Raw genomic sequence first — 56,735 nt, 5'->3', positions numbered from 1 at the left:
TGGAACGAGGGCGGGCCGTGCCTTTGACAGACAACAGAATGGAGGGATCAATATGGATGTAAAAGAAATGCTCAGACAGGTTCAGAGCGGCAGGATGTCTGTGGAGTCGGCGGAGGAAATGCTTAAAAATCTGCCCTACGAGGATTTGGGATATGCAAAGCTGGATCTTCACAGAAAGCTGCGCTCCGGTTTCCCGGAAACTGTGTTCTGCCAGGGCAAGCCGGATGAATATCTGGCCAATATCTTTCAGGTACTATACAGGGAAAATGGAGAGGTCCTGGGAACCAGGGCCACGCAGGCCCAGTACCTTCTGGTAAAGGAGGCGGTTCCCGACATTGTCTATGATCCCATATCCCGGATCTTAACAGCCAGGAGGCCGGACTGTCCGGCGCGTCAGGAGGGGTGTGTCGCTGTCTGCACAGGAGGAACGGCCGATATTCCCGTGGCGGAGGAGGCGGCCAGAACAGCTGAATTTTTCGGCTGTCATGTGGAGCGGATCTACGATGTAGGGGTGGCCGGAATCCACCGTCTTCTGGCACAGAGGGAGAGAATTGAGAAGGCCAACTGTATTGTGGCAGTTGCAGGGATGGAGGGAGCCCTGGGCACTGTGATCGCAGGTCTGGTAGAAAACCCGGTGGTGGCAGTTCCTACCTCTGTGGGCTACGGAGCCAGCTTCCACGGCCTTTCAGCCCTTCTCACCATGCTGAATTCCTGCGCCAATGGGATTTCCGTGGTAAACATAGACAACGGTTACGGGGCCGGATACCTGGCAGCCCAGATCAACCGTCTGGCCGCAGGAAAAGGAGACAGTCAGATAAAATAAATGCTAAATGGAGAAAACGGTCAGTCAGCAGCAATGCGGGACTGAAAAAATATGGATCAGAAATACAGAAAGGCAGGGGCAGTAAGATGGAGAGAGAGAAGATTTTATATCTGGAGTGTTATTCAGGAATCAGCGGAGATATGACCGTCGGCGCGCTGTTAGATTTGGGGGCCTCCAGGGAGAAGCTGGAGCAGACCCTTGAAAAGCTGGGAGTAGAGGGCTATCATCTGCATTTCGGAAGGACGCAGAAATGTGGTATCGATGCCTACGATTTCGACGTCCATCTGGACAGTGACGGGGAAGGTCACGAACACGAACACGACCACAGCCACGATCATGATCATAGCCACGATCATGACCACGGCCACGATCATGATCACAGCCACGCACATGATCACTCCCATGTCCACCGCAATATTCACGATATCAACCGTATCCTTGACAGGCTGGAGGACGAGGATGTGGGCCGCATGGCGAGAGAGATGTTCCGCCTGGTGGCTGAGGCAGAGTCGAAGGCTCACGGCCTTCCCATTGATCAGGTTCACTTCCACGAGGTGGGGGCAGTAGACTCTATTGTGGATATTGTCAGCACCGCCTTCTGTATCCATGATCTGGGGATCCGAAGGGTGGCTGTATCGGCGCTGTCAGAAGGACGGGGCTATGTCAGATGCCAGCATGGAGTCATGCCGGTACCAGTACCGGCTACAGCGGGGATTGCCGCTGCCTGCGGGCTGGAGCTTCGGCTGACTGACAACGAGGGCGAGATGGTAACGCCTACGGGAGCGGCCATCGCAGGCGCCCTGAGGACGGAGAGAGAGCTTCCAGAGCATTACACCATCGAAAAAATCGGAGTAGGCGCAGGGACGAAGGATTTCAAAAATGCCAATATTCTGAGGGCAATGATTCTCATTCCGGCCGGGGAGGAAGAGAGCGAGGGCAGGGATGTCAGAGTAACCGCCGGCGGCGAGACCGGGGAGGAGAGATTCTGGGTACTGGAAACAAATGTGGACGACTGCAGCGGAGAAGCTCTGGGCTTTCTGATGGAGTGCCTGATGGAGGAGGGGGCTTCTGACGCGTGGTTCACTCCCGCCTATATGAAAAAATGCCGTCCGGCCTGCACCCTTCATGTGCTGTGCAGAGAAAATCTTCTGTCGGAGATGGAGGCTCTGATCTTTGCCCATACCACCACCATAGGGATCCGCCGCTATCCGGTGGAGAGGACGGTACTGAAACGCAGGGAGATGACGGTTTCCCTTCCGTTCGGTGAGGCGAAGGTAAAGGTGTGCGAATATGGAGGCGGCGAGCGCTTTTACCCGGAATATGAGAGTGTCCGCGCCATCTGCCGTGAGACGGGAAGAGGATTTTCCGAGGTATATCACCTCATCAAGTGTGAGGCTGAACGGTCCTGTCTCCTGAATTAATCAGAGTGAAATGAAGCAGAAACTGATGCAGCCAAAGGCTCAAAATCTGTAAAGACGGACGAAGGAGTCAGGCACATGGGCTGCAGACAGACTTTTGCCGGAAAGGGGTTACGAGGAAGGAGGAAAAACAGTTGGATCAGAAGAAAGAGAGGGAGCTTTCAGAGCTCATGGATCGATATGGAAGAGAGGATGTCTGCCTCGCTTTTTCCGGCGGGGTGGACAGCAGCCTTCTGCTGAAGCTGGCCTGCGACAGTGCGGCAAAATATCACACTACAGTCTGGGCAGTTACCTTCGACACCATGCTTCACCCTGCCTGCGATATGGAAAATGCCAGGAGAGTGGCCAGAGAGCTGAACGCGTCCCATGTGGTGCTGACAGTGGACGAGCTGGAGCAGGAGGAGCTTCGCCGCAATCCGGTGGATCGCTGCTATCTGTGCAAGCGCCGCCTGTTTTCTGACTTAAAAAAATTTGCCGAAGAAAAGGGCTGCAGCACGATTCTGGACGGAACTAATGAGGACGATCTTCACGTGTACCGGCCCGGCATCCGGGCTCTTAGGGAGCTTGGAATTGTAAGTCCCCTTGCTCTGTGCGGGATGACCAAGCAGGAGGTGAAGGAGCTTGCGGCCCGGCTTGGGATCTCCGCAGCCTCCCGCCCTTCCACCCCCTGTATGGCCACCAGGCTTCCCTACGGCGCAGAGGTGAGCTATGAGCTTTTAAAGCGGATTGAGGAGGGAGAGGAATATCTGAGATCTCTCCTGGATCAGGGAGGAAAAAAAGGAAATATCCGCCTGAGAATTCACGCAGATACAGCCAGAATAGAGGTGGACGAAGAACAGCTTTTGGAAACGGTCAGGAAGCGGGAGCAGATTGTAAAAAGGCTTAAAGAACTGGGATTTACCTATGTAACGCTCGACCTGGAAGGATTCCGCTCCGGCAGCATGGATGTGCATCTGAAAACGGGAGCAGATAACTGACAGGAAGGTGCCTGAGACTTTCTAAGGCTCAGAAGGATTCTGTAATTTTCTTTCACCTTATCCCATCACCTTATTGCAGGGAAGGCGGAAAAGCCACAAAATGGCCTTTCCGCCTTCCCTGTCTTTCCTGTCACAGAATTTAAACAGTCACAGATTTCACCAAAATCCCGGTCGTCTGTTTGTGTTAAGCGACGAACGCGTACATCATCACATAATGGCAGAGGCTCCCGCCCATGACAAAGAGATGGAAAATTTCGTGAGAGCCGAAATTTTTGTGGCGGGAGTTAAAAATCGGCAGTTTCAGCGCGTAGATGATTCCGCCGATGGTATAGATAATGCCGCCTGCCAGAAGCCAGCCGAAGGCGGCGGGAGGCAGGGCATTTAAAATCTCACGGATTGCGGTAATGCAGACCCAGCCCATGGAAATATAGATCAGAGAGGAAAACCATTTCGGGCAGCTGATCCAGAGGGCGTTAATGAGAATTCCCACTGCCGCGATTCCCCAGACCAGGGCCAGCAGAAGGAATCCTGCCCGGTTGCCCAGCACAATCAGGCAGACCGGTGTATAGGTTCCGGCAATCAGGATAAAGATCATGATATGATCCAGCTTTCTGAGCCGGCGGTTGACCTTCTCGGAGATATCGAGAGTGTGGTAAATGGTGCTGGCCCCGTAGAGCAGGATCATGCTCACAATAAAAACCGCCAGAGCCGCCACCTGAAGGCCGTTTTGGCCAGGTTCGGCTGCGGCCTTCATGAGAAGGGGAGCCGCCGCAGCTGCGGCGCCCAGCATGGCGATAAAATGGGTGAGAGCGCTTCCCGGATCTTTTACATGTATATTCATAAGCATACCTCCTGACTTGAAATTTGCCGGACACAGTCCGACAAAGTAATACAAAATTCAATAAGTAGTTTTTAAAACTATATATATTGTTTTCATATACTATACGCTTTTTTCTGTTAATATGCAAGCCTACTTTCAAAAAAATTTCAGATATAGTAAAATAAGGATAACTGTTTTGAGATGCCGCTGCAGACGGGAATGTCTGGCTGTCTGCACAATCGTTCGCGGTGTTTAAGGTACAGACTGCCAGAGACAGGAAAGGAGAGAGCATATGGATCAGAGATCCAAAGACAATACAGCCCTTGAAAACATTTATTCCAGAAAATCCGTCCGCCTGTTTGAAAAACGGCCTGTTTCCGAACCGGATCGGGCCGCCATCCTGCGGGCGGCCCTGGAAGCGCCGTCCCCCGCCAACATGTCCCTTTACACGATCATAGAGATTACGGATCAGGAGCTTAAAAACCGCACGGCCAGCCTGTGCCACGGCCAGGCCTTTATCGGGGAGGCGCCCATGGTGCTTCTGTTTGCCGCTGATTTTAAGAAGTGGAATGATTTTTTTCATATCTATGCGCCTGATTCCCGCACACCGGGGCTGGGAGACATGATGTTAGCCTGGGAAGATTCCTACATTGCCATGCAGAATGCAGTGACAGCGGCGTGGGCGCTGAGGATCGGATCCTGCTATATCGGACACGTGATAGAGCATTATGAGGAGACCAGGGAGCTTTTCGGGCTGCCGGATTACGTAGTCCCCACCGGGCTTCTGGTGTTTGGCTATCCCACCGAAAAGCAGCTTGCAAGGGAGAAGTTTTCCCATTTCCAGTGGGAGGACATGGTGTGTGAGAACCGCTACCGGGAAAAGAGTCCTGAGGAATTCAGGACCATGCTGGAGGAAAGGCAGAAGAAAAGCGGGAAAGATTTTGACACATGGGCCAAGAAGTTTACAGAGCTGAAATGGCAGGGAGACTTCAGGGAGGAGATGGGGCGCTCCGTCCGCGCCATGATGGATGCCTGGCTGAAGGGCAGACCTTATTAAGGGTAAGAGAGAAAGACAAAAGAGCAAAAGGTGAGAGTGACAGAACATATGGTAAAAATCATTTATGAGGACAGTGAAATTCTTGTGGCAGAAAAGCCAGCAGGGCTGGAATCCCAGGCCAGCCGGAAATTTGAACCGGATATGGTCAGTGAGATTCGGAATTATCTGGTAAGAAGTCAGAAAAAGAGGGAGAGGGAGCAGAGAAGGGAGTTATCCACAAAACCGTCCACATCTCTGTCCACACCGGCAGCGGCGCCCTATGTGGGAGTTATCCACAGACTGGACAAGCCTGTGTCCGGGGTGATGGTCTACGCAAAGACCAGATCCGCCGCAGCCTTTCTGAGCAGGGAGCTTCAGGCCCACAGAGTGACAAAAATTTATCATGCAGTAGTTTGTGGAAAACCTGTGGATAATGTGGGTAACTTTGTGGACAACCTGTATATGAACCGGGAAGAGAATTATTCTGTGCTCGTGGATAAGTCGAAAAAAGAGGGAAAGAGGGCGGAATTGTCGTATAGGGTCCTTAGCAGGGCAGAGGAGAAAAACCTGACGCTTCTGGAAATACAGCTGAAAACAGGGCGCCATCATCAGATCCGTGTCCAGCTTGCAGGTCACGGCCTGCCCATATGGGGAGATGCCAGGTACAATCCCCAGTTTGGAGGCACCCTCCCTGTGGAGGAGAGAGAAGAGAAAGGAAGTGAGAGCTTCCGGACGCCCGCTTCCAGGGGGCCTCTTGCCCTCGCAGCGGTGAGCCTCTCTTTCACCCATCCGTCTTCCGGGAAGAAGATGACATTTTCCATAAAGCCGGCGTCGGGGGCGTTTCGGAATTTTGTGAAGGAGAGAGGATAAGGCTCTGTGTTTGGGAGGGAGCGTGCAGACAGGTCAGAAAGGGGAGCGGCTATGTGTTCATTGTTTGGAAGAAAGAAGACAGAAAACAGAGAGGGGCATGAGAAGGTCAGAAGGCATATTTATTTTTCGGGCCGCGTCCAGGGAGTCGGCTTCCGATACCGGGCTGTCCAGGCGGCCATAGACTATCATCTGACGGGATGGGTGCAGAATCTTTCCGACGGCCGTGTGGAGATGGAGGTACAGGGAAGGGAGTCTGATATTGAGAGGCTGATCCAGAGCCTTATGAGTGCATCCATGATCCGCATTGATCATATGGATATCTGTGAGCATCCTGTGAAGGCAGATGAGACGGGATTTCGTGAAAAGGGATGGTAGATGAAGTTCGATGAAACAGAAACAGGCCTGCTCCTTTGCAGGGCAAAGGAAGCAGACCCGCATCTTTTGTAAGGTATTCTTTAGTACTTCAGGAGAACTTACCATGGATCGTCCGTTTATGATTTGTACTTCTTTTGTACAGGAACTATTATAGACAGTCCCGACGAGAATATGTACTGGGGGGCGTTTTTACAAAAAAAGGCAGTGAGCCAGAGCGGAAAAAGGTGGAACAGCAGGAAGAATACCACAATATAATCACACGGTTATCAGCCATAATAACATCAAAGAGAAGATTGGCGTCGGCTCGTTTCAGTTTCAGGACAGGACTGATAAGAAGGCACTTATTTTAAGAGGGCACGTCTTTAACAGGACACGTATTTTTATAGAAAACGGGCTGATGCTGATCTGCAGATACAGAATCTGAAAGCAGGTGAGCTGATGCCCGAATTATCGAGAAAACAGAGAAAGGCTCTCGTGGTCATTGCTGTGACAGCCGGCGTGTATGTGAGCTTTAAATATTTTCTTCCGCTGTTTCTGCCCTTTGCGGCTGCCTATCTGACCGCATTGATTCTGCGCCCTACGGCCGCCTGGCTCGAGAGACGTCTGCAGTTTCGCCTCTTCGGGAGAAGGTTTAGCGTTCCCATCGGGATGATCGGAGGTATCGAGCTTGTGATCCTTACGGCGCTCCTGGGTGCCGCCCTCTTTTACGGAGGCCGCCGCCTGTTTGAGGAGGCCAACCAGATCGCCAATCAGATTCCTGCATGGATTGACAGCTTTGATCACTGGCTGACCTCGATGTGCCGCCAGGTGGAGGCATTCTGCCGTCTGAGGGACGGAGTGCTTGTGCAGGCGGCCAGGGAAATGCTCCTCCAGGCGGCTTCGGCCTTAAAAAAGATGACGATGTCCACTCTGGTGGTGAATTCTGTGGCAGCCTTTACCTTCTGTGTGGAGGTGATGGTTGCGGTGGCTGTGTTTTTCATTGCTTCTGTCCTCTCCCTTCAGGAAATGGATGAGCTGAGGAGAAGGCGCCGCCAGTCCATGTTCAGCAGGGAGTTTGCCCTGTTCAGCCGGCGGCTGGTGATGACGGGAAATACATGGCTGAGGACGCAGCTTATTATTATGTTCATCACCTCCTGCCTCTGTATTCTGGGGCTTGTGATGATCAGAAATCCCTACTGTATTCTGCTGGGGCTTGGAATCGGCATCCTGGATGCCCTCCCTCTGTTCGGGACCGGGGCGGTGCTGGTTCCGTGGAGCCTGATTCTGCTTGTTCAGAAGCAGTGGTATGAAGGGATTGTTCTGGCAGGACTGTTCCTCGTCTGCTGCCTTGTGAGGGAGTTTCTGGAAGCGCGGCTGATGGGAGACGGCATGGGGCTTTCCCCCCTGGAAACGCTGGCTGCCATCTATGTGGGACTGAAACTTTTTGGAATTCTGGGAGTCCTGCTGGGCCCCATCGGACTTCTGATCATTGAGGATCTGGTGGAGGAATATGCGGGGACAGAAAAATGACTGGAATATATGTATGCAAAACAGATCTAAAGGAAAAGAAAGAAGGATGATGAAAAATGAAGCTTTACTATGAGGAGACAGGAAACGGAGAGCCCATGGTTCTCCTGCATGGAAACGGGGAGGACAGCTCCTATTTCAAAAATCAGGTAGAATACTTTTCCAAAAACTACCGGGTGATTGCTGTTGACACCAGAGGGCACGGCAAATCTGAGAGGGGAACGGCGCCGTTTACGCTGAAGCAGTTTGCCTGGGATCTGAAGAAATTTCTGGACAGGATGCAGTTAAGGGATATTATTCTGCTGGGATTCAGTGACGGAGGAAATATCGCCCTGATTTTTACGATCCTGTACCCTGGATACGTGAAAAAGCTGATACTGAACGGTGCCAACTTAAATCCGTCGGGCATGAAGATGGGAATCAGAAAATCTATCGCCGTCTCTTATCTGAAGACCATGTGGAGGGTAAAGAGGGGAACATGCAGGGAAAAGCGGGGGAAGCTTACCGCGGATCAGAAATACCTGTTAGAGAGGGCAAGGAGGAAGAAGGAGCTTCTGGAGCTGATGATAAAGGAGCCCCATATTTCAGGGGCTTATCTGAAGCAGCTGAATGTGCCGACTCTTGTGATTGCGGGAACCCGCGATATGATTAAGACAGGACACACAAAGAAGATTCACAGCCTGATACCGGCCAGCCGTCTGTGTCTGGTAGAGGGCACCCACTTTATCGCCTCAGAAAACAGCCTGGAATTTAATCAGGCAGTCGAGCGCTTCCTGAACCAGACCGGGAGGAAAGAAGATGGAAGATAGGGCAGACAGGGCCGGCTCACGGCAGTGGGGGAACCTCCCTTCTGACCGTCTGAGAGAGCGGATCGCCCGTCCAATCGGATATGAGAAGCAGAAGATCTCGGCAGTCATCATTCCTCTTGTGCGGGCAGACAGCGAGCTTCAGGTTCTGTTCGAGGTGAGGGCCAGAAGTCTGAAAACACAGCCCGGGGAAGTATGCTTTCCCGGAGGCAGAATGGAGGCGGGGGAGAATCCCCGCCGGGCCGCCCTCCGGGAAATCTCCGAGGAGCTGCTCATAGAGGAGGGGCAGGCAGAGATCTGGATGGACTGCGACTATCTGGTCAATCCGGCAGGGATGACGATCTACCCCTATCTTGCAGAGCTCCACGGCTACCGGGGAACCTTCTCAGAGGAGGAGGTGGAGTCGGTGAGGCTCATTCCCCTCCGGTGGTTTTTTGAGCATGAGCCGGACTGCCATACGGCCCGTATTGTCACAGTCCCTGGGAAGGATTTTCCCTTTGAGCTGATCCCGGACGGAGAACATTACAGGTGGAGAGAGGGAAGCTATGAGGTCATGTTTTACCAGTACGGGGACTTTGTAATCTGGGGAATGACTGCCCGCATCCTGAAGTCCTGTGTGGACACGCTTAAGGATGCGGGCTTTGAGCCGGTTCTGGAGAAAGGAAGGAAAGACGGATGAAGGTGAGAAAACATATCTTTTTTGCAGGCTGCGTCCAGGGGGTAGGGTTTCGCTACCGTGCCCTGTATGCAGCCAGGGGCCTGGGACTTACGGGCTGGGTGCAGAATCTCTGGGACGGCCGCGTGGAGATGGAGGTACAGGGAGAGGAGGAGAACATAAAGACGATGATCTCCAGGCTGCGTGCCGGTACCTTTGTGGCCATCGACAGTATGACCCAGGCGGAGGTGCCGCTTCAGGAGGATGAGAGGGAGTTTCGGATTACTGGCTGACACAGATGCGCTCCATGCAGGCCATACGGCATTTGCGGACTGTTTTTTCATGCATGAGGAACATGGCGGCCAGGATGAGGAGAAGATAGGGGATAAACAGCCCGATATCCAGGTGCTCCGCAATGAGGCCGAACAGCGGCGGCATCAGGCAGTTTCCTACATAGGCGCTGGCCATCTGTATGCCGATGACTGCCTGGGAGTTTTCTGCCCCGAACCGTTCCGGCGTTGAGTGAATGATACTCGGATAGACAGGGGCGCAGCCAAGGCCGATAAGCAGAAGGCCTGCCATGGAGAAGAAGCCGCCTGCGGGAAGGAAAAGGGCCAGAATTCCCACCAGAATGATGCCCTGTCCCAGGCGCACCAGGTTCGTGTCACTGAGAAGCATGGTGAGAAAACCGCCGGCAGCTCTGCCGGCAGTGATGCCCAGGAAAAAGAGGCTGGCAAAGCGGGCGGCATCCTCCGGGGACACGCCACGGTGAAGGACGAGAAAGCTGCTTCCCCACAGCCCTGCAGTCTGCTCCAGGGCACAGTAACAGAAAAAGGTAACCATAATTTCCCTGGCTCCCGGAATGCGGATCACCTCCCGGAAAGAGAGCGGCTGCCCCTGAGAGGCATCGTTATCCGCTGCAGTCTGCTTTTTGCCCCACAGAGGAAGGCTGACGAGAAGGACAGCCGTGAGGGCAGCCTGGAGCAGGGAGATACAGAGATATCCCGTATTCCAGGGATGGCCGTCCGAGAGAGCCAGGCCCATAATACAGGGGCCAAGAGACGCGCCCACTCCCCACATGCAGTGAAGCCAGCTCATATGCCGGCTTTTGTAGTGAAGAGCTACGTAATTGTTTAAAGCCGCGTCCACGCTTCCTGCTCCCAGGCCGTAGGGCACAGCGAACAGGCAGAGCAGCCAGAAGGAGTGGCTCAGGGAAAAGCCAAACAGGGACAGAGCGGTCAGCCCGACGCTGAATGATGTGACTTTCCCGGTGCCCAGACAGCGGGTCAGGCGATCGCTTAAAAGGCTGGAAACGATGGTTCCGGCAGAGATAATCATAAAAATAATGCTGGCGCTGGATACCGGAACGCCAAATTCCGGATACATGGACGGCCAGGCGGAGCCAAGAAGGGAATCCGGCAGGCCGAGGCTGATAAAAGAAAGATAGATAACAGCCAAAAGAAGATGAAACATAGAAAACCTCCTGTATGTTCGAAGAATAGACGCAGGTGAGGAAAATGGCCTGTGAAAGCCTGCTCTGTCCCTGACGCCACTTTAAAAGAATAACGCCATACAGGAGATAAATCAATTTTAATTCAGACATAATTTATAAGAAAAACGACTGATTTTACGGGGTGAGGAAAATGACGGGCAGGATAAGAAAAAGCTGCGGCGCAGTAAAGAGCTCTGAGGCAGGTCCCGGGAAGGGAAGCTGCGCTCCATTGTGTTTCACCCTCTTTTGGCAGCGGGAACCTGGGAGTCTGTTTTCGCCAAAAAATATATTACTCCTCTGACAGAGGAGGAGAGATTTCTGGCCTGCATGGGAGAAGCCGGGGGAGAGGGGCGTCAGGAAAGCGGGAAAAACAGGGAGCTGGCAGAGCATTTCTGGCGGGCGTTTCAGGGGCTGGAAAAAGCAGAAACAGGATTTGAGTTTACAGTCAGAGAGGAGCTTTCACGGATATGTCTCCTTCTGTACCAGGAGCTGGGCATAGGATGGGAACAGCACGAGTATGAGCCGGGCCACGACAGCGTCAGAATCAGGAAAATGCTGGGATTTATTCACAGCCATTATGCCTCCGGGCTGACGCTGTCAGAGATAGCAGCTTCGGCAGGAATAGGAGAGAGGGAATGCCTCCGCTGTTTCCAGAGAAGCATCAGGACGCCGCCGATGCAGTATCTGTTAAAGTACCGGATTATGCAGGGGGCGGCCATGCTTCTGGCAGAGCCGGAGAAAAGCATTGCGCAGGTGGCCGCTGACTGCGGATTTGACAGTCCCAGCAATTTTTCCATGATGTTCAGGCGCTTTTACGGACAGGCCCCCAGGGAGTACAGGAGGGGCCTGAAAGGAGGCAGGAGGGTCGGGGCGGAAAAGCTACAGCCTGCCTGCCCTCCAGGCGATTAGCTGGGCGGCCACAGAAACTGCGATCTCTGCAGGTGTCTGGGCGCCTATGTCAAGGCCGATAGGGGTGGTCACTCTCTTTCTGACTTCTGAAAAACCTTCTGCCTCCAGGCGGGAAAATACAGTTTCCCGCTTTTTCCTGCTTCCCATGACTCCGATATAGGAGGCGGGGGAGCCGAGAGCAAAGCGAAGGGCCTGTGCATCCCCCTCGTGTCCCCTCGTCATAATACAGAAGGCGTCCTCCCTTCTGGGAGCCAGAGGACCGCAGAAGGCTTTTTTTAAAGCCTCAGGGGAAAAGGGAACCGTAAGAGCTGCCGCTGCCGCCGGAAAGCGTCCGCTGCCTGAAAATTCAGGGCGGTCATCAGCTGTCAGGAAGGGAAACTCCAGCTGTTCTAAAAGAAGCGCAAGTTCAGCGGCCACGTGGCCGCCGCCGAGAAGAAAGACCCGGTTTTCAGATGCCAGAGGAACAGACAGGAAGGAACGGCCATTTTCAGAGCATATCTGCGGTTTCCGTAAGGAGGCTGCAGGCTGTCTGCCTTCCCTGAGAGAAAGAAGGGGAGAGCCGTCTAGGGGAAGCAGCAGGGCGCAGGGTTCTCCGCGCTCCAGAAGCGATGACGCCCGCTCTAGGGCTTCCCTGGCGGATGTCAGGAGAGGGGTGAAGAGAACCTCCGTGTTTCCCCCGCAGACCATCCCCAGCCCTCCGGCTGTGCGGTTGTCCAGGATAAAGGAGCGAAGAAATCCTGTCATGGAACTCCCCGGGGCTTTTCCTGCAGGGCAGCCGTTTCCGGAGAGAGCGGCCTGTGCCTCCTCTATACATCGGTGCTCCAGCAGACCTCCGCCGATGGTGCCTCCTATGAGCCCGCCCCTTCCCACCAGCATCATGGCCCCTGCCGCCCTGGGTGTGGAGCCTGTGGCTGAGGCGATGGAAACGAGGAAGGCCGATCTGCCGGCTTCGATTTCTTTCCCCGCAGCCTGAATCAATTCTCTAGTCATCTCTGTAAACCTCCTTGCTGATTTCTGCCGGCTGTCTTTTGTCAGCTGCCTCTTGTCAGCTGTTTTTTTGCCAGCCGCTTTTTGTCAGCTGCTCTTTAAAAGCAGGACCTGGGCCGGGGAAATTCCAAGCCTGGATGGAAAGTCGCCGGATATTTTTTCTTTTGGCACACGCCACCAGACGGGGGCGCTGTCTCTCTTTTGTGTTTCATAGAAAAACAGAACCATCCACTCAAAGGGCTCCTCCACCACATCGCAGAGGCAGATGGGAAACTGGTTTTTTGAGATGTCAGGGCTGAAGGAGTGGGCTCTCAGGCCGACGAAAGAGAGATTGTCCGGAACAGGGCGCTCCGTCTGGAGCGTGATATTCCAGGATGGAATGCGGACCAGAAAGGGGCCCTCCTTCACGGCGGGAACGATATTTTTGCACCCGGTCAGGCGCGCCGCCGCCTCATACTCCGGTTCTGCAAATACCTCCTTCACGGAACCGTTTCTCAAAATCCGGCCGCTGTCCATGACACAGAGCCGGGAACAGAGATGGTAGGCCTCATCCCGGCTGTGTGTGACCATGACAGTCCGGCAGTCCAGGGAACTGAGGAGGTGTTTGAATTCCGGCTGAAGCTGATCCTTCAGATAGCTGTCCAGAGCGGAAAAAGGCTCGTCCAGCAGAAGAAGCCTTGGCCTGCCGGCCAGGATTCTGGCGAGAGCCGTTCTCTGGGCCTGCCCCCCTGACAGAGACCGGGGATGCAGGTGGAGACACGGCTCGAGATGAAACAGCTGCGACAGCTTATGAAGCCGCTCCTGCTCTTCTTTTTTTCTCTGAATATGGCTGTTCAGCAGCCTGCCGGGAGAAAAAGAGGTTTGCCTCTTCCCGCTTTCCGCGTCTGCGCCGGAATGTTCTGCTTCTGAAGCGCCTGCCCTCATGCCGCAGAGAATATTCTGGGCTGCCGTCATGTTGGGAAAGAGGGCGTAGTTCTGAAAGAGGTATCCTACTCTCCTCTTCTGGGGCGAGAGACAGATGCCCCGACTGGAATCAAACAGGGTTTCTCCGTCCAGGATAATCCGTCCGCTGTCTGGCTTTTCCACTCCGGCAATGCACTTCAAGGTCATGCTTTTGCCGCAGCCGGACGGGCCCAGAAGCCCTGTGACCCTATCCTCCGTCTCGAAGGAGACCTCTAAAAGAAAGTCTCCCAGTCTTTTTTTAATGTCCACAATCAGGCTCATTTCCTCTTTACCCCTCCTTCCTTCTGCCTGCGCTCAATCAGGCTGACGGCCAGCAGCACAGCCGCCGAGATGGCCAGATTGACGGCCACCCACAAAAAGGCCTCCCCGTCCTTCCCTGTGCGCCAGAGCTGATAGACGGTGGTGGAAATGGTGGCCGTCCTGCCGGGAGTGTAGCCGATGAGCATGCTGGTGGCCCCGTATTCTCCCAGGGCTCTCGCAAAGGCCAGCACAATGCCTGCCAGAATTCCCTGCCTGCAGGCAGGCATCCGGATGCGCCAGAAGATATAGAAATTGGACAGTCCCAGGGTCTGGCCGGCCTGGGCGAGGGTTTCGTCAAAGGATTCAAAAGCTCCCCGGGCCGTGCGGTACATGAGGGGGAAGGCCACCACGAAGGCGGCCAGTATTCCTCCGTACCAGTTCATGACAAATCGGACGCCGATAGACTCCAGTGCCATTCCCAAAGGACGCCTGTTTCCAAACAGGAGGAGCAGAAAGTACCCCACCACCGTGGGAGGAAGCACCAGGGGAAGGGTGAGGACCACGTCCAGGACGCCCTTTAAAACCCGGGGAAGGCGGGCAGCCCAGTAAGCAGCCGCGATTCCCAGAAAAAAGACGAACACACTGCTGACGGCTGCAATGCGCAGTGAGTTCCAAAGCGGATACCAGTCCATGGAAGTTCTCCTATTCTGCGGGGGAGAAGCCTACACGTTCAAACACAGCCATGGCCTCCTCGCCGGTAAGGTAGTTTAAGAATTCCATGGCCTCCTCCTGGTGGAGGGAGGATTTTGTGACAGCCGCCGGATAGATGACCTGGCCGCACATGTCGGCAGTAGCTTCATCCACAGGAGAAAGTCCCGCGCTGAAGGCGTCGGTGCAGTAGATCACGCCGGCGTCCACGCTGCCCTCGCTGACCTGCGTGACAACCTCCTTGACATTGCTGCCATAGGTGATGCAGCCTTTCTGGGCTAATGCTTCCTCGTCAAGGCCGTACCACTGAAGGATATTTTGGGTGTACTGCCCTACGGGAACGTCGCTGTTTCCCATAGCCAGGAGAATATCGCCGTCCCTCAGGCGACTGGCCAGAGTGTCAAAGCTGTCAATATCGGTTTCGCTTCCCTCAGGGACAACGAGAACCACCTTGTTTTCCAGCAGGTCAATGCGGCTTTCGTGGAGGATAAAGTCGAGACCGTCCGGATTTTCTCCGCTGTCAGCCATAAGATCCAGCTGATCCATCTGCTTTTGTCCGGCGGAGAGGAAGAGATCACAGTCAGCCCCCTCCTCGATCTGTGTTTTCAGCGTGCCGGAAGAGTCAAAGTTGAAGGTCAGGGAGACGTCCGGCGCAATTTCCCGGTAATTCCCGGCGATCTCTTCCAGGGTTTCAGTCAGGCTTGCAGCGGCAAAGACAATGAGCTCGGTCTGCCTGTCCGTTTCCTTTGCAGCTTCAGAGGAGGCTGTCTGGGGGGCTTCGCTGTCTTGCGTGTCTGTTTTTGTCTCAGGGCTTTTTTGAGAGCTTTCCTGAGAGCTTTTTTGTGAAGAGCTTTGTGAGCTGCTGCACCCGGCAGCAGACAGGGCGAACATGCCTGCAAGGAGGAGGGCTGCTCCCCGCTTCGTCCTGCCAGAACGAAGATTCTCACTTGTTTTTGATTTTAAATACATCTTTTTATTCCTCCTTTGCATCTGCAGTTCCTGATTCTGAAGTTTCTGTATCTGCAGCTTCTGTGTGCCGGACTTCTCCTGCCTGCGTTTCCGGCCTGTTTTGCTCATTTTCTCCCTTCTGATGCTCTGCGGCGCAGTCCATGGGCGTTCCCCGCAGAAGGGAGAGGCCGTGGGGGAGCTGATCCATAAAGGCATCCATGCTCTCCATACAGGCCTTAGGGCTGCCGGGCAGGTTGACAATCAGGGTTTTTTTGCGGATAACGGAAACTGCCCGGCTGAGCATGGCCCGCCTTGTCACGGCCATGCTGGCGGCCCGTATGGCTTCCGCAATTCCTGGCACTGTTTTTTCGGCCACATCCAGGGTGGCCTCCGGGGTAATGTCCCGCGGGGCGAAGCCGGTTCCCCCTGTAGTGAGGATCAGATCCGGGCGCCGCTGATCGCAGAGCCGTATGAGCTCCTGTCTGAGCTTCTCCCTGTCGTCAGGAAGAAGCAGGGTTTCCACCACCTCAAAGCCGGCTGCAATGAGGCGGTCTTTAATGGCAGGACCGCTCAGATCCGGCCTCTCTCCCCTGGATGAGCGGTCAGAGAGGGTGATAACGGCAGCCTGAAAGGGAAGAGGCACATCCCTCTCTGCGATTTCCATCACGTCCCCCACAGCGATGGTTCCGGAGTGCAGCACTCTGGCGAACACGCCCTCCCTGGGCATAATGCAGTCGCCCACCCTGTGGTAAATGGCACAGTGGCTGTGACATTCCTTCCCTATCTGGGTGATTTCCAGCAGGACATCCCGGCAGCGAAGCCAGGTTCCCACAGGAAGGCTCCTGAAATCAATTCCCTCCACCACCAGATTTTCTCCGAAGGCGCCAGGCGCCACCCCGGCTCCCCTGGCGTTGAAATCCGCGATCTTGTCGGCGCTCAGCAGGCTCACCTGCCTGTGCCAGTGCCCTGCGTGGGCGTCATCCCGGATCCCCCAGTCCTTCTCAAACCACCCTTCGGTGCGGTTTTCCTTCTGCACGCCGCGGATCTGGCTGGTGCAGACAGCAATTACCTTTCCCATTTCCTTTCCTCCTATCTTTTCTAGCCTCCGATCTGGCTCATGGATTTTCGTTCGCTGACGGACTCTGCCCGGTCAAAGCAGTGGGCGGAGGGCTTTGAGCGGACAGCAGCCTCAATGGCACTGCGAAGCTCACACAGCAGCTCGTCTCTGTCTCTGTGCTGGCCTCTGAGAACAGGGGCCAGACGGATGCCGTCCTCGTAGCAGAGACAGGGCTTTAATGTCCCCGTGCTGGTGAGGCGAATCCTGTTGCAGGAAGAACAGAAGGAGTGGCTGACTGCCTCGATAAAGCCCACCGCGCCCTGAAAGCCCGGGGCTGTGTAATATCTGGCAGGACCGTTTCCTCTCCTTTCTCCCTCGGGGAGGGGCGAGAGCAGAGGCCACTGTTCCTTCAGACGCATAAGGGCAGAGGAGGGAGAGGGGGGCCCTCCCGCCTCTGTCCGGGCACCGGGGCCAATGGGCATCTGTTCGATAAAGCGCACGTCTACGGGAAGCTCCCGGGCGAGAGCTGCCAGGGGAAGAAGCTGAGACTCGGTTTCCGGAAGCATTACCGCATTGATCTTCGTCCTGAGCTTTCCGGAGCAGAGCTTCACAGCGTCCAGTACCTGCACAGGGCTTCGGGAACTCCTTGTGATCTCCTGAAACTGCCTTTCATCGAGGGTGTCAAGGCTTACGTTCACTCCGTCCAGCCCGGCCGAAAGAAGCTCTTCCAGATGTTCAGGGAGCAGCAGGCCGTTTGTGGTGAGTGTCACCTGCCGGACGCCGGGAAGTGCTTTCAGACGCCTGATAAAATCCGGACAGTCTTTTCTGAGCAGCGGCTCGCCGCCGGTGATTTTAAACCGGTCGATGCCAAGCCCCACAGAAGCCTCGGCGACGAGAAGCAGTTCCTCATAGGTAAGGATATTCTCGTGAGCCGTCAGAGGGACACCCTCCTTCGGCATACAGTAGCGGCAGCGAAGGCTGCACCGGTCCGTGACAGAGATGCGCAGATAATCGATGGTTCTGCCGAAGGGATCAGTCATGGCCGCCCTCCTGAAAAGAGAAATCTCCGCTTTTTCCGCCGTGTTTCTCAACAAGGTGCACCTGCTCGATCACCATTCCCCGGTCAATGGCCTTGCACATATCATAGACAGTCAGGAGGGCTGCACAAACCCCGGTCAGGGCCTCCATCTCCACCCCGGTCCGGTCGGTGCAGCGGACGGTGCACACGGCTTCCACGTAACATTTCTCTTCTGAATCTTCGGACAGGGAAAAATCTACGGTGCTTTTGGTAAGGTTCAGCCGGTGGCACAGAGGGATCAGATCGGCCGTATGCTTGGAGGCCATGATCCCGGCAATCTGCGCCACTCCCAGCACGTCCCCCTTTTTTGCCGTCCTGTTCTTTACGGCTTCGAAGCACTGGCGGCTCATGCGTATCCGGCCCCTGGCCACAGCCGTCCTCTCGGTGGCTGCCTTTTCGCTTACATCCACCATCACGGCATTGCCGTTTCTGTCAATATGGGTAAAATCCATTTAAAAACCTCCTATAACATCCTATATTCCCTTTCCGAACCCGCAGTTTGGAAAATGGCATTCCGGGCAGTTCAGACACAGTCCCCCATGCCCCAGACCGGAGAGCCAGTCAGAGGTCACAGGTACATCTGCCAGAAGCCTCGGGAGCACCAGGTCAAAAATCGTCCGCCCTGCGTACATGACGCAGCCGGGCAGTCCGCATACCGGCCTTCCGTCAGGCAGGTAGGACATTAAGAACATGGCTCCCGGAAGAACCGGAGCTCCGTAGCTGACAATTCTGGCTCCGGAGTTGCGGATAGCCAGGGGAGTGCGGTCGTCGGGATCCACGCTCATTCCCCCGGTGCAGAAAATCATCTCGATCCCTTCATCGGCCATGCGGCGGATCGCTTTTGTAATCTCCTCGTCCCTGTCGTCGCAGATTTCGTGGGCAGCCATGACGCAGCCGTATTCGGCCAGCTTTTCCTCGATCACAGGGGTAAAGGTATCCTCTATCAGACCCCGGTAGACCTCGCTTCCGGTGGTGACGACGCCGAAGCTCTTAGCCCGGAAGGGCAGGACAGAGAGGAGAGGCTCTGTGCCGGCTGCAGCCCTGGCCTCCTCCATCCTGTCCTTTTTGATGACCAGAGGGATGACTCTGGTGCCGCACAGCCGGTCGCCTGCCCTGACGGGAAAACCGCCTGCTATGGTGGCTATCATCATGTCCCCCAGTTGATTAATGCTCCGAAGCCGCTCAGTGTCTGCCATGAACAGTCCGTCCCTGTCGGCGATCAGCTCAATTTTCCCTTCCTTTGGGGCGGTGGCGTGCATGCCGGGGCCCTGGCAGAGCTGGCGCAGAATTTCCGCTGCGTCATTTTCGTGGAGCATGGTGTCGTCGTTTTCCCAGATGTAGACATGCTCCTTCCCCACGCTTAAAAGTACCGGGATATCCTCAGGCCTGATAATATGGCCTTTCCTGAAGACGGCATCCTTGGTAACACCCTTTATGATCTGCGTAATATCGTGGCAGAGCACCTGTCCCACTGCATCCTCTGTGCGCATCAGCTTCATACGATAACCTCCTGAAAAATAACCTGTCCTGCCCTTTGAAAAGACATAAAAAAGCTGTCAAAACCAGAAAGTCCTGACAGGATCTGCCAAAACCGCCGGTCTGACAGGGCTGCCCCTCCTGCCGCCGTGATGTGCGCCGGCAGGCAGCAGACAGCAGTCAGCAGAGCGCAGGCAGCTGCGCTTAAATTATGTTCCTTATGTTCCTGTTTATACGTTCGTTTTGTTTGCGAATAACGATAGCTCAAGTATACCATACCGCCTGTTTTGGCTGCAAGAAAAAGGCAGACAGGGAGACGTAAAAAAACAGGGGTCAACCGTCCGTTATTTTTGTGAACGATTAACGAAAATGCCTGTAAAATAAAGAAACTGGAAAAAGAGACTCCCCATTTCAGGAAGGGGATGATAGAATGGTGGAAGCATAACTTCGGCGCCGGAAAGATCCGGATGTGCCCTGGCAAAAAACAGGGCAGAGCAGGAAGCAGGAGAAACGGGGAACAGGAGAAACAGAAAATGGAGAGGCGTTTTAAAATACAGTCGAATCTGCGCATCGTAAACTGCGAAAAAAAGGAAAAGGCCTTCGGGCCTGGAATCGCGGCTCTCCTCGAGGGAGTTGAGACTCATGGCTCTCTGAGGAAAAGCGCAGCCCTGATGAATATGAGCTACAGCAAGGCATGGACGGTACTGCACGGATGTGAGGCGCAGCTGGGATTTGCGCTTTTAAACAGCCGTATCGGAGGAAGATGCGGCGGCGGAGCAGAGCTGACGGAAGAGGGAAAAAGACTTCTGGAAAATTACCGGGCCTTCGAGAAGGAGGCAGGAAGAGAGCTTGGAGATCTGGCAAAGAAATATTTCCCCGGGTATTTTTCCGAAGATTTTCCAGAGGAGCCCAGAGGAGAGAGCGGCGGCAGAAACTGCAGAGGACCGAGAGAGCCTGGAAACGGCGAAAGCCAGGAAAGTCTTCAGGGCACGGCGTCTGGCGGCTTTAAGCGTCCGTGGATCCTGGTGCGGGGAGCCGGGGATCTGGCGACAGGCATTATCCTCAGGCTCTGGAGCTGCGGGTTTCGGGTGGCGGTGACAGAGTGCAGGAAGCCCTCGGCCATCCGCCGCCGCGCTGCCCTCTGTGAGGCCGTCTGGGAGGGGACATCCTGTGTGGAGGGAGCCCGCTGCCGCAGGGTTGAAACCCTCCGGCAGGCAGAGCTTGCCGAAGAGGAGGGCGTGATCCCCCTGTTTGTAGACGAGGAGGCAGCCTGCATCCGTCTGCTGCACCCGGCGGCCGTCATAGACGCCATTCTGGCCAAGCGGAATCTGGGAACCGCCAGGGAGATGGCCCCCATCACCGTGGGGGTGGGGCCGGGCTTTACTGCCGGGGAGGATGTGGACGCGGTGGTGGAAACCATGAGGGGACACTTCCTGGGACGTGTGATCTGGCAGGGAGCCGCCATTCCCAATACGGGAATCCCGGGAGAGATAGGGGGATTTTCCTCGGAGCGGGTGATCCATTCCCCCGCCTCCGGCCCCATGCGGTTTGTGAAGGAAAACGGAAAAACGGCCGTGGATATCGGAGCGGCGGTGAAGAAAGGGCAGATCATCGCCTGGGCAGGTGATACGCCGGTTTATGCCTCCCTGGACGGAGTCCTCCGGGGTTTAATCCGGGAAGGCTATGAGGTGAAAAAGGGACTAAAAATTGCAGACATTGATCCGAGACCGGAGCAGGCCGCCTTCTGTGATACAGTTTCAGACAAAGCCAGGGCTGTGGCGGGAGGGACAGTGGAAGCCCTTCTGGAGGCTTCGGCCAGAAAAGGAATCAGGCTTCTGTAGTGCTGTCCAGTTCAGCAGTTGAAAAACAGCCGAAAGCAGCAAAAAACAACTGAAAAACAGCCGAAAACAGGTGTCTCTTCCCCTGTCAGGAAATTTCGTCAAATATCCACTCCCACAGAGGAAAGGAGTGGGAGTTCAGACTTCCCATGCGGCAGTCCAGCCCCTGGTCTGACAGCAGCCGGGCGGCTTTTCTGGCCTCACGGAGAAGGGAGGAGGCATCTGGCCCGCCAGAGCCCTTCCGGGAGCAGAGCAGATCAGCCTGGTTTAAGAGGATCTTGACTGGAAAGATCTGGGAGGACGGGGAGCTTTCCGGACTCTTCTCCTGAAGGACAGGAAGGGCGCGCCCTGCAGCCCGGATCGCATCTTCGATGCAGAAGACAAGCTCAGAGGCTCCTGCGATCTGACGGGGGTTTTCCTTCCAGCCCGGATGCAGTTCATAGCGGTGGACGCAGTCACACACAGGTCTTCCCAGGGCAGAGAGACCTGCCACGGTAAGGCACAGGCTGGTTTCCGGCGGAAGGACAGGCTCGCCTTCCCGGTGGAGCTTTAGGGGAAGATGTCTGGAGCCGTCCGCCTCGCAGACCGTAAGATCTGCTGTCCGGCAGGCCGCCTGCAGGAGCTTTTCATCTAGGGATGTCAGTTTCCCGGCCCCGGCACTTTTCCCCGCGCACACAATCCCCGGCTTTTTTAGAGACTGTTTCAGGGACGCCCAGTCCGGATTTGCCAGAAGCTCCCTGCTCTCCGGGGGATTTAATGGATAAATATGGGTGGTGGTTGTGTAAAATACGGAAAGCCCCCGATCAGAGCCTTCTCTGGCCAGGCGTTTCAGGGCGGTGGTTTTTCCGCCGGAGCCGATGACAGCGATGACAGGGCGGCTCTTCTCCCTGTCCGGACGGTTTAGTAAGTCAGACAAAGCTTCTCCTTTCTGCCGAGGCACTCCCTCCCTGGTTTCAGAGCCGGAAAGCAGCGGCAGGCTGCCGGCAGATGAACAGACGGCGTATAAACAGGCATGTAAATAGTTATAAGTATATAATATTCAAGTCTAGCGGATTCCAGCAGGAAAGACAAGCACCTGAGTCTGCATTCCCCGAAAGAACCGGACAGAAGTGGGATGGGAATGAGGCACAAACAGCTTGACAAACCGATTTTCACAGCGTAAAATCAGCCTGTGGACAAATGGAAACATGGCTGAGAAGAGGCCCAGTAGATTCTGATACACTTCCAGAGAGGGGATGACAGGTGGGACATTCCCGTGTCACTCAGAGTTGAACCTTCCTCGGAGCTGTGCATGAGGCAGAGATAAGAACAGAAATTGAGAAAATCCTGCGAAAGTGCAACGTAATCCGGCGTTAACGGAGCATTGAGAGAGCTGAAATCTTCTGACTGAGAATCAGAGCAGAGGAAACAAGGTTAATCAGGGTGGTACCGCCGACAGCAGAGCTGATCGGTCCCTTGCTAAGAGGGATCGGCGGCTTTTTTTATATAACAGGAAACTTCGTTCCCTGTTATATAAAAACGCTCCGCGGGGATCGCACTGCGGCAGAAAGACTAACTATTAAAAGTCAAGTCTAAAATGAAGACTTTTGAATGAATTGCGGGAACGCATTTCATAGATCGTTGTACCTTGAAAATCGCACGACAAACAGAGCATCGGATATCGGTGCTCTAAAAGAGTGTTATAGGGCAGAAAAAGTTATGCCGTTTTTATGTAAGGTTTGCCGGATTTTTCCATTGCGTAAATTAACCGTACAAGTTTCTTTGCGGCGTGGGTGATGGCGACGTTGTAGTGTTTCCCTTCAGAAATCTTCTTCTGAAGGTATGCACCGAAAGTTTCATCCCATTGGCAGACGTATTTGGTGGCATTGATCAGAGCAAAACGTAAATAGCGCGATCCCCGTTTCTCCATGTGGGAATAAGAGGATTCCATCTGCCCGGATTGATAGGTAGATGGAGAAGCTCCGGCATATGCCAGGATCTTATCCGGCGAATCAAAGCGGGAGAAATCTCCAATCTCTGCCAGGATCATGGCGCCCATGCGGTAGCCTATTCCTGGAATGGTCAGGATGGGAGAATGGATTTCATCCATGATCCGTTTGATTTCGGATTCAATTTCTGAGATTTCGGAATCCAGTTCACCAATTAGCCGGAGTGTGTGCTTTAATTCCAGAGATTTGGCAGGCATGTTGGAACCGATGGAGGCTCTGGCAGCATTCCGTATTTCAATCGCTTTCTCCCGGCTGTAACGGCCTTTTGAAGCGTTTTCCAACCGCTTCGTCAGGTGTGTCAAATGGCAGGAGGCAATCGTTCCGGCAGAAGGAAACTCGGAAAGAAGGGCGTAGATAGAAGCGATATGAAGCGAAGGAACAAGTTTTTCCAATTCTGGAAAGAGAATGGTAACAAGCCTGGAAACAGACTGTCTAAGCTGAGCGCGTTCCTGAACCTTACGAAAACGATAACGGGTGAGTGACTTTAACTCCTCGTTATGGTATGATGTATCTGAGTAGGACTTCAGGTTCACGTCAGACATGAGCATCAAAGCAATGGTTCGGGCATCAACCTTATCTGTTTTCGTCTTTCTAAGGCTGAGACTTTTTCTGTAAAGATTTGTGTGGAGCGGATTGATAACGAAGGTGTGGAGACCTTTGTCAATAAGATAACCGAGCAGGTTGTAAGAGTAGTGTCCAGTGGCCTCCAGTCCTACTTTTATATTGGACACATCTGAAGAAGAGGATTGAATCCTGGAAAAAAGAACATCAAATCCATCCCGGTTATTCTGAATGGTAAAAACCGGAAAAAGGACTTTGCCATCTGAATTGGTGATAAAGCAGTCATGCTTATCCTTAGCGACATCAATTCCAACGTAGATCATAAGAACACTCCTTAGTAATAGATTTAGATACTGTTTAGGACCACAGAGCTCTCTGCGCTTGTAACCTCGTTCTAAATCAACCGTCATGCGGTATCTAACTGATTAACAACGATACAAAGAGACTGTGGTTGGAGCCTTTCCGTAACCATCAAGTGGTAGGAAAATGAAACCAATCCACAGTATCTCCAAACAGTATAGCATACAGACCTTGGAGAGGGTCTATAAACACTACTACTATATAATACGAGGAAAATGTCGCTTTTGCGGCCCGCCGCTGGCGGAGAATCCTGCGAAGCAGGATTCTGTTTTATAGGAAATTCTTCCGAGCCTGTGAAAGAAAGGTACTTCGCCCAAAAGCAATCTGCCTGCAGAGATAGGGGCTGCGGCGGGAAAGACCCGCTGAGCGCCGGAACAGAGAATCGCCGGAATCGAGATGCGGCAGAAAAGAAAAAGAAAACAGAGTATGAGAGAGGAGATAACCATGGCTAAAGAAAAGAAATTGGTGGAAGCCATCACTTCCATGGATGTGGACTTTGCCCAGTGGTACACAGATGTGGTAAAAAAGGCAGAGCTGGTGGATTATTCCAGCGTGAAGGGATGTATGGTCATTAAGCCGGACGGATACGCCATTTGGGAGAATATTCAGAAGGAGTTGGACAGACGCTTTAAGGAGACAGGGGTACAGAATGTATACATGCCCATGTTTATTCCGGAAAGCCTGCTTCAGAAGGAGAAGGATCATGTAGAGGGATTTGCGCCGGAGGTTGCCTGGGTAACGCACGGCGGACTTGAGCCCCTCCAGGAGAGAATGTGCGTGCGCCCGACCTCCGAGACCCTGTTCTGCGATTTCTACGCAAGAGATATTCAGTCCTACAGGGATCTGCCAAAGCTTTACAACCAGTGGTGCTCGGTTGTGCGCTGGGAGAAAACCACAAGACCGTTCCTGCGCTCCAGAGAGTTCTTATGGCAGGAGGGACATACAGCCCACGCCACAGCAGAGGAGGCAGAGGAGAGGACAGAGCTGATGTTAAACCTTTACGCTGATTTCTGCGAGGAGGTTCTGGCGATGCCTGTCATCCGCGGAAGAAAAACGGATAAAGAGAAATTTGCGGGAGCAGAGGCTACCTATACGATCGAGGCCCTGATGCATGACGGAAAAGCCCTTCAGTCCGGCACCAGCCACAACTTCGGCGATGGATTTGCAAAGGCTTTCGGTATCCAGTTCTCCGATAAGGACAATAAGTTAAAATACGTTCACCAGACCTCCTGGGGAATGACAACCCGTCTGATCGGAGCCATCATCATGGTGCATGGAGACGACAGCGGCCTTGTACTTCCTCCGAGGATCGCTCCCACACAGGTAGTGATTGTGCCGATCCGCCAGCAGGCAGAGGGAGTTCTCGACAAGGCATACGAGTTAAAGGATATTCTCTCCGGCTTCAGCGTGAAGGTAGATGACTCTGACAAGAGTCCGGGCTGGAAGTTCAGCGAATCTGAGATGCGCGGCATTCCGGTGCGTGTGGAGATCGGACCGAAGGATCTGGAACAGAATCAGGCTGTGCTGGTGCGCCGTGACACCCATGAAAAGATCACAGTCTCCTTAGATGAGATCAAGGAGAAGGTGACAGAGCTGCTTGATACCATCCAGCACGATATGTTTGAGCGGGCAAGAGCCCACCGGGACGCCCACACCTACACAGCCACCAATATGGAGGAGATGAAGGAGCTGGCAGACAATAAGCCGGGATTTATCAAGGCCATGTGGTGCGGCTGCCAGGAGTGCGAGGACAAGCTGAAGGAAACCGTGGGCGTTACGTCCAGATGTATGCCGTTTAAGCAGGAGAAGGTGGCTGACACCTGCGTCTGCTGCGGAAAGCCGGCAGTGAAGATGGTTTACTGGGGCAAGGCATACTAAAGGCCCCTGCACTGCGCCTTGCCATGTGACAGCCCTGCCACAGAGCAGCAGTGAGGGAACGGATAAGGGCAAAGGAGCAGAGCAAAACAGATGGATATTACGAAAAAGGCAGAGTTTACAATAAAAATTCCCCCTCAGGTAGAGTGGCTCCTGAAAAAGCTGAGAGACAGCGGATACGAGGCATTTGCGGTGGGCGGCTGTGTGCGGGATACTATCCTGAACCGTATTCCGGGAGACTGGGATATTACCACCTCGGCAAAACCTGTGGAGGTTAAGGCGGTATTCGGAAAAACAGTGGACACAGGGCTTCAGCACGGGACTGTCACGGTGATCCGGGATCACGTGGGCTATGAGATCACCACCTACCGGATCGACGGCGAGTATGAGGATGGACGCCACCCCAGGGAGGTGGAGTTTACCTCTGATCTGAGGGAGGACCTGCGCCGCCGGGACTTTACCATAAACGCCATGGCCTACAGCCCTGAAACGGGCCTGGTGGACATCTTCGGAGGCATGGAGGATCTGAAAAACCGCACGATCCGGTGCGTGGGAAATGCGGTGGAGCGGTTTGGTGAGGATGCTCTTCGGATTATGAGGGCAGTCCGCTTTGCCTCCCAGCTGGACTTTAGTATTGAGGAGGAAACCTACAGGGCTCTCTCGGGGATCGCCCCCAATCTGGCTCATGTGAGCAAGGAGCGGATACAGGTGGAGCTCACCAAAACCCTCCTCTCCGGGCGCCCCCAGGGGGTGCTGGTCATGGAGGACACGGGGATGTGTCCCTACATGACGGCAGGGTTTCCTGGGATCTTTTCAAAAGCCAGGGAGTCAGGCATCAATCTGGAGGAGCGCCTGAAGAGAAGCGCCCTTCTGCCCCAGGAAAAATCTCTCAGGTATGCAGTCTTTTTAGGGCATTTGGGAGAAAAGGGCGCCTGCACCATTCTCAGGGAGCTGAAACTGGACAATGACACCATCCGAAGGGTTAAAACCCTGGTACGCTTTATGGAGGAAACGCTTCCGGAAGACGGGCCGGCCCTCAGAAGAATGATGAGCCAGATGGAGGACAGCCTGTTCGACAGCCTGCTTCTCATGAGAAAAACCGTTTTTCCAGAGCAGATGGAGGACGTCCTGAAAACCGAGTCCCGATGCCGCAGGGTGAGGGAGCGGGGGGACTGCATCCGGTTAAAGGATCTGGCGGTGACGGGAAATGATCTGATCGCCGCAGGGATGAAGCCCGGTAAGGAGATGGGGGAGAGGCTCAGATACCTGTTTGAGCTTGTCCTCTCAGAGCCTGCTCTCAATGAAAAGGAACTCCTTTTGAAGGCGGCCTGTGATGCCAGAAAGGAGCAGCCGGACGGAGGGCAGAACCAGACGGAAAAACAATAAAATCCATTGACAAAAAAGAAAAAATCAGATATAGTAAACCCGTCATGGGATCAAAGTGAAAGCAGAGTTTCCATGCAAATATTTTTGCCCACCTGAAAGGGTTAAGGCCATACGGACAGCCGGGGCAAGTGCCGAACTGGTAACATTTTGTTGCCTTATTGATTGAGCCAAAGCTCAAATTTTATAAGTTGGTTACTTTACAACCGATACGCAGTCTGCGTGCAACCACTTGTGAAACGGTCAATAAGAGTAGTAAAAGTGAGATATTTGCTATATAGACTCTGAAATTTGTCATTCCATGAGAATATGCGTGGCCCCGGAAGAGACTTCCGTGATACACGCTCCAGCCCTTTGAGGCGCTGTCAGGATTGAGTAACATACATACAGAAAGCCGAAGATGCCGGCAGAAGCGCTGTGCCTGTCAGAGAAAGGCGCGGGAGGAAGGCGCGATTTCTGCTCTGCGGGTTCCTTCAGCGGAAGGGCCAGGCCGGATTTTGAGGCTGAAGGTGCGTGAGCTTCCCGGTTTCGGAAAGTGCATTATTTCGGAAAGCGCTCTGGGAAGATACTGGGGCATTCCTGCTGAAAGCTGTGTGTATCTGGAGAGAACATCACTGAGAGCAGAAGAGGGAGAGGGCAGCATATAAAAACATGGAACATACCGCAAGGATTGTGTGCGAACAGGCGTACAGTCCCTGCGGTTTTTTTATTATAAATTATAAAAGAAAGCAGACGGTCTGCAGAGCAAAGTGCCCTGCAAAATGAGAATCAGTCCGGTGAAAGAAAACGGCCAAGGGCCAGGCGATTACAGAAAGAGGAGTAAAGATATGGGGGAGAAACTGAAGCTGTACGGGTTTAACAACCTGACCAAGTCCCTGAGCTTTAATATTTATGATGTCTGCTACGCAAAGACAGCCAGGGAGCAGAGAGATTATATTGCCTATATTGACGAGCAGTACAATTCTGAGCGTCTGACGGGAATCCTCACAAGCCTGACGGATATGATCGGGGCGAGGGTTTTAAATATTGCCAAGCAGGACTACGATCCCCAGGGGGCGTCTGTGACGATTCTGATTGCCGAGGGCAGCATGATTCCGGCAGGGGAGACTCAGCTGGCCCATCTGGACAAAAGCCATGTGACGGTACATACCTATCCGGAGTACCATCCGGAAACCTGCCTTGCCACCTTCCGGGTGGATATCGATGTGGCCACCTGCGGGGAAATTACCCCTCTTTCCACTCTGGACTATCTGATCCGTTCCTTTGACTCAGATATTATCACCATGGATTACCGTGTCAGAGGGTTTACAAGAGATATGGACGGCAGAAAGCTGTTTATGGATCACAGGGTTACGTCCATTCAGGACTACATTGACCCGGAAATCCTGCTGCGCTATGACGCGGTGGATATCAATGTATATGAGGCTAACTTGTTCCACACAAAGATGATGGTAAAAGAGGTAGATCTTCAGAATTATCTGTTTAAGACCGATATTTACGAGCTGCCGCCGAAAGTCAGGCTGGAAATTATGAACAGCCTCCGGCGGGAGATGATAGAGATATTCAGCGGCAGAAATATTTACTGATGCGGGGCCGCGCCGCAGGAGAGGAGGAAACGCCCGTGGAGACATTCACTCAGGAAAATGCCCCGATTTTCGAGGCACTCGAGCGTTTTAAGAGTATGAGAGTGGTCCCGTTTGACGTGCCGGGACATAAGAGGGGAAGAGGAAACCCGGAGCTGGCAGGGCTTCTGGGAGAAAAATGTGTGGGAATTGATGTGAACTCCATGAAGCCCCTGGATAATCTCTGCCACCCGGTTTCCGTGATCGCCGAGGCAGAGCGCCTGGCAGCCGAAGCCTTCGGCGCCGCCCACGCCTTTCTGATGGTGGGGGGAACCACATCAGCCGTGCAGAGCATGATCCTCTCTGTGGTAAAGAGGGGCGATAAGATTATCCTGCCCAGAAATGTTCACCGGAGCGTGGTGGGGGCGCTGATTCTCTGCGGGGCGGTTCCGGTTTATGTAAACCCGGAGTGCGATATGCGCCTGGGGATTCCCCTGGGAATGAAGGTGGAACAGGTAGAACGGGCTATCAGGGAGAATCCGGAGGCAAAAGCTGTGCTGGTGAACAATCCCACCTACTACGGGATCTGCTCTAATCTCCGGGAGATTGTGAGGCTGGCCCACGAAAATGGAATGCTCTGTCTGGCGGATGAGGCCCACGGCACACATTTTTACTTTGGAGAAAACCTGCCTGTCTCAGCCATGGCAGCAGGAGCGGATATGGCGGCTGTTTCCATGCACAAGTCGGGAGGGAGCCTGACCCAGAGCTCTCTGCTTCTCACCGGCCCGGCCATGAATGTGGGACATGTGCGCCAGATCATCAACCTGACCCAGACCACCAGCGGATCCTACCTGCTCCTGTCAAGTCTGGACATTTCCAGACGGAATCTGGCTCTCAGGGGAAAGGAGGCCTTCGCAGAGGTGGTGCGCATGGCAGATTACGCCAGAGGCGAGATCAACGCCATCGGAGGCTACTACGCCTTTTCAAAGGAACTGATAAACGGAGACAGTATCTATGACTTTGATGTGACAAAGCTCTCGGTTCACACTTTGGATGTGGGGCTTGCAGGAATCGAGGTCTACGACCTGCTTCGGGATGAGTATGATATTCAGATTGAGTTCGGCGATCTGGGCAATTTCCTGGCCTACCTGTCCATCGGTGACAGACAAAGAGATCTGGAGCGCCTGGTGAGCGCCCTTTCAGAGATACGAAGGCGCTTCGGAAAGGAAGGGACGGGGATGACGGTTCCGGAATACATCGATCCCCAGGTGGCAGTGTCGCCTCAGGAGGCCTTTTATGCAGACAAGGAGTCCCTCCCCATCGAGGAGACGGCCGGGTACATCTGCAGCGAGTTTGTCATGTGCTATCCGCCGGGCATCCCGATTCTGGCGCCTGGTGAAAGGATCACAGACGAGATTCTCGCCTACATTGCCTTTGCAAAAGAAAAGGGCTGTACCATGACAGGGCCGGAGGACGCAGATATCCTGAGGCTTAACGTAATAAAAGGGAGCAGGAGCTGATGACAGGCTTCAGGGAAAGGAGAAAAGATGGAATACTGGTTTTCTGAGGAGCAGACCTCAAACGTAAAGCTGTCAATCAGGGTTGACCGCCAGCTTTACAGCGGAAAAAGCGAGTTTCAGCGGATTGATGTGTTTGATTCACCGGAGTTTGGCCGGTTTCTGACGCTGGACGGATATATGATGCTGACGGAAAAGGATGAATTTATCTACCACGAGATGATCACCCATGTGCCCATGGCCGTTCATCCTGCCGTAAAGCAGGTCCTTGTCATCGGAGCCGGGGACGGCGGCGTGATCAGGGAGCTGACCAGATACCCGGAGATTGAGCACATCGATCTGGTGGAGATCGACGAGCTGGTGGTGGAGGTGTGCAGAAAATATCTTCCCAAGACAGCCTGCCGCCTGGACGATCCGAGGGTGAGCATCCACTATGAGGACGGAGTAAGGTTTGTGCGCTCCTGCGAGGACAAATACGATCTGATTATTGTGGACTCCACGGATCCCTTTGGCCCGGGAGAGGGACTGTTTACGAGGGAGTTTTACGGGAGCTGCTTTAAGGCCCTTCACGAGGACGGGATTATGGTCAACCAGCACGAGAGCCCCTTCTACCCGGAGGACGCCGTTGCCTGCCAGCGCGCCCACAAGCGGATTGTGGAGTCATTCCCCATCAGCCGCGTGTACCAGGCGCACATTCCCACTTACCCCTCCGGCCACTGGCTGTTCGGCTTTGCTTCCAGAAAGTACCATCCCTTAAAGGATTTAAAGGAGGCTGCCTGGAATTTAAGAGGCCTGTCCTGCCGCTACTATACGACGACCCTGCACAGAGGAGCCTTCTACCTTCCGGCCTATGTAGAGCGTCTGCTGGAAGAGGTGGAATAGTCTTTTCAAAACAGGCAGATATACAGGAAAATATACAGTAAAGAGAGGAAACGAAAATGTCAGAAAGCGTATCTGGACAGGCGTCGGAAAAGAAGCCTTTGGAGCTGTCTGCCAACGTATCGGTCTATATGGGATTCGACTGGGAATTTGACCAGGCGGACACGGTGGTATTCGGAGCACCCTTTGACTCCACTACCTCCTTTCGCCCCGGAACCAGGTTTGGCAGTGACGCCATCCGCCGGGAGTCCTATGGGCTTGAAACCTACAGCCCCTATCAGGATCGGGATCTGGAGGACAGCCGTGTGATGGACGCGGGAGATCTGGAACTGGGCTTTGGAGATCCCAGACGGGCTCTTGCAGATATAGAGGAGTGCGCGTCCACGATTCTCAATGCAGGAAAACGGCCCTTCATGCTGGGAGGAGAGCATCTCGTCACCCTCGGCAGCTTCAGAGCTGTACACAGAAAATATCCGGATGTACATATCATTCACTTTGACGCCCACACCGATCTCAGGGAGGATTATCTGGGAGAGCCCCTGTCCCACGCCTGCGTCATCAGGCGGTGCTGGGAGCTTACAGGAGACGGAAAAATCTTCCAGTTTGGAATCCGATCCGGAGAGCGCAGGGAGTTTGAGTGGGCGAAGGAGCACACATCCCTGAACCCCTTTAACTTTGACGGGCTCTCAGAGACACTCAGCCGTCTGGAAGGAAAGCCGGTCTACTTTACCGTTGATCTGGATGTGATGGACCCGTCCGTATTTCCGGGGACAGGTACGCCGGAGCCGGGCGGAGTGAGCTTTGACGAGCTGAGAAGGGCTGTGACATTGGTGTGCAGCAGGGCCAACATCGTCGGCTGCGATGTCAACGAGCTGAGCCCTCACTACGACCAGAGCGGAAGCTCCACGGCTGCCGCCTGCAAGATTGTCAGAGAAATGGTGCTGGCTATGCAGAAAGACAAGTAAATTTAATTTTAAGGAGGATAAAGTCATGGGAAAAGCATTAATCATCGGCTGCGGAGGAGTAGCATCCGTTGCCATTCACAAGTGCTGTCAGAACAGCGAAGTTTTTGAGGAGATCTGCATTGCCAGCAGGACAAAGTCGAAGTGCGATGCGCTGAAGGAGAAGCTGGAGGGCACTACCTCCACAAAGATCACCACAGCTCAGGTGGACGCAAACGATGTGGACGCTCTGGTTGCGCTGATCAATGAGGTGAAGCCGGATGTGGTGTTAAACCTGGCTCTTCCGTACCAGGATCTGACTATCATGGAGGCCTGCCTTGCCACCAGGACCCACTATGTGGACACAGCCAACTATGAGCCGGAAGATACGGCCAAGTTCGAGTACAGCTGGCAGTGGGCCTACAGGGAGCGCTTCGAGAAGGCCGGCATTACAGCCCTTCTGGGAAGCGGCTTTGATCCGGGCGTGACCAGCGTATTTTCCGCCTACGCGTTAAAGCATGAGTTTGACGAGATCAACTACATTGACATACTGGACTGCAACGGCGGCGACCATGGCTATCCGTTTGCAACGAATTTTAACCCGGAGATCAATATCCGCGAGGTTTCCGCCAAAGGCTCCTACTGGGAGGACGGCCACTGGGTAGAGACAGAGCCCATGGAGATCAAGCGCGTCTACAATTTCGACGGTGTGGGAGAGAAGGATATGTACCTGCTTCACCATGAGGAGATCGAGAGCCTTGCCCTGAACATTCCGGGAATCAAGCGCATCCGCTTTTTCATGACCTTCGGACAGAGCTACCTGACACACTTGAAATGTCTGGAGAATGTGGGAATGACCTCCATCGAGCCGATTATGTATGAGGGGAAGGAGATTATTCCTCTTCAGTTCTTAAAGGCAGTCCTTCCTGACCCGTCCTCTCTGGGCCCGAGAACCAAGGGAAAGACAAATATCGGCTGCATTTTCCGCGGAAAGAAGGACGGCAAAGAGAAAAATTATTATCTCTACAATATCTGCGATCACCAGGAGTGCTATAAGGAGGTAGGCTCCCAGGCGGTTGCCTACACCACAGGAGTTCCGGCGATGATCGGCGCCATGATGGTGATGACAGGAAAGTGGCAGAAGCCAGGCGTATGGAACATGGAGCAGTTTGATCCGGATCCATTCATGGAAGCCCTGAACAAGTGGGGACTTCCCTGGAAGGAATCCCACGATCCGGTTCTCGTAGACTAGGAGGTCAGGCCCTTGATGAACACAGAGCTGGAAACAAAAGCAGGTGCAGAGAGGGGAGAAGCCTTCCCGGGAAAAAGCGGGAAGGCTCCCGTTTCCACCCCGTATTTTCTCATAGACGAGGAAAGGCTCAGAAAAAACCTGGAGATTTTGAAAAAGGTGCAGGAGGATACGGGCTGCCGTATTCTTCTGGCCCAGAAGGCGTTCTCCACCTTTTTTGCCTATCCCCTCATAAGGGAATACCTGGCGGGCAGTACCGCCAGCGGTCTCTATGAGGCGAGACTGGGCAGGGAGGAGTTCGGAGGGGAAACCCATGTATTTTCACCGGCCTACCGGGAGGACGAGTTTGAGGAGCTGTTAAGCTATGCAGATCACCTGGTCTTTAACTCCCCCTCCCAGCTGAGAAAGTATGGGGAGCGGGCGAGGGCTGCGGGAAAATCCGTGGGCCTTCGGGTAAATCCTGAGTGTTCCACCCAGGAGGGACACGCTATCTATGACCCCTGCGCGCCCGGCTCCAGGCTCGGGACCACAGCGGAGAACTTCGATGAGAGCCTGCTCCCCCTGTTGGACGGCCTCCATTTCCACACACTCTGCGAGCAGAACTCCGACGCCCTCGAGCAGACGGCGGCGGCCTTTGAGGAGAAATTCGGAAAATACCTGGGGAACATGAAGTGGCTGAACCTGGGAGGCGGACATCACATTACAAGAGATGACTATGACGTGGAGCGCCTGGAGAGGATTATCTCCCATTTCAGGGATACCTATGGTCTCACGGTTTATCTGGAACCGGGAGAAGCGGTTGTGCTGAATGCCGGCTTTCTCGTGTCCACAGTTCTGGAGACGGTGAAGAACGGCATCGACATAGCGATTCTCGACACCTCAGCCGCCTGCCACATGCCGGACGTGCTGGAAATGCCCTACCGCCCGCCGGTTTCAGACTCCGGACTTCCGGGGGAGAAGGCATTCACCTTCCGCCTGGCAGGCCCCACCTGCCTGGCAGGGGACGTGATAGGGGATTACTCCTTTGACACCCCCCTTGAGGCCGGAAGCCAGGTGGTATTTGAGGACATGGCCCTCTATACCATGGTAAAGACCAATACCTTCAACGGTATGGCCCTGCCCTCTATTGTCTGGCGCGGGCTGGACAAGAGAGAGACCCTGATAAAAAAATTCGGCTACGAGGATTTTAAGGGCAGGCTGGGCTGAGGAAGCGGGCTGAGAGGCCAAGGCGGACGGTCCTGAGATGAAGGCTGTCTTTACAGGCAGCAGCAGGGAATATAGACAGAGAGCGGTGCAGAAAAAAGGGAAGCCTATCTTCCGAAACGGAAGAGAAGGGCTTCCCTTTTTGGCGTGCCTTACAGTGTCCTGGCCCTGTTTGCAATATTTTCCTGGAAGTTTACCACCCGGTGCTCATACTCAGAATCCATATAGCTGGAGGTGATCAGGAAATCGGCTGTGGCCTTGTTGTTAGCGATGGGGATGTCGTACACCTGGGCAATGCGGAGCAGCGCCTTCACATCCGGGTCGTGGGGCTGGGCGGTCAGAGGATCGGAGAAAAAGATGATGAAGTCAACCCGTCCCTCCACTACCTTGGCGCCAATCTGCTGATCTCCCCCCAGAGGGCCGCTGTTGTAGCCCTTTACAGGGAGTCCTGTAGCTTCTGTGATCATGCGGGCTGTGGTTCCCGTTCCGCACAGGAAGTGATGCTTTAAAATTTCCTTATGGGCCTCACACCAGTCAATCAGCTCATGCTTCTTCTGATCATGGGCGATAAGGGCAATATTTTTCTGTTTTCCAATGGTCATTGTCAGATATTCCATTCTGTGTCACCAGTCCTTTCTGATTTGGCTTATTTTCATCTGTCTTCCCCCTACAGCTCTATCATACCACAATCCGGTAAAGTGCCAATGAAAAAAATATAAAATCTTTGCAATTCCGGAAGGAATAGTATATAATGAGTCCAGATACAAGGTTGGGAACGCATCTGAATTCTTTACAATCCCCAGATATGAAGAAATAAAAAGAAAATCACAGGACAGCGGCGGCCAGAGCAGTGAAAACCTGACGGCACAAAGGCAGACAAAGCAACCGTTCCCTCCTGAACCATCCCTGCTGTGCAGGTGTGAAACGACACTGCCGCCGCCCGGACTTACGAGCATTTAAAGGATCATAGAGTATCACAGTAAGGAGAATTGAATATGAGAGAAAAACTTCAGACCTTGCCTTTAGTCCAGCTCAGAGAACTGGCGAAAGCTCAGGGAATCAAGGGTGTGACGGCTCTGAAAAAAGCGGAGCTGATTGAGCGTCTGTGTGAAGCGGCAGGCGAAAAATCGCCCGAAAAGACTGCAGAGCCCTCTGAGCCCCGTGAACCGGAGCCGGCACAGGAGAAATCACCCGCCTATGACAGCCAGTCTGAAAAGGGAGAGAGGAGCGTAAAAGAGAGTGAATCCTCTTCCCGCCAGGAGGAAAGGCATCCTCAGAGAACCTATGTGAGAAATGACTATCGCTCCGATTCCAGGGGCGGTCAGGGATACAGAGGAAATGGAAACTCCGGCTACAGAAATCAGAATGCCTCCTACGGGCGCAGCTACCAGGCCAGAAATCAGGAAAGAAATCAGGATAGAAATCAAGAAAGAAATCAAGATAGAAACCAGGAGAAATATCAGGACAGAAACCATGACAGAGCAGAGATGCGCTTTTCAAACGGAATGGGTGCTGCAAATAACGCCGGCTCAGCCTGGTCCGGCAGCATGGATTCCAGAGCGCCTCAGAACCCTTCACAGTTTCAGAATTCCATGACAGAGCAGGACATGACAGGGACTTCCGGTGCTCAGGCATCCGGCAGGTACGAGCAGCAGACCGATATGAGATATGATGCAAGAGGACAGGAGCAGAGAAGCCAGGATTACAGAGATCCGGGGGTAGAGGAGGTCAAGACAGAGCTTCAGGATCTGGACAGCGGCATTGAGGCAAACGGAATCCTGGAGGTAATGCAGGACGGATTTGGCTTTATCCGCTGTGAAAATTTCCTTCCGGGAGAAAATGACGTATACGTGGCTCCCTCCCAGATACGCCGGTTTAATTTAAAGACAGGTGATATTGTCCTGGGAAGCAGAAGAATCAAGACAGCTACTGAGAAATTTGCAGCTCTCTTGTATATTAAGTCAGTCAATGGCTATCCCCTCAGCGTGATAGAGCGAAGACCCAACTTCGAGAATCTGACGCCGATTTTCCCCGATGAGAGACTTCACATGGAGATGCCTGGAACAAGAAATTCCACCGCCATGCGGGTGCTGGATCTGCTCTCCCCCATTGGAAAGGGACAGCGAGGCATGATTGTATCTCCGCCCAAGGCCGGAAAGACGACGCTCTTAAAGCAGGTGGCCAAGGCAGTTACCACGAACCATCCGGATATGCACCTGATTATCCTCTTAATCGATGAGCGTCCGGAGGAGGTGACGGATATCAGGGAGGCCATCACAGGGCCAAATGTGGAAGTGATCTACTCCACCTTCGACGAGCTGCCCGAGCGCCACAAGAGAGTGTCTGAGATGGTAATCGAGCGGGCGAAGCGCCTGGTGGAGCACGGCCGCGACGTGATGATTCTCTTAGACAGCATGACCCGTCTGGCCCGGGCCTACAACCTGGTGGTTCCGGCCAGCGGCCGCACTCTTTCCGGAGGTCTTGATCCGGCGGCGCTTCACATGCCCAAGCGTTTCTTCGGAGCAGCCAGAAACATGAGAGAAGGCGGAAGCCTCACCATTCTGGCCACAGCCCTGATCGATACGGGAAGCAGGATGGATGATGTAATCTATGAGGAGTTCAAGGGAACCGGAAACATGGAGCTTGTGCTCGACAGAAAGCTCTCTGAAAAGAGAATCTTCCCGGCTATCGATATTCTCAAGTCGGGCACGAGAAGAGATGATCTGCTCTTGAATCCATTGGAATCAGAGGCTGTGGATATTATTCACAAGGCGACGAATACCCTGAAGCCGGAGGAATCGGTGGAGCGGATTCTCGATCTGTTTGCCAGAACGAAAAATAACAGAGAATTTGTGGATATGGTGAAAAAGGTAAGGCTATAAAGGCAGGCGGCGGGAAAGAAAGATAATCAGAGCGTGGGATGCCAGGCATTGGCCTGGCATCCCACGCAGAGGTTTCTCTATCAGACAGTTTCTGGCAAAACAGACTTTCACGGCTCCAGCCTTTTTTTGTTAATGCTGGACTGCCTGATGTGAAAACGGCCCGGAACAATTTTTTCGCATTCACTGCCCTTTTTTCCAGAGGCGTTGTCTGTGTTGATGGCATTTAGCAGGATTTTGAAGGCCTCACTTCCGATTTTGACAGAATCCTGCTGGACGGAGGAGATTCCTATGAAGGAGCTCCAGGGAAAATCGTCAAAGCTCACGATGCCGAGATCGCTTCCAATTTGCCAGCCTTTTTTTGAAATCTGCTCCAGAAGCGCCTGCAGGACAAGGGTATTGGCTGCAATAAAGGCAGTGATCCTGTCCTTAGAGACAAGGGCAGCGGTCAGCTTTTCGATCTGCTTTCTATTCTTCGGCTCTATCTCAAAAACCTTCCCTTCAAAGTCAAGACGGGCACATATTTCCTGAAAAGCATCAGCGCGGAGTTTCCGGATAGAGCTGGTATCCAGAGCTTCGGTCAGCAATACAACCTGGTCAAACTGTTCTTCCTTAAGGTGCAGAAGAATATCTTCCATCAGCTGCCGGTTATTGGAAGTGACAACAGGAAGCCCCAGGCCTTCTATATCTCGATCCAGCAGAACAACAGGCAGGGACTGGCTGATCTGGCTGATGACTTCGTTATTGCCTCCTACAGTGTTGATGAGAAGACCGTCCACACTGTTGTCGAGATGCTTTCTTAAAAGCTTCAGTTCCGACGAGGCAGAGTTATTAGAAATAGATATCAGAAGCGAATAGCCTGCTTTCAGAGCCCTCTGGTTGATTGTGTCTAAAAGCGTAGAAAAAAAGGGGTTTGATATGTCAGAAATTATCACACCGATCAGCCGGGAATACTTCGATTTCAGGCTTCTGGCAATATTATTCGGCCTATAGCCGCTCTCCTTTATAATCTGTTCGATCCGGGTCTTTGTCTCCAGGGACATGGAATCGTACTTGCCGTTCAGAAAGCGTGAGATGGTGGTCGTGCTCACGTTCGCCTGGGCGGCAATATCTTTTATTGTTAATTGCTTCATTGAGAAACTTCCTCCGAGCAGTTTTTTCTTTATTTCGAATATTCCAGTTAAATATCCTCTATTTGATTTTTTAATAATATCATATTTCAGATGATTTGAGAACGGAAAAGGTGAAAATATCACGCCGGCCTCTGGTATCTGAAGGAGTTACAGCCTGCACAGCTGCAGGAATCTTTCATCTCTGCCCTGCGCGGCTGCCTCTCTGTATGCGCTCTGTTTTTTCTAAAGTTTATCACAGATATGGGCTGGGGTTAAAAGCTCACAAAAATGTGAAAATAGAATTGTGCACTATATAGAAAAGAAATAAAACATTTGACTTATCCTTAATTGGGTGGTATTCTGAATTTAGGTAATCGGTTAACGAAATCAATTACCTAAACCGATTACTGAGAGTAATACATTACGGTAAGGGGAACAGTAAAAAATAGGAATGTACGGAGGGAGAATGCATGAAGAAATTATCAGGACTGACAAAACTGCCCCAGTCGGGAATCAGAAGGATGTTTGATTTGGCAAAGGACAAACAGGGAGTGGTGAGCTTCTGTCTGGGAGAACCGGATTTTGCAACGCCGGACTATATTGTAGAGGCTGGAAAGAATTCACTGTTGGCAGGAAATACACACTACACAGATAATGCGGGGCTGCTGGAAACGAGAAAGGTGATTGCAGCTTATCTTCAGGAATTTGATGGGATAACCTATGATCCGGTTTCTGAGATCTGTATGTGCACGGGAGCTATGGAGGGACTCTACCTGACGATGGTTACCCTGTTTAACCAGGGTGATGAGGTGATCGTGGCAGATCCCTGTTATCCCAACTACCTGGGGCAGATTGCCATGACGGGTGCCGTTCCGGTGCCGGTTCCGGTCTACGAGGAGGACGGCTTTGTGTTCCGCAGAAAGGAACTGGAGAAGGCGGTGACGCCGAAGACAAAGGCGATTCTGCTGAACTCTCCCACCAACCCTACAGGCGGGGTGACCAAGGGAGAGGATCTTCAGGCAGTCGCAGATATAGCGGTTAAATATGATCTGTATGTAATTCTGGATGCCGTTTACAAGCAGCTCATCTATGATGACGATTCTTATGAAAATATTGCTTCTCTGGAGGGCATGAGGGAGAGAACGCTCTACATCGATTCATTTTCTAAATCCCATGCCATGACCGGCTGGAGGATCGGCTATATATGCGGCCCAAAAGAAGTCATTTCCCAGATGCCCAAGCTCCAGGAAAATGTGGTTTCCTGTATTTCTGCCTTCATACAGGACGCGGCGGCGGAAGCACTGAGGGATAAGAAAAGAAGCGATGAATGCGTAAAGGCCATGCGTGATGAATACAGAAGACGCCGGGATGTGTTTGTAGACGGACTGAACAGTATTGACAAAATTTCTGTGGTAAAGCCAAAGGGTGCATTCTACCTGTTTGTCAATATTAAGGAGACGGGGCTTACATCAGAGGAATTCTGCATCAGACTTTTGGAGGAACAGAATGTTCTCACCTCACCGGGTTCTGCCTTTGGGGCCATGGGAGAGGGATACATCCGTATCTCCTATGCGACCAGCATGGATACTATCAAAGAGGGGTTAAAGAGGATTCGCGCATTTGTTGCAGCCTTATAGGCTGTCAAATCAGAAAAGGGGTTAAGCAATGGAAAAAACAAGTGGAAAAAGCGGTCTGAAGAAGGTACTGAGCTTTCCCATGGTCGTTCTGATTATTATCAATATGGTAATTGGATCCGGCGTATTTTTTAAGGCACAGGGAGTTTTCACCATCACAAAAGGAACTCCTGGAATCGGACTGGCAGCCTGGGTGGCTGCCGGTATTATCAGCCTTCTGGGCGGGCTTACGGTGGCAGAGCTGGCGGGGGCCATTCCAAAAACGGGGGGAATGGTCTCGTGGATCGAAGAGATTTTTGGTAAGCAGCTGGGATACCTGGTTGGATGGGTGGAGGCCATCGTCTTCTGGCCGGCGAATATCGGAGCTCTGGGAGCTGTGTTTGCAGTGCAGCTAGTCAACTTAATGGGGCTTCCGGAAAGTCATCTGGGAATCGTGTCGGCTGCAGCAATCCTGTTTCTGGTGGTCATGAACTGTCTGGGAGCCAAGGTCGGCGGCTGGATTGGGACGATATTTACTGTGGCAAAAATGATACCGCTGATTTTCATAATAATTCTGGCATTCACTTATGAAGGGGCAAATCCTCAGAATGTAGTGCCGCTTCTGCCCTCAGAGGGAAATGCGGTATCCATTTTCGGAGCAGCTGTTCTGTCCTGTATGTACTCCTATGATGGATGGATGCATGTGGGAAATGTGGCCGGAGAGATGAAAAATCCTGCAAAGGATCTTCCGAAGGCCATCGTGTTTGGGCTGTCTGCCGTCGTTGTGATCTATGCGGTGATCAACACCGCATATGTATTTATCATCCCGGCGCCTGAGCTGGCTCTGACAGCGACACCGGCAGCAGATGTAGCCGGTGTGATTCTCGGAAATTCCATCGGAACAAAGTTGATTACCATCGGCATCCTGATCTCTGTGTTTGGAACCCTGAACAGCAACATTATGATGGCTATCAGGATCCCTTATACCATGGGACTTCAGAATAAGCTGCCGGGCAGCAGTTATCTGAAGAAGCTCCATCCCACCTTCAGAACACCTGTTTACAGCGGCATCTTAATTGCGGTGATCAGCGTGGTTATGGCTCTGTCTGGTTCCTATAATACACTGACCGATATGTGCATGTTTACGATCTGGATTTTCTACTCTCTGACCTTTTTGGGAGTGATCAAGTACAGAAAGGATCGGCCCGACATTGTGAGAACGTACAGGGTGCCCGGTTATCCGGTCATCCCGGTGCTGGCTTTTGCAGGAGGCGCATTCGTGGTGCTGATGACGCTGGTAACCCAGACCATGCTGGCTGTCGTCGGCCTTGGACTGACACTGCTGGGTCTGATTGTATATCATTTCAGAAAAGACAAGATTGAAGACATCTCAGTTGTAGAATAGAGGAAGACAGAGGAAACGGTTATGGAGTTTGAAAAGGTACTGGAACAGATTGGACAGATTGGCATCCTTCCCGTTGTAAAAATTGAGGCGCGGGAGCAGGCGGCGCCTCTGGCAGAATGCCTTGTGAGGGCAGGCTTTCCCGCTGTGGAAATTACCTTCCGCACCGGCGCATGTACGGAGGCAATAAGAGAGATTAAAAAAAAGGTTCCCGGGGTATTGGTGGGGGCCGGGACGGTAGAGACAGAAAAACAGGCCCGGGAAGCCATGGAGGCAGGGGCGGAATTTCTGATAAGCCCGGGATGGAACCGGACTCTTGCCAGGGCCTTCAGAGATCTCCCCTACATACCCGGCTGCCAGACTCCGGGAGAAGTGCAGGAGGCCAGGGAGATGGGGTATTCGACCGTGAAAATTTTTCCGGCAGAATGCTGCGGAGGAATTTCCTATCTGAAAACTTTATCATCTGTGTTTTCAGGCATGAAGTTTATCCCAACGGGAGGAATTACGGCAGAGACTTTTTCCGGTTATCTGAAGCTCCCGTCTGTGCTGGCGTGCGGCGGCAGCTTTATGGCTCCGGAAAAACTGATAAAGGAGGAGAATTTCGCTGCCATCGGGGAGCGGTGCCGGAATGCAGCAGAAAAGCTGTTTGGTTTTCACATTGCCCATGTAGGAATTAACTGTGAGGGAAGAGAAGAGGCGGCCGGGATCGCCCAGGTGCTGCAGGAGTGGTTTGGCTTTGAGCCGGCAGAAAATTCCTCCTCCATATTCGCGGGAACCAGTGTAGAAATTATGAAGGAGCCCTATCTCGGCGCGAAAGGGCATATTGCGATTGCGGCGTGCTTTCCGGAAAGGGCAAAAAGTTATCTGGAGAGAAAAGGCGTGCGATTCCGGGAGGAGAGCGCCGTATACAGGGAAGGAGGAGAACTTCAGGCTATCTATTTCGAGAGAGAGATCGGCGGATTTGCGGTTCATCTTGTGAGAAAGGCATAGCAGGGAGAATGGTATGGGAAAAGTATTATTGTTCGGCGAGCCAATGGCTCTGCTGATTTCTGACACTGCGGGCCCCCTGGCAGAGGCGGGACATTTTTCCAGGGCAATGTCCGGAGCGGAGGTCAATGTCTCCATCGGGCTGGTGCGCCTGGGACATGAGGTCACCTACCTGACAAGGCTGGGGGATGACCCGTTTGGGCACTATATAGAAAAACGGCTCAGAGAAAACGGAATTGGAACAGAATGGCTTACCTTTGACAGCGAGTACCGGACGGGGATCCAGCTGAAGGGGAGAGCGGAAAACGGGCAGGATCCGGATACCTTTTACTACAGGAAGGGCTCCGCTGCCTCCCACATTACGGCTGCACAGGTGGAGCGGATTGATCTGTCCGGGATAGACCATGTACATGTGACTGGAATTCCTCCGGCTTTATCGGAATCTGCCAGAGAAGCATCCTTCTGCCTGATGGCCAGGGCCAGGGCCCGGGGGATTTACACCAGCTTTGACCCGAACCTCAGGCCATGCCTCTGGACCAGTGAAGAGGAAATGCGTCAGGTGATCAACGAGCTGTCCTCTCTGGCGGACATGGTTCTGCCGGGGCGGGCAGAATGCCGGATCCTTTGCCGGACTGACGATATGGATGAGGCTGCCGATTTTTATCAGAATACAGGTGTAAAAACGGTTATCATAAAAAACGGAAGCAGAGGAGCATATGTGAGAGACGGAAACGAATCCTTCCAGATACCTGGCTACAGGGTGGAAAAGGTGATCGATACGGTAGGAGCCGGAGACGGGTTTGCGGCGGGCGTGATCAGCGGAAGGCTGGAAGGGCTTTCCATGCTGGAGATGGTGCGGAGAGGAAATGCCATAGGCGCCCTTCAGGTGATGAATATCGGGGACAACGAGGGACTCCCTGACAGAACGAGGCTGGAACTGTTTCAGGGCGGAAGAACATCTACACAGAAGCGGTTTTGACAAAAACAGATGCTTAAAAACGATGTCTGAGAAAAATAACAAGTGACAGAAAGGGGATCACGGGATGAAGGCATTAGTCTATGCGGGTGCAAAAAAAGCAGAGGTTCGGGAGGTGCCGGAGCCTCAGAAAAAGGAAGGAACTATACGGCTTGAGATACAGTACTGCGGCGTCTGCGGATCAGATGTGGGAATCTGGCTGGGAACACATCCCAGGGCCAAGGCCCCTCTGATTTTCGGGCATGAGTTCCTGGGTATCGCTGCGGAGGACGGAAAACATATAAAGAAGGGGGACCGGGTTGTGCCCTATCCTCTGCTGTCCTGCGGCCGCTGTCTGGCATGCAGGAGCGGAAATGAGCATGTGTGCAATACACTTGGCTTAATTGGGATTGATACGGACGGCGGAATGTGCAATACTGCTTATGTAGATGAGTCAGTTCTGGTTAAAGTTCCAAAGGGCGTCAGCGACCGGGCGGCTGTGCTGATCGAACCCCTGGCTGTGCTGGTTCACGGGATTCACATGTCAGGCTTCCAGATGATGGACACGGCAGTGGTGATCGGAGCAGGGCCCATAGGAATCCTCTGCGGAATTGTCTTAAAATGGGCAGGCGCATCAAAAATTTTCATCTCTGATCTGGCTGAAAAACGCCTTCACCTGGCAGAGGAGCTGGGAATGATACCCGTCAACCCGGAAAAAGAAAATCTGGAGAAGCTGGTGAAGGAGGCCACAGGAGGGGAAGGCTGCGATGTACTCTTCGAGTGCAGCGGTGCTGCCTCCGCTGCCATGGAGATGTCAGAGATTACCCGGGTGAGAGGGAAAATCTGTGTGGTATCCATTCATAAAAAGCCCCACGAGGTCAACCTGCAGAGCATAAATTTTAAGGAACAGACACTGGCGGGAACCAGAGTATACACCAGAGAAGAATTTCGCCAGGCGGCAGAGCTGACCAAGGAGCTGGAACCACAGCTTCAGCGGGTGGTAACTCATATTGTCCCCCTGGAAGAAAGTGACAAGGTGTTTGATATGATCGGCGATCCGGACTGCGGGACAGTCAAGGTCGCGGTAGACTGCAGGAGGCGGTAAGGCATGAACTTATTTGATATAAAGGGGAAAAAAGCGATTGTGACAGGGGGCAGCAGAGGCCTTGGATACGGGATGGCAGAGGGGCTGATGGAGGCAGGCTGCGAAACGGTAATCATTGGAGTCTCAGATCGTGTTTTCCGCACAGCACAGGAGTTTCGGGAGAGGGGACTTTCCTGTCAGGCAGTGAGGGCAGATCTGGGAGACCGGGAGGAGATGGAACCCTGTTTTAAAAAGGCGGTAGAATTGCTGGGAGGACGGCTGGATATTCTTGTGACAGCCCATGGCATACAGAGCCGCCACAGATCAGAAGAATTTCCTCTGGAAGACTGGAGCCGTGTGCTGGACGTAAACCTGACCGCCGTCTTCATGCTGGGCCAGATGGCGGCCAGACAGTTCATGGAGCAGGGGGAAGGAGGGAAAATTATTACCGTGTCCTCTATGCTTTCTTTTTTCGGAGGCTTTACCGTTCCTGCCTATGCAGCGTCAAAGGGAGGGGTTGCACAGCTGACCAAGGCACTCTGCAATGAGTGGGCAGGCAAAGGAATCACCGTAAACTCTCTGGCTCCCGGATATATGGCAACCGACATGAATGAGGCGCTGTTAGACCCGGAAAATCCGAGAAATGCAGAGATTACCGGGAGGATTCCTGCAGGCCGGTGGGGAACAGGAGAGGATATGAAGGGTCGGTGATTTTCCTGGCGTCCAGGGCTTCTGACTATCTGAACGGAGCTGTGATTCCTGTGGACGGGGGGTATCTGGTACGCTGACGGCCAGGAGGGATGTCACCTTGAAGGAAAGCAGTATTGTGCCTGAGAAAAAAGATGGGAGGAACAGAGCTTGAAAATTTATGTGACAGACTGTGATCATGCAGACATGAATATCGAAAAGAAAATTTTTGAGGAGGCGGGGCTGTCTTTTGAACACTGTAAGGCAGTGACGGAGGATGAGGTTATCAGAAGCTGCCCGGACGGAGAGATTTTTCTGGTACAATACGCCCACATTACAGAGAAGGTAATGGAAAATATTCCATCCCTGAAACTAATCGTGCGCTATGGCGTAGGGGTGGATACAGTTGACCTGGAGGCGGCCGCAAGACATGGGATACAGGTGTGCAATGTTCCCGATTACGGGATGAATGAAGTGGCAGATCAGGCTGCCGCCATGCTTTTGGCCCTGAAGCGAAAACTGACGGTGATGAACCGGTACACCAGGGAAGAAAAATGGGATTACACGAAAGCGATCCCCATTCACCGCTTCAGCGAGCAGACAGTTGGAATTGTGGGTCTTGGCAGAATCGGCAGGTGCTTTGCCTCCCGTGTCCACGCATTTGGATTTCGCATATTGGGTTACGATCCCGTTTATAAGGAGATCCCGGGAATGGATTATATCCAGATGACCGATTTCGGAACTCTGCTCGAAGAGTCGGATGCCATCTCTGTCCACTGCCCGGCAGATGGGAACAGGAATCTGTTTGCAGAAGCGCAGTTTCGCCGGATGAAAAAAGAGGCGGTGATTATCAATGTGTCACGGGGCGGGATTATCAACGAGAGGGCTTTGGATCAGGCGCTGAGCGAGGAAAGGATAGCGGGAGCAGGGCTGGACTGTCTGGAAAAAGAACCGATGGAGGCGGGAAACCCTCTGCTTCGCCATGAGAACCTGATTGTCACTCCCCATATGGCTTGGTATTCGGAGGAGGCTGCAAAGGAGTTGAAGAGAAAGGTTGCCGAGGAGGCCGTCCGCTTTGTTAAGGGGGAGGCTGTGAGGTATCCGGTAAACCAGGCTGGGCGAAAAAAATAAAAGCTCAGAGGGAAGCCTCTGGCTGTGCAGGTGTGATAATAATTAAAACGGAAGTCAGCAAAAGCGATCTTCTGTATGGGCAGGGCGGTCTGCCCCATACAGAAGGTCGCTTTCAGTCAGACAGACAAAAAGCCACTTTGGCTTCATAGGCCATACTCGGAAACCTTTAATATTCTCCAGCCGCTTTCTGCAGTTCATTTCTGCTGGTGCATTCCTTAACGTCAGTAAAAACCCCTTGCATTCCCCCATATTTTGTGCTATACTACCTAAGCTGTGTATAGTAGATTTACTGCGCAGCAAGACAGAGATTCGCAAAACAGGCGATTGAAATTTGGTACACATTTGTACGTGCGGTCGGAAACCGCAGAAGAAAAATTGAGAGGTGAAAATCATGAAGGAAGGAATCCATCCAGCTTATTATCAGGCAAAGGTTGTTTGCAACTGCGGCAACGAGTTCGTAACAGGTTCTACTAAGAAGGACATCCACGTGGAGGTTTGCTCCAAGTGCCATTCTTTCTACACAGGACAGCAGAAGGCTGCATCCGCTCGCGGACGTATCGATAAGTTCAACCGCAAGTACGGTATCAATGCAAACTAATCAGTTTGGCTAAGTAAGGGTTGGGTTTTAATGGCAACATGAAACCCAACCTTTTTGGTATATAAAATTTTGGGTGAGCGGACTTATAGACAAAGAGATTGACGCAGGAATTAAGTGTGAATATATAGGAGAGTGTAAATGAAATATTCAGGAATCGGAGGCCAGGCCGTGATCGAGGGAATCATGATGATGAACCGCAATGATTACGCGGTGGCGGTCAGGAAGCCCGATCAGGAGATAGAGGTAAAGAAAGACCGTTACGTCAGCATTACCCAGAAGGTGAAGCTCTTTTCCATTCCGTTTGTCAGGGGAGTGTTCCGCTTTGCGGATTCTATGATTGTCGGCATGAAGACGCTGACGTATTCGGCCAGTTTTTTTGAGGACGATGAGGAATCAGAACCTGGAAGGATCGAAAAATTTCTCGACCGGGTGCTGGGAGAGAAGTTAGAGAGTGCGCTTATGGCTTTTGTCATGGTGCTGTCCTTTGTCCTTGCAATTGGAATTTTCATGCTTCTCCCCCTGTTTCTCGCGGGACTGTTTTCCCGCTTTATCACATCGGAGAATGTGATGGCAATTCTGGAGGGCATAATCAGGATCGGTATCTTTATCGCCTATATCAAGCTTGTATCGCGCATGGAGGACATCAGGCGCACCTTTATGTACCACGGCGCCGAGCACAAATGTATCAACTGTGTGGAGCACGGTCTTCCGCTGACGGTGGAAAATGTGCGAAAAAGCTCCAAAGAGCATAAGCGGTGCGGAACCAGCTTTATTCTGATTGTCATGGTCATCAGCATTCTGTTTTTCATGGTCATTCGGGTGGATGCGATCTGGCTGAGATTTTTGAGCAGAATTATCCTGGTTCCGGTCATTGCAGGTGTTTCCTATGAAATCCTTCAGCTTGCAGGGCGCAGCAATTCAAAGATCATGGATCTGGTGAGCAGGCCGGGCATGTGGATGCAGGGTCTTACCACAAAGGAGCCGGACGACTCCATGATCCAGGTGGCTATCGCCGCCACGGAGGCTGTTTTCGACTGGAAGGCTTATCTGCGTGAGAACTTTCCTGACACAGATTTAAGCGCCTTTGAAACCGCTGAGGAGGATCAGGATTTGGTTCTTCAGACAGAGACTGTCTCTTTCGGTGACCCGAAGGAAGGGGAGGCTGGAAACGGGCTTCTCAGGAGGGACGCATGAGTAAGGAAGAGAAGAAAGAGCCGGTGAAGGGGCAGGACAGCCTGCAGAATCCCACCTGGCAGGAGGTGCTCGACGAAGGTGTGAGAGTGCTCTCGCAGGCGGGGATAGCGGAGGCGCAGCTGGACGCCTGGTATCTGTTCTCAGAGAGCTTTCCCATTGACAGGGTCCATTTTCTCATGGACAGGAACAGGCCCATGCACAGAGAAATATTTGAGAAGGGATGGCCTCTGTTTGCAGAGCGGATTGAAAAGCGGGCCAGCAGAATTCCCCTTCAGCACATTTTGGGAAGCCAGGAGTTTATGGGACTTTCCTTTCGGGTGAATGAGCATGTGCTCATACCAAGGCAGGATACGGAGACGCTGGTGGAGGAGGTGCTCAGGGACTGTCCTGACAGGAATGCCGATATTCTTGACATGTGCACGGGATCCGGATGCATCGGTCTGAGCCTTGCGGTGCTGGGAAGGTACAGAAGCGTCACTGCGGCAGATGTGTCGGAGGATGCGCTTCGGGTAGCGGCCGGAAATGCGAAGCGGCTGTTTCTGATCCAGAAGGATGTGGTCAGGGCAGAGTCGAAAAATTTCCCCGGTCTGCCCTTGCGTACAGAGCTGACCGTCTGGGCCGGAAAAAACAGGGAAAATGCAGAGACAAGGCAGTTTCGCCTTGTGCGCAGCGATCTGTTTTCTGAATTTGCCGCAGAGCGCTATGACGTCATAGTCTCGAACCCGCCCTACATTCCATCCGGCGAGGTGGAAAAGTTAGAGCCGGAGGTCAGGGAACATGAGCCGAGGCTGGCCCTTGACGGAAGTGCCGACGGGCTTCATTTTTACCGGATCCTGGCCGAAGAGTGCAGGAAGCATCTGAAGGAGGGCGGACGGGTCTATTTTGAGATAGGCTGTGAGCAGGCCTCTGCCGTGACGGAGCTTCTGGCGCAGCAGGGCTACACAAAAATCCAGGTGGTAAAGGACGCTCCGGGCCTTGACCGGGTGGTGAAGGCTGTCTGGACGCAGCACTGAGACGGCTGCGGGAAGCAGAGCCGGAATAAGGGAGCGTAAGCAGGATAAAACTGTGATAAAACTGCAGATGCGATAAAGTAAGAAATAATGCATAAAGAGGGAATATACAGCCTGCCGGACAGGCATCAGGGGCCGGGACGGCAGGAAGGAGGTTGTCATGTTTGATCGTTTGGACGATTTGCTGATCCGATATGAGGAGCTGATGGAAGAGCTCAATAATCCATATGTGGTAGAGGATCAGAAGAAATTCAGAAAGCTCATGAAGGAGCAGGCGGATCTGGCTCCTATCGTGGAGGCGTATAAAAATTATAAGCAGGCTCACCAGGATGTGGAGGACAGCGTGGCTCTTCTGGAGGAGGAGTCTGACGAGGAGATGCGTGAGCTGGCCAAGGAGGAGCTGGCAGACGCAAAGAAACGCATCGAGGAGCTGGAACAGGAGCTGAAGATCCTTCTGCTTCCGAAGGATCCCAATGATGAGAAGAATGTTATGGTGGAGATCCGCGCCGGAGCCGGCGGAGACGAGGCAGCGCTCTTTGCATCCGAGCTGTACCGCATGTATGTGCGCTATGCAGAGCGCAAGCGCTGGAAGACAGAGATTGTCAGCTTAAATGAGAATGGAATCGGAGGCTTTAAGGAGGTTGTGTTTATGGTGACAGGCCAGGGCGCATACTCCAAGCTCAAATATGAGAGCGGTGTTCACCGCGTTCAGCGTGTGCCGGAAACCGAGTCCGGAGGAAGAATCCATACATCCACGGCGACAGTGGCTGTTATGCCGGAGGCTGAGGAGTTTGACATTGAGATTGATATGAACGACTGCCGCATCGATGTTATGCGTGCGTCAGGAAACGGAGGACAGTGTGTCAACACCACAGACTCTGCCGTGCGTCTGACTCATATGCCCACGGGAATTGTGATTTACAGCCAGACAGAGAAGTCACAGCTTCAGAATAAGGAAAAGGCTTTCCGCCTTCTGCGCTCCAAGCTGTATGATCTGGAGCTGGAAAGACGGCAGAGTGAGGAATCAGAGGCGAGAAGAAGCCAGATTGGAACAGGCGACCGCTCTGAAAAGATCCGCACCTACAATTTCCCCCAGGGCCGTGTGACAGAGCACAGGATCAAGCTGACGCTCTATAAGATTGACTCTGTCATGGACGGAGAGCTGGATGAGCTGATCGACAGCCTGATTGCGGCAGACCAGGCGGCAAAGCTGGCAAAGCTCAATGAGGAGGTATAATTTTCAGGTAATATTCTGATACAGGAAAACAGGTGGATAAATTACGGTGTGCCGCCGAAGTTGAAACCACAGAGAAGAGGGTGTCCTTTCAGTCACTTCGTGACTTTTGGGACACCCTCTTCTCTGTGATTCAGCCAGTCAGCTCTCAGATTCCTTACATTATATACACAAAAAGTCATCAAAAGAGGAGATGCAGCATATCAGTGGAAGGGCAGAGTATTGCAGATTATTTTTGCAGTCCGGAAGGCTGAGGCTGTGAATCTTTCTGTCGATTTTTTGTGTTTTTTTGGGATTTGTGCTGAAATGGCGTGAATGGAGGCGATAATTGCGGCGTCCTTTGGAGAGAGGCACATTGAAATTCACTCAGACGGATGATAGAATCAGGAGTCGAAACCTGCGCTGTGACGGTTCCTTCCTGCTTAAAGCAGAGGGGATGCCTGCGGACAAACCGGTTCCTTCCGGTTGACATACTGGCATTTGAGATAGTAAGATTAGGTACAGAATCTGTCGAACAGACGAGATGAGGAGGAAGCAGAAGTGGAACTCAGGATAAAACTGACAGAACAGGAAATTTACACCTTTTTAAAGCACACATTTTACAGAGGGGCCAGAGGGGCGGCGAGCCTTATCTGCGTGCTTCTGATGATTCTGGTTGTAGCCGTATCCTGGAATCAGCAGCCGCCTGCAGGCAGAGTAATTCTCTCTGTGGGAGTGGTTCTGCTGATTTTAATGCAGCCCTTTGCCCTTCACCGCCGGGCGGCTGCTCAGGTAAAGGATCCGGAGCAGTCGAAAGAAATGTTCCTGCACCTTGACTACAATGGAATAAAAGCTCAGCAGGGCAGGGACAAAGCGAATATAGGCTGGCGCCAGGTGGAGAAGGTCACAAGGCTTACGGGGCTCTATGTTGTCGGCCTTCGCGGAAATAAAGCTTACCTGATTCCTGACCGGGTTCTCACCGGGACGAAGAAGGAGCAGTTTGAAAAACTCTTAAAGACCTATGTTTCGGCTGAAAAATTGAAAGGAATCTGATTATGAAAATCATTGAAACATACAGCCCGGAGGAGACCTTTGAGGCTGGAAGGCGCATGGGGGAAAAGGCAAAGGCAGGGGAAGTGTACTGTCTGAACGGTGACCTGGGAGTGGGGAAAACCGTATTTACCCAGGGCTTTGCCAGGGGACTGGGAATACAGGGAACCGTAAACAGCCCAACCTTTACCATTGTGCAGCAGTACGATGAGGGAAGGCTTCCCCTCTACCATTTTGATGTCTACCGGATTGGAGATATCAGTGAGATGGACGAGATTGGCTATGAGGACTGCTTCTATGGAGAGGGAGTCTGCCTGATTGAATGGTCGACACTGATCGAGGAGATTCTTCCGGAGCATGCCACGGAAATCAGGATAGAGAAAGACCTGAATCAGGGGTTTGACTACCGCAGAATCAGCGTGGAGGAGAGAAAATGAGAATATTAGGAATTGAGAGCTCATCCCTGGTGGCGTCCGTAGCCATTGTGACAGATGACATACTGACGGCAGAGTATACGGTAAACTTAAAGAAAACGCATTCCCAGACACTTCTTCCCATGATTGACGAGGTGATCCGGATGCTGGAGATTGAACTGGACTCCATAGACGCCATCGCCGTTTCAGGGGGCCCCGGCTCCTTTACAGGGCTTCGGATCGGTTCCGCTACAGCCAAAGGACTGGGACTTGCCATGAAAAAGCCGTTGATTCACGTACCGACCGTGGATGCCATGGCCTATGGCCTCTATGGGACAGATGCCCTTATCTGCCCTGTCATGGATGCCCGCAGAAATCAGGTATATACAGGACTCTACCATTTCAGGGACCGCTTTGAGGTGGTAAAAAACCAGTGGCCTTCCGATGTGAGAGAGCTGGTGGATGAATTGAATGAGAGAGGGGAGAAGGTAATCTTCCTCGGGGACGGAGTGCCGCCCTACAGAGCCTTGATTGAAGAGAGCATCAAGGTCCCCTGCGCCTTTGCTCCGGCTCACGTAAACAGGCAGAGAGCTGCATCTGTAGCTGCCCTGGGTGCCGTCTATTTTGCAGAGGGAAAAACGGAGACCGCTATGGAGCACAGACCGGATTATCTGAGAAAATCCCAGGCTGAGCGGGAGCGGGAGGTGGCTGAGCGTCAGGGTGAGATGGAGAAGCTGGCTGCCGGAATCCAGGTAGTAGAGCGCCCGGATCCCCGGAATGTGCCGGAACAGGGAGAAAAAGCTGCAGAGAAGAAAGATTCAGAGAAGAAAACTGCAGAGAAGAAGGGCGCGGATAGGGAAGCAGAGACAGGGGAAGGAGCGCTGCGCTGATGGAGGCTGGAGGACAGACAAAGCTTTTAGTCAGGCCTATGACAGAGCGGGACCTTCCGGAAACTGCCAGCCTGGAACGGCTTAGTTTTTCTGTGCCCTGGTCAGAAACACTGCTGTCAGAGTGTCTGGACAGCCGTCTGGATCTGGTCTGGGTGCTGGAAGAGGAACGAGGAAGTGAGCTGCAGAAGGGTGAAGGAAGGAAGAAAATTGCCGGATACTGCAACCTCAGGATCATTGCAGGAGAGGCAGAATTGATGCGCATCGCTGTACATCCTGACCTTCGGGGAAGGGGATACGCAAGGATCCTGATGGATACGCTGGTTCGTTCTGCCAGAGAGCAGGGAGCCTCTGTGATTACGCTGGAGGTAAGAAATTCCAATCAGGCGGCCAGAAACCTTTATAAATCCTACGGTTTTGTGGAGGAGGCTGTCAGAAAAAGCTATTACACAGAACCGGTTGAGGACGCCGTCATCATGGGACTTCGCCTCTCTTGAAATAATTACCACTTAAAAACGCGAATAGAAAAGACTATAATGTAGGGGTATCCGGTGCGGATGCCCCTTTAGTTTGCATCACAGGAAATTCCTCTGAACTCCCTGCGATAGAAAAAGCTCTGCCGGGCGGGATACACACGCCGCGCAGAGAAAAAAGGCTGCTTAGGGCAGCCGCGCGGCGGCGGAAAGGAAAATGTCGCTTTTGCGAACCGCCGCAGGCGGAGAATCCTGCCCCGCAGGATTCTTTTTTATCTCAGGGGAAGGGGCTGATATTTGCACAGAAGAAAGGTGAGAGGGAAAATGAGAAAGTACAAAAAGGACAGGGAGCTGGAATCGGTGCACTGCAACTGGTGCGGAAAACGATTAATGGTGAAGGATGGAATCATGCGGGAGGGCGGAGCGCGGTTTGAAATCGCGTGGGACTATTTTTCGGAAAAGGACGGTGAGCGGCACAGCTTTGATCTGTGTGAAGAGTGCTACGACGAGTTGGTGAACCAGTTCAGGATCCCCGTTGAGGTGGAGGAACAGACAGAACTGCTGTAGAATTTCAGGCGTTTGGCGCAAATGGAGCCTCCAAAATTTGAAAATCGAAAATAATCTAAAAAGGCTGTGGCAACAGAACCTCCGGCAGACTGCCGTATCCGGCTGTCAGAAGAGCGAAGGCTCAGGAGGCGAAGGTTTGACGCAGCCTTTCTGCGTTTTCTGTATGGGTAAAAGAAATGGAAATGGAAAAACGGCCGCAGGCGTGTTATGATAGATAGGCAGAGCCAGTCTTGAGCGCTGGACAGGCGAACAGACCGGGCGCCCGCCAGGTGTTCGGCGGGGCGCAGGAAGGCAGGCCTGTGAGACGTATACACGGAAAAAACAGGAGGGACAGCCAGTGACGATTGAGAACAATCCAAAAGAAATTGCTGCGATGGAGGAGTTTCACAAGGGAAACCGGGCCGAGGGGTTAAGGCTGCAGGAGGAGTTTGCGTCAGCCTTCAGGGAGGAGTATAAGGACAAGGATCACTGCCCCTGCAAAAAGGCCTGCCGCTATCATGGAAACTGCAAGGAATGTGTTGCCATACACAGGGCCCACCAGGAGCATGTGCCAAACTGTATGAGACCTCTGTTAAATAAAAAGATTAAGCTCCTCTCTGAGCTCACAGAGCATACGATTGCAGGCGAGATAGAGATGCCGAAGGAGATTCTGAGGAAGGAATTTCAGTAAACTGCAGGGCCTTCCGGATAAACTTGCGAAAGGGAAAGCATTTGTGGTATGATTTTACAGGTTCCGGCACAGGGGCCTGTAAAATCATACTGAACAAAAAGTTTGCAGAGAGGAAATATAGAATATGTTAGATGTTTGTCTGTTGGGAACAGGGGGGATGATGCCGCTTCCATACCGGTGGCTCACCTCCATGATGACGCGGTGTGACGGCAGCAATCTGCTGATCGACTGCGGGGAAGGGACGCAGGTGGCGCTTAAGGAGAAGGGATGGAGTCCCAAACCCATTGATATCATCTGTTTTACCCATTACCATGCAGATCACATCAGCGGTCTGCCGGGGCTTTTGCTCACCATGGGAAATGCCGAGAGGACGGAGCCGGTGACTGTAATCGGCCCAAAGGGCCTGGAGCGGGTGGTGGGAGCTCTCCGCATGATTGCGCCGGAGCTGCCGTTTGAGCTTCGCTTTATCGAGCTGTCAGAGCCGAGAGAGCAGTTTTCTATCGGGCCCTACGTGATCGACGCCTACCGCGTCCAGCACAATGTCATCTGCTATGGCTATGCGGTTTCCATACCGAGAAAGGGAAAATTTGACGTGGAGCGGGCCAGAGCCCAGGAGATTCCGCAGAAATTCTGGAGCCGTCTTCAGAAGGGGGAGACCATAGAGGACGAAGGGCGGATTCTCACGCCTGAGATGGTTCTGGGGCCGAAGAGACGGGGGATCAAGGTGACCTACTGCACAGATACAAGGCCCGTGCCGGTGATTGCCGAGTATGCGAAGGATGCCGATCTGTTTATCTGTGAGGGAATGTACGGGGAGGACGGCAAGGAGGCCAAGGCCAGGGAGTATAAGCACATGACCTTCCAGGAGGCGGCAGGACTGGCCAGGGAGGCCCAGCCCAGGGAAATGTGGCTGACACATTACAGCCCGTCTCTGACGCGCCCTGACGACTATGCGGACAAGGCCAGGGCTATATTCCCGCGGGCAAAGACTGCCAGGGATGGATGGAGCGTGGAGCTTGGCTTTGACGATGAGGAGTAGACGCCGGCAGGACGGAAAACAGAGAGGAAGGAAGCTCCTTAAGGGCTTAAAGGGAAAAGGAGAATAGATAAGAATGAAAAAGCATACGACAGACGAGGATGTTCTGATCCTCGCAATCGAGAGCTCCTGTGATGAGACGGCGGCCTCGGTTGTCAGGAATGGAAGAGAGGTGCTTTCCAATGTGATTTCTTCTCAGATTGACCTTCACACGCTGTATGGAGGCGTTGTGCCTGAGATCGCGTCGAGAAAGCATATTGAGAAAATTAACCAGGTAATTGAGAGCGCGCTTACAGAGGCGAAGGTGACGCTGGAGGATATTACGGCTGTGGCCGTCACCTATGGTCCGGGACTGGTGGGCGCCCTTCTGGTGGGCGTGGCGGAGGCAAAGGCATTAGCCTACGCTGCCAAAAAGCCATTGGTGGGCGTACATCACATCGAGGGCCATGTATCGGCCAATTTTATTGAGAATCCCGATCTGGAGCCTCCGTTTATCTGCCTGATCGTGTCAGGGGGCCATACCCATCTGGTAGTGGTAAAGGATTACGGAAAATTTGAAATTATCGGTCATACCAGGGATGATGCAGCGGGAGAGGCCTTTGACAAGGTGGCGAGAGCTGTGGGACTGGGCTATCCGGGAGGACCTAAGGTGGACAAGGCAGCCAGGGAGGGAAATCCCCATGCTATCGAGTTTCCGCGGGCGAAGGTCGGGGACAATCCTTACGACTTCAGCTTCAGCGGCCTGAAATCGGCTGTATTAAATTATATTAATCACGCTCAGATGAAGGGGGAGACGATCTGCGTTCCCGACCTGGCGGCATCCTTCCAGAATGCAGTGGTGGAGGTGCTGGTTTCTAGGGCTGTCATGGCTGCAAAAGAGTATGGATATGAGAAGCTGGCGATCGCGGGCGGAGTGGCCTCCAACTCTGCGCTGAGAGAGGGGATGCGGGCGGCCTGTGAAAAAGAAGGAATTCGCTTCTATCACCCATCGCCGATTTTCTGCACAGACAATGCGGCAATGATTGGAGTGGCGGCCTACTATGAGTATATAGGCGGCGCCCGCTCAGGCTGGGATCTGAATGCGGTGCCGAATTTAAAGCTGGGAGAACGGTAAAAGACGGTTTTCTAACAGGGGGAGAGAACGGAAGGGAGGAGAGCAGAGGAAGGCTATGAAGGAAAAGGAGATAAGCTCAGGGAAGAAGGAGCGGGAAGGCAGAAGAGGCCTGATCTCGGCCATTGTGCTTGCGGCCGGAAGCGGGAAGCGGATGGGAACA

56 protein-coding genes (2 of these 56 cut by a window edge) are annotated in these 56,735 nt (G+C 53.0%); 42 read left to right on the top strand and 14 right to left on the bottom strand.

Going from position 1 to position 56,735, the window contains the following annotated elements; translation table 11 throughout:
- From LK436_RS17270 to larE, 4 genes are all read left to right on the top strand, one after another.
- Window positions 1–62, top strand: the 3' portion of a protein-coding gene (locus tag LK436_RS17270) for an ABC transporter ATP-binding protein (protein WP_008398940.1). The gene continues 595 nt to the left of window position 1, outside the view; the window shows 62 of its 657 coding nt (coding positions 596–657); the start codon falls outside the window, past its left edge; the stop codon is at window positions 60–62.
- A complete protein-coding gene (gene larB, locus LK436_RS17265) occupies window positions 53–823 on the top strand; it encodes a nickel pincer cofactor biosynthesis protein LarB (protein WP_008398939.1) in 771 nt (256 codons plus the stop codon). Before LK436_RS17270 ends, larB begins: the two co-directional genes overlap by 10 nt.
- Before the next feature lie 86 nt (window positions 824–909).
- Window positions 910–2,244 carry a nickel pincer cofactor biosynthesis protein LarC gene (gene larC / locus LK436_RS17260; protein ID WP_008398938.1) on the top strand — a complete coding sequence of 445 codons (1,335 nt, stop codon included), beginning with the start codon at window positions 910–912 and terminating at the stop codon, window positions 2,242–2,244.
- Window positions 2,245–2,375: 131 nt separating this feature from the next.
- Entirely contained in the window at window positions 2,376–3,218 is an 843-nt protein-coding gene (gene larE, locus LK436_RS17255) for an ATP-dependent sacrificial sulfur transferase LarE (RefSeq protein ID WP_008398937.1), read from the top strand.
- Between the two features lie 184 nt (window positions 3,219–3,402).
- Here larE and trhA read toward each other — a convergent pair whose 3' ends face one another.
- A complete protein-coding gene (gene trhA, locus LK436_RS17250) occupies window positions 3,403–4,065 on the bottom strand; it encodes a PAQR family membrane homeostasis protein TrhA (RefSeq protein WP_008398936.1) in 663 nt (220 codons plus the stop codon).
- A gap of 265 nt (window positions 4,066–4,330) precedes the next feature.
- Here trhA and LK436_RS17245 point away from each other — a divergent pair, with 265 nt between their 5' ends.
- From LK436_RS17245 to LK436_RS17215, 7 genes are all read left to right on the top strand, one after another.
- Window positions 4,331–5,095 (top strand): nitroreductase family protein, encoded by a 765-nt coding sequence (locus LK436_RS17245; RefSeq protein ID WP_008398935.1) that lies wholly within the window; start codon window positions 4,331–4,333, stop codon window positions 5,093–5,095.
- A gap of 48 nt (window positions 5,096–5,143) precedes the next feature.
- Window positions 5,144–5,944, top strand: coding sequence for an RluA family pseudouridine synthase (locus tag LK436_RS17240; RefSeq protein ID WP_008398934.1), 801 nt, complete (start codon window positions 5,144–5,146; stop codon window positions 5,942–5,944).
- A gap of 51 nt (window positions 5,945–5,995) precedes the next feature.
- Window positions 5,996–6,319 (top strand): acylphosphatase, encoded by a 324-nt coding sequence (locus LK436_RS17235; RefSeq protein ID WP_008398933.1) that lies wholly within the window; start codon window positions 5,996–5,998, stop codon window positions 6,317–6,319.
- Between the two features lie 438 nt (window positions 6,320–6,757).
- On the top strand, window positions 6,758–7,828 hold the full coding sequence (locus tag LK436_RS17230) for an AI-2E family transporter (protein WP_008398931.1): 1,071 nt from the start codon (window positions 6,758–6,760) through the stop codon (window positions 7,826–7,828).
- Between the two features lie 56 nt (window positions 7,829–7,884).
- Complete coding sequence (locus LK436_RS17225) at window positions 7,885–8,634, top strand: alpha/beta fold hydrolase (protein ID WP_008398930.1); 750 nt, start codon at window positions 7,885–7,887, stop codon at window positions 8,632–8,634.
- Window positions 8,624–9,310: an NUDIX hydrolase gene (locus tag LK436_RS17220; protein WP_008398929.1), complete on the top strand. Its 687-nt coding sequence runs from the start codon at window positions 8,624–8,626 to the stop codon at window positions 9,308–9,310. The genes LK436_RS17225 and LK436_RS17220 overlap by 11 nt, the downstream gene beginning before the upstream one ends.
- Window positions 9,307–9,579 (top strand): acylphosphatase, encoded by a 273-nt coding sequence (locus LK436_RS17215; protein WP_008398928.1) that lies wholly within the window; start codon window positions 9,307–9,309, stop codon window positions 9,577–9,579. The genes LK436_RS17220 and LK436_RS17215 overlap by 4 nt, the downstream gene beginning before the upstream one ends.
- On the opposite strand, the gene LK436_RS17210 is transcribed toward LK436_RS17215, so the two are convergent.
- A complete protein-coding gene (locus LK436_RS17210; protein WP_008398927.1) occupies window positions 9,569–10,759 on the bottom strand; it encodes an MFS transporter in 1,191 nt (396 codons plus the stop codon). The two genes, LK436_RS17215 and LK436_RS17210, sit on opposite strands and share 11 nt — an antisense overlap.
- A gap of 250 nt (window positions 10,760–11,009) precedes the next feature.
- Here LK436_RS17210 and LK436_RS17205 point away from each other — a divergent pair, with 250 nt between their 5' ends.
- Window positions 11,010–11,687 (top strand): helix-turn-helix domain-containing protein, encoded by a 678-nt coding sequence (locus LK436_RS17205; RefSeq protein ID WP_008398926.1) that lies wholly within the window; start codon window positions 11,010–11,012, stop codon window positions 11,685–11,687.
- Here LK436_RS17205 and LK436_RS17200 read toward each other — a convergent pair.
- The 8 genes from LK436_RS17200 to LK436_RS17165 all read right to left on the bottom strand — a co-directional run bounded on the left by LK436_RS17200 (window position 11,658) and on the right by LK436_RS17165 (window position 19,167).
- On the bottom strand, window positions 11,658–12,677 hold the full coding sequence (locus tag LK436_RS17200; RefSeq protein WP_008398925.1) for an XdhC family protein: 1,020 nt from the start codon (window positions 12,675–12,677) through the stop codon (window positions 11,658–11,660). The genes LK436_RS17205 and LK436_RS17200 overlap by 30 nt on opposite strands.
- Window positions 12,678–12,761: 84 nt before the next feature.
- Complete coding sequence (locus tag LK436_RS17195) at window positions 12,762–13,898, bottom strand: sulfate/molybdate ABC transporter ATP-binding protein (protein WP_008398924.1); 1,137 nt, start codon at window positions 13,896–13,898, stop codon at window positions 12,762–12,764.
- Window positions 13,895–14,569 carry a molybdate ABC transporter permease subunit gene (gene modB / locus LK436_RS17190; RefSeq protein WP_008398923.1) on the bottom strand — a complete coding sequence of 225 codons (675 nt, stop codon included), beginning with the start codon at window positions 14,567–14,569 and terminating at the stop codon, window positions 13,895–13,897. Before modB ends, LK436_RS17195 begins: the two co-directional genes overlap by 4 nt.
- Before the next feature lie 10 nt (window positions 14,570–14,579).
- Window positions 14,580–15,554, bottom strand: a complete 975-nt coding sequence (gene modA, locus LK436_RS17185) for a molybdate ABC transporter substrate-binding protein (RefSeq protein ID WP_015573444.1) — start codon at window positions 15,552–15,554, stop codon at window positions 14,580–14,582.
- A gap of 4 nt (window positions 15,555–15,558) precedes the next feature.
- Window positions 15,559–16,611, bottom strand: a complete 1,053-nt coding sequence (locus LK436_RS17180) for an MOSC domain-containing protein (protein ID WP_008398921.1) — start codon at window positions 16,609–16,611, stop codon at window positions 15,559–15,561.
- Window positions 16,612–16,631: 20 nt separating this feature from the next.
- Window positions 16,632–17,630 (bottom strand): GTP 3',8-cyclase MoaA, encoded by a 999-nt coding sequence (gene moaA / locus LK436_RS17175; protein ID WP_044931722.1) that lies wholly within the window; start codon window positions 17,628–17,630, stop codon window positions 16,632–16,634.
- Window positions 17,623–18,120, bottom strand: coding sequence for a cyclic pyranopterin monophosphate synthase MoaC (gene moaC, locus LK436_RS17170; RefSeq protein WP_008398919.1), 498 nt, complete (start codon window positions 18,118–18,120; stop codon window positions 17,623–17,625). The genes moaA and moaC overlap by 8 nt, the downstream gene beginning before the upstream one ends.
- Window positions 18,121–18,141: 21 nt before the next feature.
- Window positions 18,142–19,167, bottom strand: coding sequence for a molybdopterin-binding protein (locus LK436_RS17165; RefSeq protein ID WP_008398918.1), 1,026 nt, complete (start codon window positions 19,165–19,167; stop codon window positions 18,142–18,144).
- Between the two features lie 399 nt (window positions 19,168–19,566).
- On the opposite strand from LK436_RS17165, the gene yqeB reads away from it, so the two are divergent.
- Complete coding sequence (gene yqeB, locus LK436_RS18455; protein WP_015573447.1) at window positions 19,567–20,985, top strand: selenium-dependent molybdenum cofactor biosynthesis protein YqeB; 1,419 nt, start codon at window positions 19,567–19,569, stop codon at window positions 20,983–20,985.
- Between the two features lie 85 nt (window positions 20,986–21,070).
- Here the strand turns inward: yqeB and yqeC are convergent, their stop codons facing one another.
- Complete coding sequence (yqeC, locus tag LK436_RS17150) at window positions 21,071–21,898, bottom strand: selenium cofactor biosynthesis protein YqeC (protein ID WP_049932381.1); 828 nt, start codon at window positions 21,896–21,898, stop codon at window positions 21,071–21,073.
- A gap of 780 nt (window positions 21,899–22,678) precedes the next feature.
- Entirely contained in the window at window positions 22,679–23,854 is a 1,176-nt protein-coding gene (locus LK436_RS17145; protein WP_044930339.1) for an IS110 family transposase, read from the bottom strand.
- Between the two features lie 481 nt (window positions 23,855–24,335).
- On the opposite strand from LK436_RS17145, the gene proS reads away from it, so the two are divergent.
- The 8 genes from proS (at window position 24,336) to nspC (ending at window position 34,503) form a co-directional block, all read left to right on the top strand.
- Window positions 24,336–25,769, top strand: a complete 1,434-nt coding sequence (gene proS, locus LK436_RS17140) for a proline--tRNA ligase (protein ID WP_015573448.1) — start codon at window positions 24,336–24,338, stop codon at window positions 25,767–25,769.
- A 90-nt stretch (window positions 25,770–25,859) separates the two neighbouring features.
- Window positions 25,860–27,152: a CCA tRNA nucleotidyltransferase gene (locus LK436_RS17135; RefSeq protein WP_008398908.1), complete on the top strand. Its 1,293-nt coding sequence runs from the start codon at window positions 25,860–25,862 to the stop codon at window positions 27,150–27,152.
- An 824-nt stretch (window positions 27,153–27,976) separates the two neighbouring features.
- Window positions 27,977–28,735, top strand: a complete 759-nt coding sequence (gene speD / locus LK436_RS17130; RefSeq protein WP_021965875.1) for an adenosylmethionine decarboxylase — start codon at window positions 27,977–27,979, stop codon at window positions 28,733–28,735.
- Window positions 28,735–30,231 carry an aminotransferase class I/II-fold pyridoxal phosphate-dependent enzyme gene (locus LK436_RS17125; protein ID WP_008398905.1) on the top strand — a complete coding sequence of 499 codons (1,497 nt, stop codon included), beginning with the start codon at window positions 28,735–28,737 and terminating at the stop codon, window positions 30,229–30,231. The genes speD and LK436_RS17125 overlap by 1 nt, the downstream gene beginning before the upstream one ends.
- Window positions 30,232–30,258: 27 nt before the next feature.
- Window positions 30,259–31,110: a polyamine aminopropyltransferase gene (gene speE, locus LK436_RS17120; protein WP_008398904.1), complete on the top strand. Its 852-nt coding sequence runs from the start codon at window positions 30,259–30,261 to the stop codon at window positions 31,108–31,110.
- Window positions 31,111–31,166: 56 nt separating this feature from the next.
- The gene (gene speB, locus LK436_RS17115) at window positions 31,167–32,072 is read left to right on the top strand and encodes an agmatinase (RefSeq protein WP_008398903.1); all 906 of its coding nucleotides are present in this window, start codon (window positions 31,167–31,169) and stop codon (window positions 32,070–32,072) included.
- Window positions 32,073–32,097: 25 nt separating this feature from the next.
- Complete coding sequence (locus LK436_RS17110; RefSeq protein WP_008398902.1) at window positions 32,098–33,300, top strand: saccharopine dehydrogenase family protein; 1,203 nt, start codon at window positions 32,098–32,100, stop codon at window positions 33,298–33,300.
- 15 nt (window positions 33,301–33,315) lie between these two features.
- Window positions 33,316–34,503, top strand: a complete 1,188-nt coding sequence (gene nspC, locus LK436_RS17105; protein ID WP_008398901.1) for a carboxynorspermidine decarboxylase — start codon at window positions 33,316–33,318, stop codon at window positions 34,501–34,503.
- Between the two features lie 149 nt (window positions 34,504–34,652).
- Here nspC and LK436_RS17100 read toward each other — a convergent pair whose 3' ends face one another.
- Window positions 34,653–35,117, bottom strand: coding sequence for a methylglyoxal synthase (locus LK436_RS17100; RefSeq protein WP_008398900.1), 465 nt, complete (start codon window positions 35,115–35,117; stop codon window positions 34,653–34,655).
- 378 nt (window positions 35,118–35,495) lie between these two features.
- Between LK436_RS17100 and rho the strand changes: the two genes are divergently transcribed.
- Window positions 35,496–37,382 carry a transcription termination factor Rho gene (gene rho, locus LK436_RS17095; RefSeq protein ID WP_008398898.1) on the top strand — a complete coding sequence of 629 codons (1,887 nt, stop codon included), beginning with the start codon at window positions 35,496–35,498 and terminating at the stop codon, window positions 37,380–37,382.
- Window positions 37,383–37,489: 107 nt separating this feature from the next.
- Here rho and LK436_RS17090 read toward each other — a convergent pair whose 3' ends face one another.
- Window positions 37,490–38,512 carry a LacI family DNA-binding transcriptional regulator gene (locus LK436_RS17090; protein ID WP_015544288.1) on the bottom strand — a complete coding sequence of 341 codons (1,023 nt, stop codon included), beginning with the start codon at window positions 38,510–38,512 and terminating at the stop codon, window positions 37,490–37,492.
- A 449-nt stretch (window positions 38,513–38,961) separates the two neighbouring features.
- Between LK436_RS17090 and LK436_RS17085 the strand changes: the two genes are divergently transcribed.
- The 20 genes from LK436_RS17085 to ispD form a co-directional block, all read left to right on the top strand.
- Entirely contained in the window at window positions 38,962–40,128 is a 1,167-nt protein-coding gene (locus tag LK436_RS17085; RefSeq protein WP_008398895.1) for a pyridoxal phosphate-dependent aminotransferase, read from the top strand.
- A 28-nt stretch (window positions 40,129–40,156) separates the two neighbouring features.
- The gene (locus tag LK436_RS17080; protein ID WP_008398894.1) at window positions 40,157–41,509 is read left to right on the top strand and encodes an APC family permease; all 1,353 of its coding nucleotides are present in this window, start codon (window positions 40,157–40,159) and stop codon (window positions 41,507–41,509) included.
- Window positions 41,510–41,530: 21 nt separating this feature from the next.
- Window positions 41,531–42,496 (top strand): bifunctional 4-hydroxy-2-oxoglutarate aldolase/2-dehydro-3-deoxy-phosphogluconate aldolase, encoded by a 966-nt coding sequence (locus tag LK436_RS17075; RefSeq protein WP_008398893.1) that lies wholly within the window; start codon window positions 41,531–41,533, stop codon window positions 42,494–42,496.
- A gap of 13 nt (window positions 42,497–42,509) precedes the next feature.
- Window positions 42,510–43,472, top strand: coding sequence for a sugar kinase (locus LK436_RS17070; RefSeq protein ID WP_008398892.1), 963 nt, complete (start codon window positions 42,510–42,512; stop codon window positions 43,470–43,472).
- A 64-nt stretch (window positions 43,473–43,536) separates the two neighbouring features.
- Window positions 43,537–44,553 (top strand): zinc-dependent alcohol dehydrogenase, encoded by a 1,017-nt coding sequence (locus tag LK436_RS17065; protein WP_008398891.1) that lies wholly within the window; start codon window positions 43,537–43,539, stop codon window positions 44,551–44,553.
- 3 nt (window positions 44,554–44,556) lie between these two features.
- A complete protein-coding gene (locus tag LK436_RS17060) occupies window positions 44,557–45,243 on the top strand; it encodes an SDR family NAD(P)-dependent oxidoreductase (protein ID WP_008398890.1) in 687 nt (228 codons plus the stop codon).
- A 147-nt stretch (window positions 45,244–45,390) separates the two neighbouring features.
- Window positions 45,391–46,350 carry a C-terminal binding protein gene (locus LK436_RS17055; protein WP_021965886.1) on the top strand — a complete coding sequence of 320 codons (960 nt, stop codon included), beginning with the start codon at window positions 45,391–45,393 and terminating at the stop codon, window positions 46,348–46,350.
- A 391-nt stretch (window positions 46,351–46,741) separates the two neighbouring features.
- Window positions 46,742–46,948: a 50S ribosomal protein L31 gene (gene rpmE / locus LK436_RS17050; RefSeq protein ID WP_008398885.1), complete on the top strand. Its 207-nt coding sequence runs from the start codon at window positions 46,742–46,744 to the stop codon at window positions 46,946–46,948.
- Between the two features lie 138 nt (window positions 46,949–47,086).
- On the top strand, window positions 47,087–48,142 hold the full coding sequence (locus tag LK436_RS17045; RefSeq protein ID WP_008398883.1) for a DUF1385 domain-containing protein: 1,056 nt from the start codon (window positions 47,087–47,089) through the stop codon (window positions 48,140–48,142).
- The gene (locus tag LK436_RS17040; RefSeq protein WP_008398882.1) at window positions 48,139–49,155 is read left to right on the top strand and encodes a N5-glutamine methyltransferase family protein; all 1,017 of its coding nucleotides are present in this window, start codon (window positions 48,139–48,141) and stop codon (window positions 49,153–49,155) included. The genes LK436_RS17045 and LK436_RS17040 overlap by 4 nt, the downstream gene beginning before the upstream one ends.
- Window positions 49,156–49,312: 157 nt before the next feature.
- On the top strand, window positions 49,313–50,389 hold the full coding sequence (gene prfA / locus LK436_RS17035; RefSeq protein WP_008398881.1) for a peptide chain release factor 1: 1,077 nt from the start codon (window positions 49,313–49,315) through the stop codon (window positions 50,387–50,389).
- Between the two features lie 537 nt (window positions 50,390–50,926).
- The gene (locus tag LK436_RS17030; protein ID WP_008398876.1) at window positions 50,927–51,418 is read left to right on the top strand and encodes a YcxB family protein; all 492 of its coding nucleotides are present in this window, start codon (window positions 50,927–50,929) and stop codon (window positions 51,416–51,418) included.
- A 2-nt stretch (window positions 51,419–51,420) separates the two neighbouring features.
- On the top strand, window positions 51,421–51,852 hold the full coding sequence (tsaE, locus tag LK436_RS17025) for a tRNA (adenosine(37)-N6)-threonylcarbamoyltransferase complex ATPase subunit type 1 TsaE (RefSeq protein ID WP_008398875.1): 432 nt from the start codon (window positions 51,421–51,423) through the stop codon (window positions 51,850–51,852).
- Window positions 51,849–52,718 (top strand): tRNA (adenosine(37)-N6)-threonylcarbamoyltransferase complex dimerization subunit type 1 TsaB, encoded by an 870-nt coding sequence (gene tsaB / locus LK436_RS17020; RefSeq protein WP_008398874.1) that lies wholly within the window; start codon window positions 51,849–51,851, stop codon window positions 52,716–52,718. The genes tsaE and tsaB overlap by 4 nt, the downstream gene beginning before the upstream one ends.
- Entirely contained in the window at window positions 52,718–53,212 is a 495-nt protein-coding gene (gene rimI / locus LK436_RS17015; RefSeq protein ID WP_008398872.1) for a ribosomal protein S18-alanine N-acetyltransferase, read from the top strand. The genes tsaB and rimI overlap by 1 nt, the downstream gene beginning before the upstream one ends.
- A gap of 300 nt (window positions 53,213–53,512) precedes the next feature.
- Entirely contained in the window at window positions 53,513–53,755 is a 243-nt protein-coding gene (locus tag LK436_RS17010) for a hypothetical protein (RefSeq protein WP_008398870.1), read from the top strand.
- A gap of 337 nt (window positions 53,756–54,092) precedes the next feature.
- Complete coding sequence (locus LK436_RS17005) at window positions 54,093–54,425, top strand: hypothetical protein (RefSeq protein WP_008398868.1); 333 nt, start codon at window positions 54,093–54,095, stop codon at window positions 54,423–54,425.
- Window positions 54,426–54,549: 124 nt separating this feature from the next.
- A complete protein-coding gene (locus tag LK436_RS17000; RefSeq protein WP_008398866.1) occupies window positions 54,550–55,464 on the top strand; it encodes a ribonuclease Z in 915 nt (304 codons plus the stop codon).
- A 73-nt stretch (window positions 55,465–55,537) separates the two neighbouring features.
- The gene (gene tsaD, locus LK436_RS16995) at window positions 55,538–56,575 is read left to right on the top strand and encodes a tRNA (adenosine(37)-N6)-threonylcarbamoyltransferase complex transferase subunit TsaD (protein WP_008398864.1); all 1,038 of its coding nucleotides are present in this window, start codon (window positions 55,538–55,540) and stop codon (window positions 56,573–56,575) included.
- Window positions 56,576–56,630: 55 nt separating this feature from the next.
- On the top strand, window positions 56,631–56,735 hold the start of the coding sequence (gene ispD, locus LK436_RS16990) for a 2-C-methyl-D-erythritol 4-phosphate cytidylyltransferase (RefSeq protein WP_008398863.1). 669 nt of this gene lie beyond the right edge of the window; 105 of the gene's 774 nt are visible here — the first part of the coding sequence; it begins with the start codon at window positions 56,631–56,633; its stop codon lies beyond the right edge, outside the window.

Source organism: Clostridium sp. M62/1 (genome assembly GCF_020736365.1).
Taxonomy (GTDB): domain Bacteria; phylum Bacillota; class Clostridia; order Lachnospirales; family Lachnospiraceae; genus Otoolea; species Otoolea saccharolyticum_A.
This window is presented reverse-complemented; position numbering and strand designations above follow the sequence as displayed.

Excerpts from the sequence above, each read along its gene's own strand:
- larB (WP_008398939.1), top strand. The coding sequence starts at position 53 with ATGGATGTAAAAGAAATGCTCAGACAGGTTCAGAGCGGCAGGATGTCT.
- larC (WP_008398938.1), top strand. The coding sequence starts at position 910 with ATGGAGAGAGAGAAGATTTTATATCTGGAGTGTTATTCAGGAATCAGC.
- trhA (WP_008398936.1), bottom strand. The coding sequence starts at position 4,065 with ATGCTTATGAATATACATGTAAAAGATCCGGGAAGCGCTCTCACCCAT.
- LK436_RS17245 (WP_008398935.1), top strand. The coding sequence starts at position 4,331 with ATGGATCAGAGATCCAAAGACAATACAGCCCTTGAAAACATTTATTCC.
- LK436_RS17240 (WP_008398934.1), top strand. The coding sequence starts at position 5,144 with ATGGTAAAAATCATTTATGAGGACAGTGAAATTCTTGTGGCAGAAAAG.
- LK436_RS17235 (WP_008398933.1), top strand. The coding sequence starts at position 5,996 with ATGTGTTCATTGTTTGGAAGAAAGAAGACAGAAAACAGAGAGGGGCAT.
- LK436_RS17230 (WP_008398931.1), top strand. The coding sequence starts at position 6,758 with ATGCCCGAATTATCGAGAAAACAGAGAAAGGCTCTCGTGGTCATTGCT.
- LK436_RS17225 (WP_008398930.1), top strand. The coding sequence starts at position 7,885 with ATGAAGCTTTACTATGAGGAGACAGGAAACGGAGAGCCCATGGTTCTC.
- LK436_RS17220 (WP_008398929.1), top strand. The coding sequence starts at position 8,624 with ATGGAAGATAGGGCAGACAGGGCCGGCTCACGGCAGTGGGGGAACCTC.
- LK436_RS17215 (WP_008398928.1), top strand. The coding sequence starts at position 9,307 with ATGAAGGTGAGAAAACATATCTTTTTTGCAGGCTGCGTCCAGGGGGTA.
- LK436_RS17210 (WP_008398927.1), bottom strand. The coding sequence starts at position 10,759 with ATGTTTCATCTTCTTTTGGCTGTTATCTATCTTTCTTTTATCAGCCTC.
- LK436_RS17200 (WP_008398925.1), bottom strand. The coding sequence starts at position 12,677 with ATGACTAGAGAATTGATTCAGGCTGCGGGGAAAGAAATCGAAGCCGGC.
- LK436_RS17195 (WP_008398924.1), bottom strand. The coding sequence starts at position 13,898 with ATGAGCCTGATTGTGGACATTAAAAAAAGACTGGGAGACTTTCTTTTA.
- modB (WP_008398923.1), bottom strand. The coding sequence starts at position 14,569 with ATGGACTGGTATCCGCTTTGGAACTCACTGCGCATTGCAGCCGTCAGC.
- modA (WP_015573444.1), bottom strand. The coding sequence starts at position 15,554 with ATGTATTTAAAATCAAAAACAAGTGAGAATCTTCGTTCTGGCAGGACG.
- LK436_RS17180 (WP_008398921.1), bottom strand. The coding sequence starts at position 16,611 with ATGGGAAAGGTAATTGCTGTCTGCACCAGCCAGATCCGCGGCGTGCAG.
- moaA (WP_044931722.1), bottom strand. The coding sequence starts at position 17,630 with ATGACTGATCCCTTCGGCAGAACCATCGATTATCTGCGCATCTCTGTC.
- moaC (WP_008398919.1), bottom strand. The coding sequence starts at position 18,120 with ATGGATTTTACCCATATTGACAGAAACGGCAATGCCGTGATGGTGGAT.
- LK436_RS17165 (WP_008398918.1), bottom strand. The coding sequence starts at position 19,167 with ATGAAGCTGATGCGCACAGAGGATGCAGTGGGACAGGTGCTCTGCCAC.
- yqeB (WP_015573447.1), top strand. The coding sequence starts at position 19,567 with ATGATAGAATGGTGGAAGCATAACTTCGGCGCCGGAAAGATCCGGATG.
- LK436_RS17145 (WP_044930339.1), bottom strand. The coding sequence starts at position 23,854 with ATGATCTACGTTGGAATTGATGTCGCTAAGGATAAGCATGACTGCTTT.
- proS (WP_015573448.1), top strand. The coding sequence starts at position 24,336 with ATGGCTAAAGAAAAGAAATTGGTGGAAGCCATCACTTCCATGGATGTG.
- LK436_RS17135 (WP_008398908.1), top strand. The coding sequence starts at position 25,860 with ATGGATATTACGAAAAAGGCAGAGTTTACAATAAAAATTCCCCCTCAG.
- speD (WP_021965875.1), top strand. The coding sequence starts at position 27,977 with ATGGGGGAGAAACTGAAGCTGTACGGGTTTAACAACCTGACCAAGTCC.
- LK436_RS17125 (WP_008398905.1), top strand. The coding sequence starts at position 28,735 with ATGCGGGGCCGCGCCGCAGGAGAGGAGGAAACGCCCGTGGAGACATTC.
- speE (WP_008398904.1), top strand. The coding sequence starts at position 30,259 with ATGGAATACTGGTTTTCTGAGGAGCAGACCTCAAACGTAAAGCTGTCA.
- speB (WP_008398903.1), top strand. The coding sequence starts at position 31,167 with ATGTCAGAAAGCGTATCTGGACAGGCGTCGGAAAAGAAGCCTTTGGAG.
- LK436_RS17110 (WP_008398902.1), top strand. The coding sequence starts at position 32,098 with ATGGGAAAAGCATTAATCATCGGCTGCGGAGGAGTAGCATCCGTTGCC.
- nspC (WP_008398901.1), top strand. The coding sequence starts at position 33,316 with ATGAACACAGAGCTGGAAACAAAAGCAGGTGCAGAGAGGGGAGAAGCC.
- LK436_RS17100 (WP_008398900.1), bottom strand. The coding sequence starts at position 35,117 with ATGGAATATCTGACAATGACCATTGGAAAACAGAAAAATATTGCCCTT.
- rho (WP_008398898.1), top strand. The coding sequence starts at position 35,496 with ATGAGAGAAAAACTTCAGACCTTGCCTTTAGTCCAGCTCAGAGAACTG.
- LK436_RS17090 (WP_015544288.1), bottom strand. The coding sequence starts at position 38,512 with ATGAAGCAATTAACAATAAAAGATATTGCCGCCCAGGCGAACGTGAGC.
- LK436_RS17085 (WP_008398895.1), top strand. The coding sequence starts at position 38,962 with ATGAAGAAATTATCAGGACTGACAAAACTGCCCCAGTCGGGAATCAGA.
- LK436_RS17080 (WP_008398894.1), top strand. The coding sequence starts at position 40,157 with ATGGAAAAAACAAGTGGAAAAAGCGGTCTGAAGAAGGTACTGAGCTTT.
- LK436_RS17075 (WP_008398893.1), top strand. The coding sequence starts at position 41,531 with ATGGAGTTTGAAAAGGTACTGGAACAGATTGGACAGATTGGCATCCTT.
- LK436_RS17070 (WP_008398892.1), top strand. The coding sequence starts at position 42,510 with ATGGGAAAAGTATTATTGTTCGGCGAGCCAATGGCTCTGCTGATTTCT.
- LK436_RS17065 (WP_008398891.1), top strand. The coding sequence starts at position 43,537 with ATGAAGGCATTAGTCTATGCGGGTGCAAAAAAAGCAGAGGTTCGGGAG.
- LK436_RS17060 (WP_008398890.1), top strand. The coding sequence starts at position 44,557 with ATGAACTTATTTGATATAAAGGGGAAAAAAGCGATTGTGACAGGGGGC.
- rpmE (WP_008398885.1), top strand. The coding sequence starts at position 46,742 with ATGAAGGAAGGAATCCATCCAGCTTATTATCAGGCAAAGGTTGTTTGC.
- LK436_RS17045 (WP_008398883.1), top strand. The coding sequence starts at position 47,087 with ATGAAATATTCAGGAATCGGAGGCCAGGCCGTGATCGAGGGAATCATG.
- LK436_RS17040 (WP_008398882.1), top strand. The coding sequence starts at position 48,139 with ATGAGTAAGGAAGAGAAGAAAGAGCCGGTGAAGGGGCAGGACAGCCTG.
- prfA (WP_008398881.1), top strand. The coding sequence starts at position 49,313 with ATGTTTGATCGTTTGGACGATTTGCTGATCCGATATGAGGAGCTGATG.
- tsaE (WP_008398875.1), top strand. The coding sequence starts at position 51,421 with ATGAAAATCATTGAAACATACAGCCCGGAGGAGACCTTTGAGGCTGGA.
- tsaB (WP_008398874.1), top strand. The coding sequence starts at position 51,849 with ATGAGAATATTAGGAATTGAGAGCTCATCCCTGGTGGCGTCCGTAGCC.
- rimI (WP_008398872.1), top strand. The coding sequence starts at position 52,718 with ATGGAGGCTGGAGGACAGACAAAGCTTTTAGTCAGGCCTATGACAGAG.
- LK436_RS17010 (WP_008398870.1), top strand. The coding sequence starts at position 53,513 with ATGAGAAAGTACAAAAAGGACAGGGAGCTGGAATCGGTGCACTGCAAC.
- LK436_RS17000 (WP_008398866.1), top strand. The coding sequence starts at position 54,550 with ATGTTAGATGTTTGTCTGTTGGGAACAGGGGGGATGATGCCGCTTCCA.
- tsaD (WP_008398864.1), top strand. The coding sequence starts at position 55,538 with ATGAAAAAGCATACGACAGACGAGGATGTTCTGATCCTCGCAATCGAG.